53 protein-coding genes and 4 pseudogenes (2 of these 57 cut by a window edge) are annotated in these 56569 nt (G+C 58.2%); 28 read left to right on the top strand and 29 right to left on the bottom strand.

The features are described from left to right. The 6 genes from CTR2_RS15005 to CTR2_RS14980 all read left to right on the top strand — a co-directional run. Positions 1-178: the final stretch of a cupin domain-containing protein gene (locus tag CTR2_RS15005; protein ID WP_087083051.1), read on the top strand. Its footprint begins 356 nt before the window's first position; the window shows 178 of its 534 coding nt (coding positions 357-534); its start codon lies beyond the left edge, outside the window; its stop codon occupies positions 176-178. 55 nt (positions 179-233) lie between these two features. Further along, positions 234-1265, top strand: a complete 1032-nt coding sequence (locus CTR2_RS15000) for a Bug family tripartite tricarboxylate transporter substrate binding protein (protein ID WP_176391635.1) — start codon at positions 234-236, stop codon at positions 1263-1265. 36 nt (positions 1266-1301) lie between these two features. Beyond that, on the top strand, positions 1302-2228 hold the full coding sequence (locus tag CTR2_RS14995) for a dioxygenase family protein (RefSeq protein ID WP_087083053.1): 927 nt from the start codon (positions 1302-1304) through the stop codon (positions 2226-2228). Between the two features lie 117 nt (positions 2229-2345). After that, positions 2346-3332 (top strand): Bug family tripartite tricarboxylate transporter substrate binding protein, encoded by a 987-nt coding sequence (locus CTR2_RS14990; RefSeq protein WP_254913319.1) that lies wholly within the window; start codon positions 2346-2348, stop codon positions 3330-3332. A gap of 90 nt (positions 3333-3422) precedes the next feature. Further along, positions 3423-4430, top strand: coding sequence for a porin (locus CTR2_RS14985; protein WP_087083055.1), 1008 nt, complete (start codon positions 3423-3425; stop codon positions 4428-4430). Positions 4431-4536: 106 nt separating this feature from the next. Next, positions 4537-5505: a quinone oxidoreductase family protein gene (locus CTR2_RS14980; RefSeq protein WP_087083057.1), complete on the top strand. Its 969-nt coding sequence runs from the start codon at positions 4537-4539 to the stop codon at positions 5503-5505. Between the two features lie 638 nt (positions 5506-6143). Here CTR2_RS14980 and corA read toward each other — a convergent pair. Further along, positions 6144-7118, bottom strand: a complete 975-nt coding sequence (corA, locus tag CTR2_RS14975) for a magnesium/cobalt transporter CorA (protein ID WP_087083059.1) — start codon at positions 7116-7118, stop codon at positions 6144-6146. Between the two features lie 382 nt (positions 7119-7500). On the opposite strand from corA, the pseudogene CTR2_RS14970 reads away from it, so the two are divergent. Next, a pseudogene (locus tag CTR2_RS14970) lies at positions 7501-7701 on the top strand (helix-turn-helix domain-containing protein); the annotation flags it as partial. On the opposite strand, the gene CTR2_RS14965 reads toward CTR2_RS14970, so the two are convergent. Both CTR2_RS14965 and CTR2_RS14960 read right to left on the bottom strand, forming a co-directional pair. Further along, the gene (locus tag CTR2_RS14965) at positions 7691-8944 is read right to left on the bottom strand and encodes an amidase (RefSeq protein WP_254913320.1); all 1254 of its coding nucleotides are present in this window, start codon (positions 8942-8944) and stop codon (positions 7691-7693) included. The pseudogene CTR2_RS14970 and the gene CTR2_RS14965 sit on opposite strands and share 11 nt — an antisense overlap. Positions 8945-8971: 27 nt before the next feature. After that, a complete protein-coding gene (locus tag CTR2_RS14960) occupies positions 8972-9970 on the bottom strand; it encodes a Bug family tripartite tricarboxylate transporter substrate binding protein (protein WP_087083063.1) in 999 nt (332 codons plus the stop codon). 154 nt (positions 9971-10124) lie between these two features. Here CTR2_RS14960 and CTR2_RS14955 point away from each other — a divergent pair, with 154 nt between their 5' ends. Then, positions 10125-11033 (top strand): LysR family transcriptional regulator, encoded by a 909-nt coding sequence (locus CTR2_RS14955; RefSeq protein ID WP_087083065.1) that lies wholly within the window; start codon positions 10125-10127, stop codon positions 11031-11033. 61 nt (positions 11034-11094) lie between these two features. Here CTR2_RS14955 and acs read toward each other — a convergent pair whose 3' ends face one another. The 3 genes from acs to CTR2_RS14940 form a co-directional block, all read right to left on the bottom strand. After that, a complete protein-coding gene (acs, locus tag CTR2_RS14950) occupies positions 11095-13041 on the bottom strand; it encodes an acetate--CoA ligase (protein ID WP_087083067.1) in 1947 nt (648 codons plus the stop codon). A 126-nt stretch (positions 13042-13167) separates the two neighbouring features. Next, the gene (locus CTR2_RS14945) at positions 13168-14787 is read right to left on the bottom strand and encodes an MFS transporter (RefSeq protein WP_087083069.1); all 1620 of its coding nucleotides are present in this window, start codon (positions 14785-14787) and stop codon (positions 13168-13170) included. 15 nt (positions 14788-14802) lie between these two features. Continuing rightward, a complete protein-coding gene (locus CTR2_RS14940) occupies positions 14803-15570 on the bottom strand; it encodes an alpha/beta fold hydrolase (RefSeq protein WP_310220620.1) in 768 nt (255 codons plus the stop codon). A 335-nt stretch (positions 15571-15905) separates the two neighbouring features. Here CTR2_RS14940 and CTR2_RS14935 point away from each other — a divergent pair, with 335 nt between their 5' ends. Further along, entirely contained in the window at positions 15906-17264 is a 1359-nt protein-coding gene (locus CTR2_RS14935) for a sigma-54 interaction domain-containing protein (protein ID WP_087083073.1), read from the top strand. A gap of 64 nt (positions 17265-17328) precedes the next feature. Here the strand turns inward: CTR2_RS14935 and CTR2_RS14930 are convergent, their stop codons facing one another. After that, positions 17329-17733 carry a VOC family protein gene (locus CTR2_RS14930; protein WP_254913321.1) on the bottom strand — a complete coding sequence of 135 codons (405 nt, stop codon included), beginning with the start codon at positions 17731-17733 and terminating at the stop codon, positions 17329-17331. Between the two features lie 3 nt (positions 17734-17736). Here CTR2_RS14930 and CTR2_RS14925 point away from each other — a divergent pair. Next, a pseudogene (locus CTR2_RS14925) lies at positions 17737-18003 on the top strand (transposase); the annotation flags it as partial. Positions 18004-18260: 257 nt separating this feature from the next. Here CTR2_RS14925 and CTR2_RS14920 read toward each other — a convergent pair. Next, positions 18261-18767: a GNAT family N-acetyltransferase gene (locus tag CTR2_RS14920; RefSeq protein WP_238707717.1), complete on the bottom strand. Its 507-nt coding sequence runs from the start codon at positions 18765-18767 to the stop codon at positions 18261-18263. A gap of 87 nt (positions 18768-18854) precedes the next feature. On the opposite strand from CTR2_RS14920, the gene CTR2_RS14915 reads away from it, so the two are divergent. Then, positions 18855-19778 carry a LysR family transcriptional regulator gene (locus CTR2_RS14915; protein WP_087084571.1) on the top strand — a complete coding sequence of 308 codons (924 nt, stop codon included), beginning with the start codon at positions 18855-18857 and terminating at the stop codon, positions 19776-19778. A gap of 83 nt (positions 19779-19861) precedes the next feature. After that, positions 19862-20527: a pyridoxine/pyridoxamine 5'-phosphate oxidase gene (locus tag CTR2_RS14910; RefSeq protein WP_087083075.1), complete on the top strand. Its 666-nt coding sequence runs from the start codon at positions 19862-19864 to the stop codon at positions 20525-20527. A 237-nt stretch (positions 20528-20764) separates the two neighbouring features. On the opposite strand, the gene CTR2_RS14905 is transcribed toward CTR2_RS14910, so the two are convergent. Next, entirely contained in the window at positions 20765-21649 is an 885-nt protein-coding gene (locus tag CTR2_RS14905; protein WP_087083077.1) for a LysR family transcriptional regulator, read from the bottom strand. Between the two features lie 198 nt (positions 21650-21847). Here CTR2_RS14905 and CTR2_RS14900 point away from each other — a divergent pair, with 198 nt between their 5' ends. From CTR2_RS14900 to CTR2_RS27565, 3 genes and pseudogenes are all read left to right on the top strand, one after another. Next, positions 21848-23047 carry an MFS transporter gene (locus tag CTR2_RS14900; RefSeq protein WP_087083079.1) on the top strand — a complete coding sequence of 400 codons (1200 nt, stop codon included), beginning with the start codon at positions 21848-21850 and terminating at the stop codon, positions 23045-23047. A 58-nt stretch (positions 23048-23105) separates the two neighbouring features. Continuing rightward, positions 23106-23525, top strand: a complete 420-nt coding sequence (locus CTR2_RS27570) for a gamma-glutamylcyclotransferase (protein ID WP_087083081.1) — start codon at positions 23106-23108, stop codon at positions 23523-23525. Next, positions 23465-23632: pseudogene (locus CTR2_RS27565) on the top strand (integrase core domain-containing protein); the annotation flags it as partial. The gene CTR2_RS27570 and the pseudogene CTR2_RS27565, both read left to right, overlap by 61 nt. 32 nt (positions 23633-23664) lie before the next feature. Here CTR2_RS27565 and CTR2_RS14895 read toward each other — a convergent pair. Both CTR2_RS14895 and CTR2_RS14890 read right to left on the bottom strand, forming a co-directional pair. Then, on the bottom strand, positions 23665-24531 hold the full coding sequence (locus CTR2_RS14895; RefSeq protein WP_087083085.1) for a hypothetical protein: 867 nt from the start codon (positions 24529-24531) through the stop codon (positions 23665-23667). 677 nt (positions 24532-25208) lie between these two features. Then, complete coding sequence (locus CTR2_RS14890) at positions 25209-25883, bottom strand: phosphoribosyltransferase (RefSeq protein ID WP_087083086.1); 675 nt, start codon at positions 25881-25883, stop codon at positions 25209-25211. A 351-nt stretch (positions 25884-26234) separates the two neighbouring features. Here CTR2_RS14890 and CTR2_RS14885 point away from each other — a divergent pair, with 351 nt between their 5' ends. Further along, positions 26235-27122: an IS5 family transposase gene (locus tag CTR2_RS14885; RefSeq protein WP_087083088.1), complete on the top strand. Its 888-nt coding sequence runs from the start codon at positions 26235-26237 to the stop codon at positions 27120-27122. Positions 27123-27506: 384 nt separating this feature from the next. Here the strand turns inward: CTR2_RS14885 and CTR2_RS14880 are convergent, their stop codons facing one another. From CTR2_RS14880 to CTR2_RS14870, 3 genes are all read right to left on the bottom strand, one after another. Next, positions 27507-28427 (bottom strand): sensor histidine kinase, encoded by a 921-nt coding sequence (locus tag CTR2_RS14880; RefSeq protein WP_254913323.1) that lies wholly within the window; start codon positions 28425-28427, stop codon positions 27507-27509. A gap of 2 nt (positions 28428-28429) precedes the next feature. Then, on the bottom strand, positions 28430-29101 hold the full coding sequence (locus CTR2_RS14875; protein WP_012838566.1) for a response regulator: 672 nt from the start codon (positions 29099-29101) through the stop codon (positions 28430-28432). Between the two features lie 913 nt (positions 29102-30014). Further along, complete coding sequence (locus CTR2_RS14870; protein ID WP_087083094.1) at positions 30015-30899, bottom strand: LysR substrate-binding domain-containing protein; 885 nt, start codon at positions 30897-30899, stop codon at positions 30015-30017. 118 nt (positions 30900-31017) lie between these two features. On the opposite strand from CTR2_RS14870, the gene CTR2_RS14865 reads away from it, so the two are divergent. Genes CTR2_RS14865 through CTR2_RS14855 form a run of 3 tightly spaced genes read left to right on the top strand, consistent with a single transcriptional unit; the run spans position 31018 to position 33220 of the window. Then, a complete protein-coding gene (locus CTR2_RS14865; RefSeq protein WP_087083096.1) occupies positions 31018-31641 on the top strand; it encodes a glutathione S-transferase family protein in 624 nt (207 codons plus the stop codon). A gap of 23 nt (positions 31642-31664) precedes the next feature. Further along, entirely contained in the window at positions 31665-32702 is a 1038-nt protein-coding gene (locus tag CTR2_RS14860; protein ID WP_087083098.1) for an LLM class oxidoreductase, read from the top strand. A 59-nt stretch (positions 32703-32761) separates the two neighbouring features. After that, positions 32762-33220 (top strand): GNAT family N-acetyltransferase, encoded by a 459-nt coding sequence (locus CTR2_RS14855; protein ID WP_087083100.1) that lies wholly within the window; start codon positions 32762-32764, stop codon positions 33218-33220. 131 nt (positions 33221-33351) lie between these two features. Here the strand turns inward: CTR2_RS14855 and CTR2_RS14850 are convergent, their stop codons facing one another. Further along, positions 33352-33888, bottom strand: a complete 537-nt coding sequence (locus CTR2_RS14850) for a P-loop NTPase family protein (RefSeq protein ID WP_087083102.1) — start codon at positions 33886-33888, stop codon at positions 33352-33354. A gap of 402 nt (positions 33889-34290) precedes the next feature. On the opposite strand from CTR2_RS14850, the gene CTR2_RS14845 reads away from it, so the two are divergent. After that, positions 34291-34467: a hypothetical protein gene (locus tag CTR2_RS14845; protein WP_176391557.1), complete on the top strand. Its 177-nt coding sequence runs from the start codon at positions 34291-34293 to the stop codon at positions 34465-34467. Between the two features lie 38 nt (positions 34468-34505). Here CTR2_RS14845 and CTR2_RS14840 read toward each other — a convergent pair whose 3' ends face one another. From CTR2_RS14840 to CTR2_RS14800, 9 genes are all read right to left on the bottom strand, one after another. Next, positions 34506-34781 carry a PQQ-dependent sugar dehydrogenase gene (locus tag CTR2_RS14840; RefSeq protein ID WP_087083104.1) on the bottom strand — a complete coding sequence of 92 codons (276 nt, stop codon included), beginning with the start codon at positions 34779-34781 and terminating at the stop codon, positions 34506-34508. Between the two features lie 282 nt (positions 34782-35063). Next, positions 35064-35951 carry a SphA family protein gene (locus tag CTR2_RS14835; RefSeq protein WP_087083106.1) on the bottom strand — a complete coding sequence of 296 codons (888 nt, stop codon included), beginning with the start codon at positions 35949-35951 and terminating at the stop codon, positions 35064-35066. 82 nt (positions 35952-36033) lie between these two features. Further along, complete coding sequence (gene dmpG, locus CTR2_RS14830; RefSeq protein WP_087083108.1) at positions 36034-37065, bottom strand: 4-hydroxy-2-oxovalerate aldolase; 1032 nt, start codon at positions 37063-37065, stop codon at positions 36034-36036. A 14-nt stretch (positions 37066-37079) separates the two neighbouring features. Further along, a complete protein-coding gene (locus tag CTR2_RS14825; protein WP_087083109.1) occupies positions 37080-38030 on the bottom strand; it encodes an acetaldehyde dehydrogenase (acetylating) in 951 nt (316 codons plus the stop codon). Positions 38031-38056: 26 nt separating this feature from the next. Next, complete coding sequence (locus tag CTR2_RS14820) at positions 38057-38848, bottom strand: 2-keto-4-pentenoate hydratase (protein ID WP_087083111.1); 792 nt, start codon at positions 38846-38848, stop codon at positions 38057-38059. A 117-nt stretch (positions 38849-38965) separates the two neighbouring features. Beyond that, positions 38966-39916 (bottom strand): MBL fold metallo-hydrolase, encoded by a 951-nt coding sequence (locus CTR2_RS14815; RefSeq protein ID WP_087083114.1) that lies wholly within the window; start codon positions 39914-39916, stop codon positions 38966-38968. Between the two features lie 82 nt (positions 39917-39998). Beyond that, complete coding sequence (locus tag CTR2_RS14810; protein ID WP_087083117.1) at positions 39999-40844, bottom strand: alpha/beta hydrolase; 846 nt, start codon at positions 40842-40844, stop codon at positions 39999-40001. 45 nt (positions 40845-40889) lie between these two features. Beyond that, positions 40890-41765, bottom strand: coding sequence for a VOC family protein (locus tag CTR2_RS14805; protein WP_254913325.1), 876 nt, complete (start codon positions 41763-41765; stop codon positions 40890-40892). A 57-nt stretch (positions 41766-41822) separates the two neighbouring features. After that, positions 41823-43370, bottom strand: a complete 1548-nt coding sequence (locus CTR2_RS14800) for a bifunctional 3-(3-hydroxy-phenyl)propionate/3-hydroxycinnamic acid hydroxylase (RefSeq protein WP_087083122.1) — start codon at positions 43368-43370, stop codon at positions 41823-41825. A gap of 275 nt (positions 43371-43645) precedes the next feature. Between CTR2_RS14800 and CTR2_RS14795 the strand changes: the two genes are divergently transcribed. Beyond that, the gene (locus tag CTR2_RS14795; RefSeq protein ID WP_087083124.1) at positions 43646-44290 is read left to right on the top strand and encodes a TetR/AcrR family transcriptional regulator; all 645 of its coding nucleotides are present in this window, start codon (positions 43646-43648) and stop codon (positions 44288-44290) included. A gap of 502 nt (positions 44291-44792) precedes the next feature. Next, positions 44793-45065: a hypothetical protein gene (locus tag CTR2_RS14790; protein WP_217896235.1), complete on the top strand. Its 273-nt coding sequence runs from the start codon at positions 44793-44795 to the stop codon at positions 45063-45065. A gap of 236 nt (positions 45066-45301) precedes the next feature. Here CTR2_RS14790 and CTR2_RS14785 read toward each other — a convergent pair whose 3' ends face one another. Continuing rightward, positions 45302-46174 carry a LysR family transcriptional regulator gene (locus CTR2_RS14785; protein ID WP_087083127.1) on the bottom strand — a complete coding sequence of 291 codons (873 nt, stop codon included), beginning with the start codon at positions 46172-46174 and terminating at the stop codon, positions 45302-45304. Positions 46175-46282: 108 nt separating this feature from the next. On the opposite strand from CTR2_RS14785, the gene speG reads away from it, so the two are divergent. Beyond that, on the top strand, positions 46283-46798 hold the full coding sequence (speG, locus tag CTR2_RS14780) for a spermidine N1-acetyltransferase (protein ID WP_034374547.1): 516 nt from the start codon (positions 46283-46285) through the stop codon (positions 46796-46798). A 628-nt stretch (positions 46799-47426) separates the two neighbouring features. On the opposite strand, the gene CTR2_RS14775 is transcribed toward speG, so the two are convergent. Next, positions 47427-47822, bottom strand: coding sequence for a YkvA family protein (locus tag CTR2_RS14775; protein ID WP_087084572.1), 396 nt, complete (start codon positions 47820-47822; stop codon positions 47427-47429). A 947-nt stretch (positions 47823-48769) separates the two neighbouring features. Then, a complete protein-coding gene (locus CTR2_RS14770; protein ID WP_087083131.1) occupies positions 48770-49753 on the bottom strand; it encodes an NAD(P)H-binding protein in 984 nt (327 codons plus the stop codon). 97 nt (positions 49754-49850) lie between these two features. Here CTR2_RS14770 and CTR2_RS14765 point away from each other — a divergent pair, with 97 nt between their 5' ends. After that, positions 49851-50753 carry a LysR family transcriptional regulator gene (locus tag CTR2_RS14765; protein WP_087083133.1) on the top strand — a complete coding sequence of 301 codons (903 nt, stop codon included), beginning with the start codon at positions 49851-49853 and terminating at the stop codon, positions 50751-50753. A gap of 99 nt (positions 50754-50852) precedes the next feature. Here CTR2_RS14765 and CTR2_RS14760 read toward each other — a convergent pair whose 3' ends face one another. After that, on the bottom strand, positions 50853-51743 hold the full coding sequence (locus tag CTR2_RS14760) for a LysR family transcriptional regulator (protein WP_087083135.1): 891 nt from the start codon (positions 51741-51743) through the stop codon (positions 50853-50855). A gap of 116 nt (positions 51744-51859) precedes the next feature. Between CTR2_RS14760 and CTR2_RS14755 the strand changes: the two genes are divergently transcribed. Both CTR2_RS14755 and CTR2_RS14750 read left to right on the top strand, forming a co-directional pair. Further along, positions 51860-53053, top strand: coding sequence for a serine hydrolase domain-containing protein (locus CTR2_RS14755; RefSeq protein WP_087083137.1), 1194 nt, complete (start codon positions 51860-51862; stop codon positions 53051-53053). Further along, entirely contained in the window at positions 53050-54222 is a 1173-nt protein-coding gene (locus tag CTR2_RS14750; protein WP_087083139.1) for an MFS transporter, read from the top strand. The genes CTR2_RS14755 and CTR2_RS14750 overlap by 4 nt, the downstream gene beginning before the upstream one ends. A gap of 116 nt (positions 54223-54338) precedes the next feature. Here the strand turns inward: CTR2_RS14750 and CTR2_RS14745 are convergent, their stop codons facing one another. Continuing rightward, entirely contained in the window at positions 54339-55685 is a 1347-nt protein-coding gene (locus tag CTR2_RS14745) for an aminotransferase-like domain-containing protein (RefSeq protein ID WP_087083141.1), read from the bottom strand. 137 nt (positions 55686-55822) lie between these two features. Between CTR2_RS14745 and CTR2_RS14740 the strand changes: the two genes are divergently transcribed. Continuing rightward, positions 55823-56227 (top strand): VOC family protein, encoded by a 405-nt coding sequence (locus tag CTR2_RS14740; protein ID WP_087084573.1) that lies wholly within the window; start codon positions 55823-55825, stop codon positions 56225-56227. A 62-nt stretch (positions 56228-56289) separates the two neighbouring features. Continuing rightward, positions 56290-56569, top strand: a pseudogene (locus CTR2_RS14735) (PhzF family phenazine biosynthesis protein) (its annotated part continues 12 nt past the right edge of the window); the annotation flags it as partial.

Here is a 56569-nt window from a genome sequence, read left to right as displayed (position 1 = left end):
TATGCGCGGCTTTCGCAACCCCAACGACCACGCCCTGGTTGTGTATTCGGTGGTGGGCGGTACCGACGAGGAGTGCGGCCGTATTGCCTGGCACCCCGATGTCGTCAAGGCTGCCGAAGCCACGGGCCTGGTCTATGGCCAGGATGGCTACATCGCCGAGACGTCTACGGAAAAGTGATGCCGTGCGGCAGGCTGGTCCTGCCGCCGCCCACCGCATTGAACAAGGAGCAGCAATGACTCATCCATACGCACGCCAGTGGAGCCGACGTCGGGTGCTGAACCTGGCGCTGGCATGGGCAGGCGTGGCCGGCGTGCTTCCCGCCCTGGCGCAGCAGCCCGCACCTCAATCCTCTACAGCGAAAGCCTGGACTCCCAAGGGAACCATGCGAATAATCGTTCCGTTTGCTGCAGGCGGCACCTCGGACATGGTGGCGCGTCTGTTGGCAGCCCATTTAGGGCAAGCTCTTGGACAATCCGTCATCGTGGAGAACCGGGCCGGCGCGGGCGGCAATATCGGTATTGCGGCTGTCGCCCGAGCCGTACCAGACGGCCATACTTTGCTGCTCGCTTCGTCCTCCTTCGTGACGAATCCCGCCTTGTATCCCGACAAGCGACCTTACGACCCCACCAAGCAGTTCGCACCGATATCGCTGGTCGTCACTTCGCCTGATGTCATCGTGGTGCCCGCTGACAGTCCTATTTCCACGCTATCAGACCTGCTCGCTTCGGCGAAGACCAAGGAAGGCGGCTTGAACTATTCGACGCCAGGGAAGGGCAACAGCGTTCATCTGGGGGGGGAGCTGCTGTGGCAGCGAGCCAAGGTGAGCCTGATGCATATCCCGTACTCGGGGTCCGCTCCCGCAGTACAGGCAGTGCTGGGGAAGCAGGTGGATTGCTCGCTCGTGGCGCTACCGGTTGCCAGTCCTCAGATCGAGGCGGGCAAGTTGCGCGCGTTGACTGTGGGCAGCCTGCAGCGCTGGCCTGACCTGCCGAATGTACCAACGGTTGCAGAGAGCGGCTTCCCGGGATATCGGTCCGAAACCATGCAAGCGTTGTTTGCTCCAGCAGGTACACCGAGCGCTGCCATTGCACGCATTCATGCTGAGGTGCGTCGGTTCGTTCAGACCCCTTCAGTCGCCAAGAGTCTGCACGACATGGGCTTCACTGCCGTTGCTGGCACTCCAACGGAGTTGGCTAGCAGAGTCGCCGAAGAAGTCCCCCGTTGGGCCAAGGTGGCTGCCGCGGCCAATATCCACGCCGACTGACCTCGAGACAAGTACCTCAAGAATCCAAGGAGACATATGTCGATCACCGCAGTAGAACGCCAGAAGGCGGACAGACCTCAACAGCAACAGCAGCAATCCATTCCGGCCAACCCCGAGGCCCTTTTGCAGGCCGTGCTGCAAGCCAACCAAGGCACGAAGGATACCCGTACGCGCGAAGTCCTCGACTCCTTGATACGGCACATCCATGCCTTCGCATCCGAGGTCAAGCTGACCTATGACGAGTTGCACAAGGGGTTGGATTTCATGGTCCGGGTAGGCCAGGCCACCGGCCCAGAAAAGCACGAGGGCATTTTGTTGGCCGACATTCTTGGCTTGGCAACCCATGTGCTCCTGCTGGACGCCAAGGCCATCCTGGCTGCCGGAGGTACCGAGCCTGCGTTGATTGGCCCATTCTGGCGTGCCAACCAGCCCCTGCTTCCCAATGGCGCGAACATCGCATCCGAGGAGACCGGCGGCTCGCCCTTGTTCGTGCGCGGCAAGGTCGTCTCCACCGACGGCAAGCCGATTGCCGGAGCTCGTGTGGAGACCTGGCAGGCGGCGCCAGGCGGACTGTACGAGAACCAGGACCCGGAGCAAGACGACATGAATTTGCGCGCCGTGTTTGAGACTGACGCCAACGGGCGGTTCTGGTTTGAGAGCGTGCGCCCGTCTGGTTACGGCGTTCCGATCGACGGGCCCTGCGGCGAATTGCTGGCACTGCAAGGCCGTAACCACATGCGTCCGGCGCATCTGCACTTCATTGCCATCGCGTCCGGACACAAGGTGCTCACGACGCAGATCTTCGACTCCCGAGACCCCTTCGCTTACAGCGATGCGGCCTTCGGTGCAGTGGGGTCGCTGCTGCGCGACTTCCAGCCAGATGCCCAAGGCCATTTTCATCTGGACGTGGAACTGTGCCTGGAACCCGGCGAGACACGCCTTCCTACACCGCCATTGCCTTAAATAAGGAATAGCTGGTTTCTCAAAACAACTGGCCCCTTTGTTGTTGAGTAACTCAGAGTCAGAAGGCGCCATAGAAGCGCCTCACATACACCCTAGGAAAAAACAAGGAGACAAACGATGAAGATCGATCGCAGACAGCTACTTCAATGGACAGCGGTAACTTGTGGCTCAGCCGCAGTACCGTTTAAAACCTTTGCGCAGTCCAACTATCCAAGCGGGCCGGTGAGGGTGGTGGTGCCTTTCACGGCAGGATCCACCACGGATGTCATCAGCCGCATCGTCGGCGAGCGACTGAATAATTATCTTGCTCAACCTTTCGTCGTGGATAACAAGCCGGGTGCTGGCGGCACCCTTGGTGCTGCGCAGGTCGCGACTTCACCTGCGGATGGCCAGACACTGCTGATCCATTCGGCCGGACATGTTGCTAATGCATCCCTCTATCCTGCGCTGAAGTACGACACCCTGAGGGACTTTGCATCGGTCGCGATGTTGGCCTCGATGCCCAATGTGCTTGTCGTCTCGCCACAGAAGGGTTACACCTCCCTGCAAGACCTCATCGCCAAGGTGAAGAAATCTCCTGGCACATTCAGCTATGGATCGTCCGGTAGTGGCAGCGGTGCGCACATCGCTGGTGAGAAATTCCGCATGGCGGCGGGCCTCGACGTGCTGCATGTGCCTTATCGCGGAACTCCCGAAGGCGTGAATGACGTCATTGGCGGGCGCATTGACTGGTTCCTCCTACCTCTCGCCCTGGCTGTTCAATTGGTTCAGGCGGGCAAGCTCAAGGCCCTGTCCATTGGGGCTTCCAAGCGCTCCCCCTTGCTGCCCAACGTACCCACCACTACGGAAAGTGGCCTGCGCAATGCGGATCAGCTTTTCTGGGTTGGCATGTTCGCACCCGCGAAGACCCCCCGCGAGGTAGTCACCCGCCTAAACGCCGAGGTCGTCAAGGCGTTGAAGGCCCCCGAGACCATCACTCGCTTCGAAAAGCTCGGTGTGGAGGCTACGCCCATGTCCCAACCGCAGTTTGCGAAATTTGTGAGCGATGAGTTCGTCGAGACGGCAGCACTCATCAAGCAAGCTGGCATACGCCTTGAGTCCTGATGGGCTGTCTCGCGCAATTTTCGAGGTAGTAATCCGCTCTCTGTGTGACAGCGCAGTCGCCAGAGAGCTCGAATTCAAGAAAGTACATCGATGAAATCCCAAATATTTGCTTTGTTTGGCGTGACGGCAGCTCTGGCATCTCACGCCCAATCCAATGTCAGCGTCTTCGGTAGCATTGATCTCAACGTGACCTATGCCAAAGCAGGTAACCAACATGTCACGGGCATGGACCAAGGCGGCTACTTGCTGCCTAGCCGCATCGGATTTCGTGGCACGGAAGATCTTGGCGGAGGCCTTACTGCAGGCTTCTGGCTGGAGGCCGCGGTCCTTCCTGATACGGGAGCAACACAAAGTGCGTTCTTTGGACGGCGCTCGACCGTCAGTCTGACCAGCAGGCAACTCGGCGAGATCCGCTTGGGCCGCGACTACACCCCGGCCTTCTGGAACGTCTCCCAGTTCTCGCCTTTCGGTACGGTGGGCGTCGGTGGCAGCAGCAACCTGATAGATGGGTGGCCGCTGGGCTCGCACGGAGCCAAGACCCTGTCCCGTGCCAGCAACTCGATTGGTTACTTCCTGCCCAAGAATGAGTTGGGAATTTATGGCCAGCTCTCTTATGCGGCTGGCGAGAACGTGGATGGTGCCAAGTATCTCGGCGGCCGCATTGGCTACGCCAAAGGACCCTTCAATATTGCAGCCGCCTACGGTCAGACAAAGATGGCCGCAGGCGACTACAACACGGCCACTCTGGGCGGCTCTTATGATTTTGGCGTGGTCAAAGCCTATGCGAACTACCTCCAGCAAAAGCTCGAAGGATACAAACAGAACTACTACCTGATCGGGGCTGCCATACCTGTTAGCGGCGCAGGCACCATCAAGACTTCGGTCGCGCAGGCGAAGGTGTCCGGTACGTCTGACAAGGCAAGGCAGATCGCTGTGGGCTACGACTACAAGCTCAGCAAACGCACGACGCTGTACACCGCTTACTCGCACATCAGTAATAAGGGCAACTCGGCCTACGTCACTGCCGATGTGTCTCCCGAAGGATCTCCTGGTCAGAACTCACAAGGGGTTCAGTTCGGTATCAATCATTCGTTCTGAGGTGGCTTCACGCACGAAGCCAATGTAGACGTGTAGCGCACCCGTTTCACATGGATGCGAACGAACACGCTTGTATATCCATTTCCATCTATCGGAGTTATCAACGATGAAAGCCGCGATTGTTCATGCCTTTGATCGCCCGCCGCGCTACGGCAATATTGATGCGCCCCAGGCTGCGACTGGCGAAGTCCTGGTGAAGGTGCGTGCGGCAGCACTCAGTCAGCTTGTGCGCGCACAGGCTAATGGAACGCACTACAGCAGCAGTAAAGTCTTTCCGTGGGCGCCTGGTGCCGATGGTGTCGGTGTGCTGGAGAACGGCCAGCGGGTGTATTTCGCATTCCCGCGAACTCCGGTGGGAGCAATGGGCGAAGTGGTCGCTGTAAAGGCTGATTGCTGTGTGCCTGTGCCTGACTCCGTTGACGATGTCACTGCTGCCGCCATTGCGCTGCCTGGAATGTCGTCGTGGGCTGCATTGCAGGAGCGTGCGCATTTCCAGCCTGGTGAGCGAGTTCTGATCAATGGCGCTGCGGGTGTCTCCGGGCGTCTGGCGATCCAGATAGCAAAGTACCTGGGCGCATCACGAGTGATCGCAACGGCTCGCAATCCTGCGGTGGAAGCTGAGCTGCGAGCCCTCGGGGCAGACCGATTTATTTGTCTAGATCAGCCAGCGGACCGGCTCACTGCCGAACTGAGAGATGAAATCCTGGGGCGTGGTACTGACATCGTCCTCGACTATCTGTGGGGTCCACCAGCTGCAAGCATTCTTGCTGCAACCATGAGCCATGATCACAGCGAAGACGCTCCGCGCCTGCGTTTCGTGAACATCGGCATGCTTGCGGGGGCAAGCATTGCCCTGAATCCCGGTACTCTGCGAAGCACCGGCCTGGAGCTGCTTGGCAGCGGGCTGGGCAGTGTCTCGCCCAGAGGGATCGCCAAGGTGGTCGGAAAGCTGCTACAGGCGGTCGGGCCTGCAGGGCTGAAGATCGATGCTGAAGCCGTGCCGCTGAGCGAAGTGGAAGAGGCGTGGCAAAGACCAGCCACGGAGCGCATCGTTTTCACGATAAGGCCATCATGAACTGCTGCCTATAGTCCCCCTGATGTAGCCCAGTCCCTAGTTAGCGCTGGCGGGCGTGGAGATTTCTGGAGTCGCCTCCCTCTACGCTCATTGACATGGCTGATGGAGCACTCAACGAGGCCAGAGCAAAAGGTCGCAATCAAGTGGCCGTTGCCAACAAATAAGCCTGAATGTTTTCCTGCTCATCCCCGTTTTTCAGCACGGCAGAAGCTTCATGTCGAACATCTGCCGTGGGTCGACATGAGCCTGTCGCAACATCCAGAAGCGATTCTTGGTGCCGAACCACGCAATCGAGCGACTAGTCCCGTGAGGGACGCGGCTGTTCAGGACAGGCAGCATTCAACGTCTGGTGTCGGGGGGACCGTTCAGATGCTAGATCGTGAATGACTCAGATCAGCGGCCTAAAGCAGTCAGCGCCGGAGATACCCGGAGCGGCTGCTCCAAGCCATTCCCGCCCATGACCAACTTCATCAAGCGGCGACGGCAGAGCGGGGGCACCGGGCTTTAGCTGCGCAGCTTGTGCGACGAGAATTGTTGGAAATGTCTGGACAGAGCGCTTGGCGCCGCTGCGGCTCGATCATTGTTGTTGCGGATGACTGCATTCAAAAGGATGTACCCAGTACGGATTCAAGCTGATGTCATAGCCAGCCGGCCCGGCGAAAACGGTAGTAAACATAACTGCACACGCAGACAATCAGCAGCAGTGCAACAGGGTAGCCATACTGCCACTTCAACTCTGGCATATGCTCGAAATTCATTCCCCAGACGCCCACAAAGGCAGTACAGATCGCAAAGATGCTTGCCCAAGCTGCCAGTCGTTTGGTGACTTCGCTTTCATCGATTGTGACCAGCGCGAGGTTGACCTGCATCGCAGTCGCTATGGTGTCGCGCATTCCTTCGATGAGTCCATTGATGCGGACCAGGTGGTCAGCTACATCGCGGAAGTAGTCCTGCGATCCTGCGCAGACCTGAGGTACACGTCCGCCGTGGAGCTTGCTCACGGCCTCCAGCAATGGAGCAACCGCGTGCTTGAGGATCATGACACGTTGCTTCAGCCCATACAGCTGCTTGATGCTCTCGCGTGCAGCTCGCTGCGTGAAGATCTGTAGCTCGACTGCTTCCAGCTCGGCTTCCAGGGCTTCAATGATGGGGAAGTAGCGGTCAACCACCGCGTCCATCAGCGCATACAAGACAAAGCCTGAGCCGTGCTTGAGTAGCTCGGGCTCTTTCTCGCAACGATCCCGGACCCCTAGGAAACCTTGTTTGCTGCGATTTCGGACCGACAGAACGTAGTTGGAGCCAATGAACACGTCCACCTCACCCAGGTTGAAATGACCGGGTTGAGCGGGATCAGGCTCCAGAAGATGCATGACTGTGAAGAGGGACTGGCCGTATTCCTCGATCTTGGGTCTTTGGTGTCCGTGGCTGGCATCCTCCACGGCGAGTTCGTGCAGGTTGAACTCTTCACGCATTTCATCCAGCTCAGCCGACGTTGCATCGGACAAGGCCACCCAGACAAAGCAGTCAGGCCTTGCGATGTACTCGCTGATATCTGCGACAGCAATATCTGCCAGCTTGGATCCCTTTTCGTAGGCTACGCAATTGATCAGCATCGAGATCCTCTTTCCACAATCGATAAGCTCAATGGTGCCATGCCTCTATCATGGCAGAGGGTAGCGATAGACAGACAATGCTTGGGCTTGGGAGAGATGGACAGGTGTTGTTCAACGTCCTTTCTTCCTTTGGCGCTGTTGTGACGGCAAAACTGGCAGCGGGGTCGAATTGCTGAGCCAAGTGAACTGACGCTTAGAGCAGGCGTTCTGCAGGCCACTGTCAGCGTGGATTCAACTGGGCAGCAACGGCTTGAAGGACTGCTGTTGGAGGAAAGGACGAAATGCTGTTCTCGGCCAGAAGCTGTCGTCCGGTAGGTAGGCGTGAGCGGCAGACTTGATGGGGCAGCGCCACAAACCTTAGGTACCTGTTAGGAAAGAGCTTCAAATAACGCCTTCGGAGTTTGTGGAGCGGGCACGGGTGGATGCGGCCCGATCCATGCTGGAGTGCAGCGCCACGCCCCTGAAAGCCATTGCCTTTGAATGCGGCTTTGTGGATTCAGAACGCATGCGCAGAGCTTTTGTGCGCTGCGTGGGCATCACTCCTCAGCAGTACCGAAGCACATTCAACCCCGTCAACGAATAGCGTCTTTAGCCGCTGCAGGAACATCGGTCGTCATGCGCTTGTGGCAATCAATGGCTGCAGCCAACACCTGGGCATCTGCATCGCGAGGGCCAATGATGGACATGCCTACCGGTGCTCCATCCACATTGCGCCACGGAAAGCTCACCTGCGGAAGCCCTGCCAGTCCTGCGATGCAAAGCAACTGCTGCGCCATTTCTCGCATGCGTTGCAATCCATGAGCTGCGGTGTCGCACATGGGCGCTGGCCCCGGAACAGTAGGTAGCAGCACGAATGCCCCTGTATCAGCAAACAGCTTGTCGAGCATACGGGTAGCGGCATCTCGGACGAGTTGCCACACCGCCAGGTCTTCTTGAGCGGCTTGCGAAGCGAACCCGAACCGGGCGCGGACATCAGCCCCCAATGCTGCGCCGTGTGCTGTCACCCAATCGCCATGGATGCTCCAAGTTTCCGCTCCTGCCAGGATACGGTGGGTTTGCGCCCAGTGAGCAAGAGGAAGTTCGCCGGCAGGTAACCACTGCTCATTCAGGCCGAGTCGCTGCAAATCGTCCATGAACATGGTGCGAACGTCAGGGTCACACACATGCAGGGTGTCTTCAAACAGGAGTATCTGAAGGTCAGGCTGGGCCTCGTGTACAGCCTCATTGTCGATCACGGCATGAATGCGTGCCATGTCTTCGCCGGACTTGGCAAACCAGCCGACGGTATCGAAGCTGGGTGCCAGTTTGAATCCCCCACCCGGCAAGCGCCCTTGCGTCGTCCGGATTCCCCAAATACCGCAATAGCTGGCTGGCAACCGGCAGGAACCACCAGCGTCGGTGCCGAGCGCGAAGTCTACGTCACCAGCGGACACGGCAGCAGCCGAGCCAGATGATGAACCTCCAGGTAGTCGCCCCGGCGCACCGGCGTTGTGGGGCATGCCATAGTGATGATTGATACCTGCAAGGCTGTAGGCCAGCTCGTCCGTGACCGTCTTTCCGATCCAGTGCGCGCCTGCTTCCAGGCACAGTTGCACTGCTGGTGCACTTTCTTGGGCGATAGGTTGCTGCGCTCCCCAGGCCGGCGTTCCACCTCCCATGCGTTGACCCTGCACAAGGAATATATCCTTGACCCCCATGCGCATGCCGGCCAGGGCATTGCCGGTCGGCGTAAAAGGCGGAGCAGTACCAAAACCCTCGCGTACAAAGGCTCCGCCAAGCCCCGGTTGCAGCAAATCATTGCGAGCCGCTTTTTCAAGCATAGGCATATCTGAAAATTTTCCTGTCTAGTTAGATCAATTGAGTTGCAGGTCGATCCGGGTCAGCAGTTGGGACCAGCGGTTGGACTCGTCCGCTATGGCCTTTGCGAACTCGGTACTTTGCGAACCGATGGGGTCCATTCCGTTGCCGGCTAGCACGCGCTTGACTTCTGGATCATTGCGAAGCAGGGATTGCATCTTTTCGCGCAGTAGATCCACGATCGGCTGTGGCGTACCTTTAGGGGCAAAGGCTCCTACCCATACAAGGGCGTCTACGCCACTGACCCCAGCCTCGCGCAACGTTGGAACCTGGGGCATCAGCGTAGACCGTGTAGGCCCGGAGACAGCCAATACCTTGGCACGGCCGGCCTCCACCAGCGGCTTAGTGGACCCCACGCTGTCAAACCGCATCTCGATCTCTCCAGACAGGAGTGCCGTGGTCAACGCGGGAGTGCCCTTGTACGGAATGTGTGTGAGCTTGACCTGCCCCTGCTGCGCGAACTGTTCGCTCACGAGGTGAATGACACTGCCTTGTCCCACACTGCCGAAGTTGAGCGTGCCAGGCTGTGTTTTGGCTTGCGCAAGCAGATCGGCGACAGACTTGAAGGGCGACCCCGCCGCCACTGTCAATGCCAAGGGATAGCTGCTGAGCATGCTGATCGGCTCAAAGTCATTCACCGGATGGAATGGCCGCTTGCCCTGTAGCAGTGGCGCAATCACGTGGCTGCTGTTGCTGGCGATGAGGATGGTGTAGCCGTCGGGTTTGGCACGCATGACGGAGGTTTCCCCGATGAGGCCGGTAGCGCCGACTCGGTTTTCCACTACGAACGGCTGCCCCAAAGCTGCTCCGAGCTTTTGAGCCAGCACACGCGCCATCAAATCAGTGGCGCCACCCGCTTGGAAGGGGGAAATGAAGGTCACGGGGCGTTGGGGGTAGCCGGATGCCGATGCTAGAGCGGCCAGCACCGATGGGCTGAGCGTCGCGCCCAATAGGCCCCACAGAACCCGACGTCGCAGCGTAGCGTGCAAAACCATTGTTTGTCTCCTTGAGTAAATCAAAGCTGAAGTATTCAAAGAGTGCTCAGTCCCAACAAGCGAGATTTCTCAAATCATGGTTTTGTCTTTTACAAACGCTTTGTCATTTTCCTTAATGGAGCCACACTTGGGATTTCACAACAGCAAAAAGACAATGCGCTACGAACTGACTGATTTGAGAGTGTTCCATGCGATTTGCCAGGAAGGGAATGTGTCGCGTGGCGCTGCCCGATGCCATCTCTCCCCCTCGTCGGCCAGCCTCCGGATCAAGGCGCTTGAAGAGGCGTTGGGCACGGCGCTTTTTGTCCGCCACGCACGTGGCGTCGTACCGACCGCCGCCGGAGAAATCATGCTTGAGCATGTGCAGCGATGCGTGGCTGGTCTCGTGCAGATGGAGGGTGACCTGGCTCCCTTTGCCCAAGGCTTGAGCGGCCGGCTCACGGTGCTGGCGAACAACAATGTCCTGCACTCATTCTTGCCTCAGGATCTTGCGGCCTTTCTGGCTAGCTATCCCGATGTTCGCATTCATCTGCAGGAGCGCATGGGCACAGACATCATTCCGGCTGTGGCCGAGGGGCGTGCCGATGTGGGGATCGTGGCTGTGGATACCGACCATCCGCAACTTTTTTTCTACCCCTACCGGGAAGATTATTTCGTCGTGCTGTTGCCGCGTCGCCATGCGTTTTCCCAGCACCGCTCGCTACGTTTTTCCGATTGCCTGAATCACCCCTTCATCAGTCTTCAGACCGGGACCGCACTGCATACCTATCTGACCAATCAGGCGGTGCTGCTTGGCGGCCGTCTTGATGTGCGCGTACAGGTAACAGGGTTTGGGGCAATTGCAGCACTCGTAGCCTCTGGAGCAGGACTGGCTATCTTGCCGCGCTCGGCAGTCACGCCCCAGGACGAAGCGCATACGGTAATTGCAGCACTGGATGAGCCCTGGGCTTTGCGCCAACACCGCGTCTGCGTCAAGCGCGACGCGCCGCGCCACTGGCTTCGCGAACAGTTCGTGGCGCAGCTATGTCCGGACGCCTCGGCAGTGAGCTTGGCTCGGATTTGATGCGGTAGGGACAGGGGAGCAGGCCCCGCCCTTGCTCCGCTCAGTAGCTCTGCACGGAGTCCTATGTATTGAGGCGATCCTTCATCAGCCGCTCGACCACCGCCGGATCGGCCAACGTGCTGGTGTCGCCGAGTTGGTCAGGGGCATTCTCCGCAATCTTCCGCAGGATGCGCCGCATGATCTTGCCCGAACGCGTCTTGGGTAGCGCTGGCGCCCATTGCAGGAAGTCTGGCGTGGCGATGGGGCCGATTACCTTGCGCACATACGCCGTCAACTCCTTGCGCAGTTCGTCGCCAGGCTCCTCGCCGGCCACCAGCGTGACGTATACGTAGATACCCTGGCCTTTGAGGTCATGGTTGAAGCCGACCGCGGCAGCTTCGGCCACCTTGGGGTGTGACACCAGCGCACTCTCCAGTTCTGCGGTGCCGATACGGTGGCCGCTGACATTGATGACGTCATCGACGCGGCCCGTGATCCAGTAATAGCCGTCTGCATCGCGGCGGCAGCCATCTCCGGTGAAGTACACGCCGGGATAGGCACTGAAGTATGTGTCGATGTAGCGCTGATGGTCGCCAAAAACGGTGCGCGCCTGGCCTGGCCAGGAGTCGGAGATGATCAGATTGCCTTCGCCCGCGCCTTCGATGGGATGCCCCTCCGCATCGACCAGCGCAGGTTGCACGCCAAAGAATGGCCTGCTGGCCGAGCCGGGCTTGAGCGGCATGGCCCCTGGAATCGGCGCGATCATGAAGCCGCCCGTTTCGGTCTGCCACCAGGTGTCGACGATAGGCAGTTTGCCGTTACCGACCACTTTGTGGTACCAGCGCCAGGCTTCGGGATTGATGGGCTCTCCTACGGAGCCCAGCACTCTCAGCGACTGGCGTGAGGTCTTCCTCACCGGCTCATCCCCGTCTCGCATCAGTGCGCGGATGGCTGTCGGGGCCGTGTAGAAGATGGTGACCTGGTGCTTGTCAACCGCCTGCCAGAAGCGCGAATTGTCCGGATAGCTCGGGACACCCTCGAAGATCAACGTCGTGGCACCGTTAGCCAGCGGGCCATAGATGATGTAGCTGTGCCCCGTGACCCAGCCGACATCGGCGGTACACCAGAAAACATCGTCCTCGCGCAGATCGAATGCGGCCTCGTGGCTGTAGCTGACATGGACCAGATAGCCGCCCGTGGTGTGCACCACGCCCTTGGGCTTGCCAGTGGACCCAGAGGTGTAGAGTATGAACAGCGGATCCTCCGCATTCATGCGTTCGGGTTCGCACTGCGCTGGCTCATCGGCAGTGATTTCGTGCAGCCAGACATCGCGATCTTGCTGCCATGCCACCTCACCCCCGGTATGCTGCAGAACGACGACTTTGCCCACGCTGTCGGTGCCCTCTTGCTGCAGGGCCGCATCCACGTTGGCCTTCAGGGGAACCCTTCGGCCAGCTCTCAATCCTTCATCGGCCGTGATGATGAGCTTGGCGCCGCTGTCGCGGATGCGGTCCGCCACCGAACTGGGCGAGAAGCCGCCGAACACCACGTTGTGGATGGCGCCGATGCGCGCGCAGGCCAGCAACGCCACGGTGGCATCCGGCACCATCGGCAGATAGACAGTCACGCGATCGCCCTTGTGCACACCGAGCCTGCGCAGTGCGTTGCCCAGCTGGCATACCCGCTCATGTAGCTCGCGATAGCTGATCTTCTGTGCTGGCGTGTTCGGATCGTCCGGCTCCCACAGAATGGCCGTCTTGTCGCCGCGTGTGTCGAGGTGCCGATCCAGGCAATTGACGCTGGCGTTGAGTTCGCCATCGGCAAACCAGCGGATACGGAAGTCGTCGGGCTTGAAACTGGTGTCCTTGATTTGCGTGGGTTCCTTGAACCATTGCAAACGCTTGGCGATGCGGCGCCAGAAAGCCTCGGGATCATTCACCGATTCCTGATACAGCCTGTCGTAGCCGTCCTGGTCGATGGTGTTGGGGCCGGCGAACCCGGCAGGTACGGGATACACGTCCTGTGTCATGGCTTGTCTCTTTTGTTGTTCTGAACGCTTCCGAAAGAGTCCAGAGGAAACACGGAAGGGATGGAGTGGCAGGCACTGCATGGCGCAGCGATACAGTCCCTGCTTCTGTGTCGGCGATACTTGGCGCTATTCACGCAGGTCGCGATTGCGCGTTTCCGGCAAGAGGAACGCACCAATGACAGCCGTCAGGCCCGCAAAGCCCACGGTGTACCAGAGGCCCCCGAAGATGTTGCCCGTGGCAATGACGACGGCCGTGGCGACAAAGGGAGCGAATCCACCGATCCATCCATTGCCCAACTGCAAGGCCAGCGAAACGCCGCTGTACCGTATGTGCACCGGAAACAACTCGACCAGCAATGCGCCCAACGGCCCGTAGACCATGGTTGCCAGGAAGACCAACGCGAACAGGACGGCAACCACCATCGGCCCGTTGGGCTGCACCGGCGCTTTAGCTGCTGGCAGCCCCTTCTCCGTCAGCGCTGCCAGCAATCTCGCTTCGGTGGGGTCTTGCAGGTTTTCACCGTTGATCTGGATGCGCGGAGGCTCCGCGTCAGCCTTGACGGTATAGGGCACGGACTGTGCCGTCAGCAGCGCCTTGGTCCGCGTGCATGGCGTCGTTGCCTGTGGCTTGAACAACTGGCCGATCACCGACTGGTCTTCACGGCAATCGTTGCCGCTGATTGTCACCACAGTCTTGGCGCGGAACTCGGCAAGTGCCGGATTGCCATAGGTGGCCAATGCCTGGAACAGCGGCATGAAGCACAGGGCGGAAAGCGCGCACCCCGTCAGCACGATCCACTTGCGCCCGATCTTGTCGGAGAGCCAGCCGAAGAACAGGAAGAACGGCGTGCCCAACGTCAGCGCGCTGAGCAGGTAGAGGTCCGCCTGTTCGTGCGTCATCTTGAGCGTCGTGGTCATGAAGTACAGGCTGTAAAAATGGCCTGTGTACCAAATGACCGCCTGGCCCGCGACGATGCCGAAGATGGCCACCAGCACGATGCGCAGGTTCTTGCCGTTGCCCAGTGTCTCGGCGATGGGGTTCTTAGACGTGCGCCCCTGCTTCTTCATCTCCTCGAAGACCGGCGACTCGTGCAGCTTCAGACGGATGTAGAGCGAGAGCAGCAACAGCGCGATTGAGCCGATGAACGGCAGGCGCCAGCCCCAGCTTGCGAATGCGTCTTCCGACATCGACGATTTGCACAGCACGATCACGATCAGGGAGATGAAGAGCCCGAGTGTGCCGGTGATCTGGATCCAACTGGTCGTGAAGCCCCGCTTGTTCGCGGCGGAGTGCTCGGCCACGTAGGTAACTGCACCGCCGAACTCGCCGCCCACGGCCAGACCTTGCAGCAGGCGCAAGATCACCAGCAACGCCGGCGCAGTCCAGCCCACCGATGCATAGGTCGGCAGCAGGCCGATGCCCGCCGTAGCGAAGCCCATCACCAGCATGGTGATGAGAAAGGTCTTCTTGCGCCCGACCACGTCGCCGAGGCGGCCGAAGACGATGGCGCCGAAAGGACGCAGCACGAAGCCGGCACCGAACGTCGCCAGCGCCGCGAGCAAAGCCGCGGTTTCATTGCCCTTGGGGAAGAACAAGGTGCTGAAGAAGGCGGCGAGCGATCCGTAGATGAAAAAGTCATACCACTCGAACACGGTTCCCAGCGCTGCAGCGAAGACGACGCGCTTAGTGTCTTGTTGGTGGGCAGGGACCGAGGGGGCATGGGGTGTCTGGGATTGGGCTTGCATGGTGGCCTCCCATCATCAGTTGGTTTGCTGGGCCAGGAATTCGGTCAGCACACGGTTGAAGGCTTGGGGCTGCTCTAGCATCGGGAAATGCCCCGCGTCGGCGATGACCTCCAGCCGGCTGTTGGGGATGCCCTTTACCAGCACCTCGGATTCGCACGGCGGCGTAATGATGTCTTCGTTGCCCACTAGGATCAGCGTGGGCACATGGATTTCGCCCAGCCGTGCGCGGCTGTCGGTGGCATTGAGCGAGGCGATGGCCTGCCGCGCCACGAAGGCCGGGGTTTGGGCCACTTCCGCCTTGGCAAAGGCCAGCAACTCCGCGCTTGTGGTGCTGCCGAAAGAGCGGTCGATGACGTTCTGGCTGGCGGTCACGACGCCCAGTTCCTCGATTGCGTTCAGTACGTTGTCCACGTTGACGTCTTCGCCCAGGCCATGCGGCGTGGTATCGACCAGCACCAGCGCCCGCACGCGCTGCGGATGACCCAGTGTGAAATGCTGGGCGATAGCTCCACCCATCGAAAGGCCGATAAGAACGGCGTCCTTGATTTCCAGCGTCTCATACACCTTCAGAACGTCATCGGCGAACGCCTCGATGGTGTAGGCACGCCCCTCGGGACGGGGCGACACTCCGTGTCCGGGCAGGTTGATGCGGATGACCCTGTGATTGGACGAGAACGGCTCGACCTGCTCACGCCAAAACTCGGAAGTCGTCGTGAAGCCATGAACGAACACCAGCGGTGTTCCTGTACCCGAAACCCGGACCACGGTGTCTCCAATATTCATCGTATCGATGCGCGTCATTTGTCTCATCCTTTGGTTTGGTCTTTGTAAAGACTGGACGCCTCTTTGAAGGACAGGCCCAGCCCCGGTGAGCCCGGAGGTGTCCAGGCCCATGCTCTTTACGCAAACCTTGTGCCAAGCTCTCTGATCGAGAGAAGAATTAACTTAACATATTGTTTTTATTTGATAAATCTCTCATCGGCTAGATTTCAAAAAGGCGAGGTGAGTGCGTGCCATCATGAATCTGTCTCTTTTCAGAGTCTTTGAAATCTCCAATATGAGACACTTGCAGTGGATGCCAGAGGTTTCTACTGCGGCATCTCACAAAGGAGACTTCCATGGCCCTTTCGGAGCGGCTTCTCGATCCATTCGAGGAGGCCGAGTTTTTAAGACTGGTGCTTGACCACGTCTCGGACAGCCTGGTTGTTGTCGATACGGCGGGCACCATCGTTCTCATCAACGAGCCGTACTGCCAGGTGCTGGGCGGCAGCCCTGAGGATTTCGTCGGGCGTCACATCGCCGATGTGATCGGCCCGGCCACCAAACTGCATCTGGTGGCCCAGGGGAAGGAAACCCAGGTCGGCTACCCGCTGGAAGTGCGAGGGCACAAGCTGGTAACCAAGCAGGTTCCGGTAAGGCGCAACGGTGAAATCGTCGGCGCCGTAGGGTTTGCATTGTTCTCCGACGTGAGCCTGCTCAAGTCCACCTACGGGCGCGTTTTCAAGACCGAACTCTCATTGCCCCAAGGCGGTAAACAGTGGCAATCCCGGTTCACGCTGGCGGATGTCATGGGCCACGGCGAACGCATGGATGCCTATCGCGCCTCCCTCGAACTGGTCGCGCAGTACGAATTGCCGGTACTTGTTTCCGGCGAGACGGGTACCGGCAAGGAACTGGCGGCGCACGTGGTTCACGCCCTGTCAGACCGATCCACCGGCCCCTTTGTATGGGTCAACTGCGCCTCCATCCCCAGCGAACTGATCGAGGCCGAGCTGTTTGGCTACGACAGCGGCGCATTCACGGGCGCCCGCCAGCGCGGCAAACCGGGAAAGTTCGAGCTGGCGACGGATGGCGTGCTGTTTCTGGACGAGATCGGCGACATGCCGCTGTCGCTCCAGGCCAGCCTGCTGCGGGTGCTCCAGACCAACGAGATTGTTCGCGTGGGTGGAACGACCCCAATGACCATCAACGCGCGAATCATCTGCGCGACCAACCGATCGCTTACACAGCAGATCAAGGCGGGCCGCTTCCGTGAAGACCTCTATCACAGGCTGAACGTTCTGACGGTCGAAGTGCCCGCGCTGCGCGAGCGCAGCGACATCGCAGCCCTTGCCGATCGGTTGCTGGAGCGCATCGCCTCCCGGCTCGGCAAGCCCTGCCCAAGGCTGGCGGCAGAAGACCGCCAACGCCTGCTCCATCATCCGTGGCCGGGAAACGTCCGGGAACTGGAGAATGCACTGACGCGGCTGCTCGTGACCGGCAAACTGCTTCTTACCGAGGTGGAACCGGTGCCGGAGCAAGCAAGCGCCGAGGTCGGCGCTTCATTGAAGCGACGCATGCAGCATCTGGCTAAGACTGAAATCCAGTCCGCATTGGCGCAAGCTAAGGGGAACAAGCGCCGGGCGGCAGAACTGCTGGGAATCAGCCGGGCGCATCTGTACCGCATCATGGATGCCCACGGCATCACGAATGGCTAGGCTTTGGTCGGATGTGATTGCAGTTCGAGCACGTTTACTTCCGGGTCTGTCACATAGACCCACGTCAGCCGTATTCCGGCCGCATTGGTGAGCGTGACGATTTCTCCGACAGGCAGTCCCCGGCCGCCAGAACGGTCTTTCTGGCGGCGGCGACGTCATCCACAATAAACGCGATATGGCCGAACCCCGGGCGATTCACTGCCACGTCGGGGCGTTCTTCAAGCACATTGAAGTTGAAAATCTCCAAGGTCGGGCCTTCCGCACCGTGGCCTGGCAGGCGAAGGTGGGCGCCGCGCAAATGGGCCCCTGGGATGCCTGTCCCACGCTCCAGTGTGCCGATTTTGAAGTTCTCGATCAGCACGTTGGCGTCCTGCAGCATGCGCATCACCACGCCACGCCCTTCGGGCTCGGACACGTCTACACACACGGTGCGCTTATTGCGGTTGGCAGCAGCAAAGTACGAGGCCATGGCGTGCGCTGGAACATCGCCATGCGCCCAGGCAAGCGCAAGCTGCTGGACAAGGCTCGCCCGGTCGACAGGCTGACCGACCAATTCGAACGCCTTGAGGCCAGCATCCGGGCCAAGGTCGAACACCCGTTCCGTGTGATCAAGCGCCAGTTCGGCCACGTGAAGGTGCGCTATCGCAGCCTAGCCAAGAACACCGCGCAGTTGCACACCCTGTTCGCATTATCGAACTTGTGGAGGGGGCGAGGGCGTTTGATGGGAGCGCAGGCATGAGTGCGCCAGCACGCGGCGAAAGAGCAGGAAAACCAGCTTCAGACAGCGCTGCGATGGCTTGCGGACGAAACGTCGCAGCGAATCTGTTTGGCTGCCCAGCATCAGCACATCTCAAAGCGCATTGTGCAGACCTTCCTTAGTCAGGAATCGCAATGTGGCTGCAAAGGGTTGAACGCTAGGCCCTCAGCCCTCTACCCTCTGCGATCGACCAGAAGCAGTCATTGGCCAGAACCTTGGGCCTTCGATGTTCGTGCAGTTCACAGGGTCATGACCATTTCGTGCCAGGCCATGCCACCGTGGTCTGAGTCCGAAGGACGCTGGTACTGGAATCCCAAGCGAGAGTACAGCCCCACATGCCGCTCCTTGCACATCAGGTGGATGGTTTTCTTGTCTTCGGCACGCATCTGCTCGACAAAGGTATGCATCAAGGTGGTGGCGTAGCCGCGGCCTTGGAAAGCCGGATCGATCACAACGGACATGATGACCACGTTAGGTGCGGCAGCGTCATGCCCGACCAGCTCCTTGAACTCCTCGTCAGACATGCGCACCAGGTAGGCGCAGCCGCTGTTGATGAAGCCAATGATCTGTCCATCGTTTTCCATGATCAGGAAGCCATGCGGATATTCACGAATACGTTTGGTGATCTTGGCAAGCGTGGCGGCTTCATCACCCTCATAGGCACCGGCTTCGATGGCATAGCAGCGATCGGCGTCTTCTGGTTGGGCATGGCGGAACGTGAGATCTGGTGTCATGGCGGAGGTCATTTCAAGGCTCATAAGTCATCAATTTCATGATGCTAGTTGGAATGAGTGCTGCATATGGTGCATTGTTTTCATTGCATACTGCATATCATGCACTCTACCTTGCGCCGTCTCGATCTCAATCTGCTGCTGGTCTTTGATGCCCTGTTTCGCCATCGCAGTGTCGTTGCGGCAGCCGATGAGCTGACTATCAGCCCTTCTGCATGCAGCCATGCCCTGGCCCGACTGCGGGAGGGATTGGGTGATGAGCTGTTTTTTCGCACAGGCAGCAGCATGCAACCCACACCGCGAGCTACCGAGATGGCGGAGGGAGTTACGCTGGCACTGCATACGCTTTCGGCCCAGCTGGGCGACCCGACAGCCTTTGCGCCTAGCAGCAGCACTCAGTCTTTCACTTTTGCTGCGACCGACTTCACCACCTTTGCTTTGATGCCTGCGTTGATCTCCAGGATCGAGCATGAGGCTCCTCATGTGCGCCTGCGCGTGCTCCATTCGCGTCATCGGGATGCCTACAGCGACCTGGTGCAAGAAGGAGCCCATTTCGTCATGGGTTTTTCGGACGAATTCAGACCCGCGCAAGAAGGCGTGGAGGTCTTGCAGGGACATACCGATGCCTATGTCGTCGTTGCACGCAGAGGTCATCCTCGCATCGGCAAGAGGCTCTCCATGGCGCAATATCTGGCAGAACGCCATGTGGTCGTTAAACCCTGGCAGGAGGAGAAAGGCGTCATAGACTCAGCCTTGAGCAAGGGCGGGTGGACTCGCGAGATTGCGATAGAGCTGCCCAGTGTCATGGCCGCGCCTTTTATCGTGGCAAATTCAGATTTGCTCATCACGCTGCCACGCCTGGCGGCACTGCAGTTGGAGGCATCGGCAGCGATTGCGATCTTCAAAGCACCTTTTGAGGTGCCGTCATACACCCTGAACGTGTATTTTCAGCACCGGCATCTGAGCAGCCCATGGCATCGCTGGATGCGCGCTCGTCTGGAGAGCATATTGCGCTCAAAAGGGTGACTAAAGCGTGTGAGCGATTGACCATTTTGGCTCGATCTGTAACAGTCTCAGATCGACCAGAGGCAGACATTGATTGAGAGTAAATGAGCATAAACCCCTTGAAAACCAGGCTCCGCAGTCTTCCTTCTCTAAAGGGACCATTTGTTGACTGGGACATCGATACGCTGCCAGATACGCCGCAGGAAGCATTCACGTACTGGCTCAACAATGCAATAGAAGAGGGAGTCAAAGAACCTCACGCGATGACGCTTTCTACGGTTGATTCTGATGGTTTTCCTGATGCCCGCGTTCTTATCCTGAAAAATGTGGATGAACGTGGGTGGCACTTTGCGATCAAAGCGAATAGTCCTAAGGGGAGGCAATTAGCTGAGAATCCCAACGTCGCATTGACCTTCTATTGGCCTGCTTTGGGCCGTCAGATTCGGTTGAGGGGACAAGCCGTGGTGCTGCCAGACGCAGAGTGCGCGGACGATTTTCTCACGCGTCCTGAGGGTTCAAAAATCAGTGCTATGGCCTCACGGCAAAGCGAAATATTGGAATCCCAACAAGAGCTTGCTAGAAGCTTGAACGACGCGCACACCTTTCTTAGTCAAAACCCCGAATACATTGAACTTGGGTGGAAAGTATTTGCGGTGCAACCAAGAAGCATTGAGTTTTGGCAGGGTGCCACAGATCGATTGCATAAACGAGTCATCTTCTCGAAAACGGCTGACGAGTCTGCGTGGCAAAAGCAAGTGCTTTGGCCATAACGCACCACTAGTCTCAGATCTTAAGCTTGCGGAGGCAACCAATTCCCTTCGATAAGTGACAGCTCAGGGGCGGTCAGCGACAGTCGCGGATCGGCCCATTGCAGTCATACATGCTTTGCCAGTGAAGTGCGGCTGTACATCGCTTGCTGAAGTTGATAGTCCAATCCTACGGTCGATTTTTCTGGAACAAAGAGATGTTGGACTTGGCACGGATAAATGCGAGTAAAAAGGCCGCCTCTAGTAGTTGTTAAACATTCCCAGAATGAAATCTCGGACATGAACAATGCGCGGGCTGCGCATGGAGGCCTTGTTCCAGACCAAATACAAATTGTTAGTGGGTGCTGTCTGGTGCGAGGTAATTGATACCAGCCGACCAGACTCCAGTGCTTCGGCGCATTGGTAATCGGGAAGCACACTCCAGCCGATCCCTTTCACGACGAGATCCTGGATGATGCGCAGATCCGGGATGGTCAATGCGGCCTGCATTGTTGGCGCAAACTGAAACAGCGTTGTCCAGACTGGGCGAATCAATGGCAAGTCTTCATCGAACGAGATAAGCGGAAGGTTCGTCAAACTCTCAGCAGTGGGTTTTTTGCCCAATTTCTTCGCTATTTCTGGAGCAACGACAAGCAATAGGCGCTCGGTCAGCAATTGAGCGAAACCATGAGAATGCTCGTCCGGCATAGAAGCTGTGATTGTCAGATCTACGGTCGAAGCATTCAGGAGACTGTAGATGCGTTCCCGGTTGCCTGTGTGAATACGAATCTGAAATCCTTGAGTCATCAAGGGTGCGAGCCCGGTCGCAATCATTGAATTGATGAAATCGGAGGGCCCTGCTAGATGCACGGTGCCACCTGGCTCCCCGCTGGACCGATATGAGGCCAACCTCATCTCTAGTCCATCCATCATGGGGCCGATTGCACGGGCAAGCTCATCGGCAGCTTCCGTCGCCACGACACCACGGGCACGCCTTACGAACAATGGCTTACCCACGAAGGCTTCTAGCGCCTGAATGTGCAAGGACACCGCAGGTTGTGTCATGCCCAAGGATTCCGCCGCACGGGAAAACGACCGAAGTCGATACGCTTCGATGAAGGTCCGCAGATGGTCGAGATGGCTCATACGTAGGGTTGCACCGATACAGGCAAATTTTTAACGACAAAGTATTGATGTGGCCAACAGGTCAGTGGCCACACCTGACTCATAAAATTATTTATACGAAGACCATTAAATAATAATTTCTCATATCTAACGACGATCTCTAGCATTCATCAAAACCCTGATTTCAGGCTTTTTCTGAAAGATTGAGAGAGATCCTCTATGCCACTTATCGTCTATATCTTCACGCTCAGTGCTTTCGCACTGGGCCTCGCCGAGTTTGTTCCTATTGGCCTGACTGACGTCATGGCTCAGAGCCTTGGAGTCAGTGTTGAACAGGTCGGTAGCTCGGTGACCCTCTACGCTTTGGGCGCTACGTTCGCTGCACCTGTGCTCACGGCTCTCACCGCAGGTTGGACGCGCAAGCGGGCCATGCTGGTGACGGTGCTGGTTTTCTCGTTGGGCAGCTTGGTTGCGGCAGTCGCGTCGAATTTGTCCATGCATTTGATTGCGCGCTTTGTTGCAGGTATGGGACATGGTCTGTTCCTTGCTGTTGCCTCCAGCACGGCGGCGCGCTTGGTCGGTCCCAAAAAAGCGGGTAGTGCCGTTGCGGTCGTTTTCGGTGGTTTCACCATCGCGATGGCCATCGGCGTTCCGCTTAGCACTTATTTGGGCGGTGTGATTTCTTGGCGCCCGGTGCTCGGTGCGATCGCTGCATTCGGTGGCATCGGCTTCATCGGCCTGCTGCTGGGCATGAAAGAGCCGCCTAAGCCCGCAGGACATGAAAGTCATGAATCCGTTGGTCAGGCGCTGAAGGCTATTTTTAATCCAGCACTGCTGCTTGCCGCGCTGGTCACAGTGCTGGGCTACGCCGGATCGTTCACTGCCTATACCTATATCGCACCGTTACTCACTGATGTGACCCATGTCAGTGCTACGACGATCGGTATCTTCATGTTGGTCTACGGCGTGTTTGCTGCGATCGGCAACGTTATTGGAGGCAAGTTAACTGATCGGGTGGGGGTCAATAGGTCGAGCGTGATCGTTATCAGCGGTATTGCCTTGGTGGCGCTGGCCATGTGGATATTCGCAGCCTCGGCTTTGGCCATGGGCATTTTGGTCGCTTTGCTGGGCATGTTCACTTTCGCCTCTGTCCCTGCGCTTCAGGCTCGATTGATAGGTGTTGCCGAAGAACATGCACCGCACGCTCATGGCGTGGCTGCTGGGCTGAATATCGCGGGTTTCAATTCCGGCATCGCCCTGGGATCAGTGCTGGGTGGTGTGACCATCAGCTCAATCGGCATTTCCTACATGGGAGTGGTCGGTGCCGCAGTCTCGGCCTTGGGTTTGGTACTGCTGCTTGTGTTGATGGCGCGCAATCGTGGTGCTGACTACCGCGCTGTTGCAGGTGCTGGTCACTGATCAATTTATCTCTAAACACGCGGTTTAGCGTCCATGAAGGCGTAGCCGCAATATTTGCATGCCTACGAGAGAAATGATCCAAACGGGCGCTTATCTGAACTCGTTCAAGGATCTGCCGCAACAGCCGCGTTGGTCTCGCCAGCGCATTGAAGCCTCAATGCTCAAGACGCTTGCGCAACGCTCACTCGCTCAGCCCGTGTGGCTGTTCGCCTATGGCTCCCTGATCTGGAACCCGTTGTTCAAATATGCAGAGATGCAGTCATCCGTCCTGCGCGGCTGGCACCGCAGCTTCTGCATTCGCTTGCAGGATGGGAGAGTCTCGGTAGACACACCTGGTCGCATGTGCTGTCGGCGCACTGATAGCGAGCATTTGGTACACATGATCAATGTTGCCGGTACACCCATTTCAACCGAACCTCCAGAACCGAGGTGCTCGACTGTCATGTCTTTGAATCGTTGCAGGAAGTGCGCTCAATGACCGACGGCTGGCTGCATCGCTACAACCACCATCGCTCACATGAATCGCCAGGCCGGATTCCTCCGGCCGCGTGTTGTGTCAAACGTTTCCCCAACCTCTGCTTTTAGGTGACGCAGGAAAACGAGGAGGCTTCACTGACCTACCGGGGCGCCGCCTTGATCGCCGCATTGAGGGTAGTCCACAGCTCCTTGGTGACGGGCACCATGTCCTGCCTGAAGTACCACCAGAAGTGGCCGCCCACGTAATTCGGGGTAGTGATCTTCATCGTGTAATAGCGGGTCAGGTACTCGGCCTTCTTGGTTTTGCGTGAGGTACCCACTTCCCCGAATCCGATCTTGGAATTGGGGAACATCACGCGCAGCTTGTCGAACACCTGCTGCCAGTTGGGCTTGAGTCCATTGCAGTCATCCTCATAGTAGGAAATCCAGACGTAATCCAGACCCTGCTTCATGTAGGCAGGAACATTGGTCTCGGCCCACTTGAACATTTCATTGGAGGCTTGAGACCAGCAGCCCTGGTTGTAGTAGAGAGTGAGCGCGGCCGTCTTGTTCTGTGCCTTCACGATGTTGTAGGCATTGGTCATCTTCGCCACCACATCGGCATTGGTCCCCAGCCACTCGCCGTTGACCTCGTTGGCTACTTCCCAAATATCCACTACATCCGACAACGCATTGAGGTATTGATTAGTCCGTTGTATGTACGCATCCACGCTGTACTGCTTGACGTAGTACGAGTCCAATATCTCACCCATCACATAGGAAACTTTGGAGATTTCCACTGCTGGCTTGCGGTAATAGTCCGGGTTCACGAACTCATCGAAGACGATGCGCGTGGTAGGCCGGTAGGCCAGCGACGATAGGCTGCGCGTGATGTCGCTAAGCCTACTCACATCGTCTACGGTGACGCCGTAGATGGGAGTCGGGACTATGCGGCCCGAGGGCACGCTGGTTTGAGCAGATACTACGGAGCACAGCGAGGCAATGCAGAATGGGATAAACGCTTTCACGCGGTATCCCCCAATGAAGGGTTCAATGAATTTTTTCACTTGGATCAATGTGAATCGAGGCATGGCAAGGGTAGGATGTGACTGCTTCTAGCTGGTAGAATCAGCTCAGAATGCCCCTCGGTTGACTCTCGATAATTGGCTAAACGGTCGACTTTAGTTCATGAATTTTGGCTAACAGTAGCCAAATGAAACGAACGCGTTTCATGAGTCAGTGCACATATCGAGCTCGCAGCTCTTGGCCCTTGTTGACGCGCTCCATGCTTTGCGGCAGCGACCAGTCAAGGAGTTGATCGCCAGCAAAATCCTCAATGTCTTCAATGGAGGGAGAGCAAATTGCACTTGATGTTTGGTAACGTGGGCGTGTCTTAAGCACGAAGCGTTACGTGTGTTGCCTGCGGTATGAGTCATTTTCAAAATGAGCGTATCGAGGAAAATGTCATCGTGCGGTTGCCAGTTGGATGAGATGAAAGGTGCTTTATGTAGCCGCTTGTCCTTCACTTCGCAGTCCGCTTTTGGCCGGGAGTGCAAGTTCGCGCCAGCGCCACATTGCAGCCTTCAACAGCTTCAAATCTCCGTCTGCACAGAGATCTCGCGGGAATCGTCGACCTTGATGCCCAGGTACCTCGGTGCCAACTCCTGCTTGGAATTGCCGGGCAGCAGCTGTACAGCGCACCGGGCTATTGCGCAGCGTCACGCAATTCCCTGCGCCAGGCCTTGCTCAACAAGGTCTTTACCTCCTCATCCGTGGTCTGGGAGAAATCGCGGTACCACTGACCAACGGAAAAGAAGGGCGCTGGCGTGAGCAGACAGATCGGTTGATCGACCAGAGGGCGCAGCATCGCCAGCGTCTCCACAGGTGCGACTGGTGCGGCGACTACGATGTGCGCTGGCGACTGCTGGCGTACCGCAGCAATCGCCGCACGCATGGTGGCACCGGTCGCCAGTCCGTCATCGACCAGTATCACCCGTTGCCCAGCCACGGCTGGCGCAGGACGTTTGCCCCGATAGGCCAGGTCACGGCGCTGCAGCTCCAGAGCTTCCTTTTGTGCGACTGCGTCGATGGCCGTTGGGGGGATGTACAGGTCACGGATGAGATCATCGTTCAACACCCGCACGCCGCCACTGGCAATGGCGCCCATCGCCATCTCCTTATGACCGGGCGTGCCTAGTTTGCGCACCAGCATCAAATCCAGCCGCAGGGCCAGTGCGCTGGCAAGTTCATAGGCGACTGGTACGCCGCCCCGTGGCAAGGCCAGCACGAGCACATCGGCTTGCTCGCGCCACTCCGCCAATGCCGCGGCCAGGGCCCGGCCCGCATCTGCCCGGTCACGAAACGAAATATCCGATCTCATGTCTTCGGCTCCTCAGCACCCACAGCTTTACTATGCGCCTGATTTGCGCGCCTCGGGCGGTCCCCGCCTATGAGCAACTTCATCAAGCCGCGACTGCAGAGCCGATGCGCCTGGCTGTAGCGGTGCAACTTGCGCCCCGAGCCTTGTTGGAAACGCTTGAGTTGAGTGAGCAGCTCTGCAATTGGAGCGGTTGACACGACCCTTGATACAGCGTTGCTTCACCTTGTCGTACTTCTCTGCATAGCCAGCGGCTTCGCGCCTTGTCTCAACCGCAAACCGTCTATTTGCGAGGTTGTGGTGGCTGTGGCGTTGTTGCATAAATCGCTCTCTAGAGTCGGGTAGCCTCGAGCGATGAGTCTGTCTCTGCATTCCAAGTCCCGCTATCGCACAAACAACTGGAAGCAGTACAACGCTGCGCTCAAAGCGCGAGGCTCCCTGACTTTCTGGTTGGACAAGTGCATGTCATGGTTTGCCGCCATCAGCGGCAAGCGCGGGCGTAGCCCGCAGTTCTCGGATACAGCTATCCAGTTCTGCCTGACCATCAAGAACCTGTTTGGCTTGGGCTTGCGACAGACCGTCGGCGTTGTGCAATCGCTGTTGGCTTTGTCTGGACTGCCATGGCCTGTTCCGGACTTCAGTACGCTATGTCGTAGACAACGCAGTCTGGATGTGCAAGTAGCGTATCGCCTCAGTTCGGATAGGCTGAATTTGCTGCTCGACTCCACGGGTATCAAGTTCCTGGGCGGTCAATGGTGCAAGCTGCACATCGGCATTGATGCCCAGATGCTGCTGGTGCGAGTCATATGCGTGACCTCCAACAACGTCAGCGATGCGGTGGTGCCGCATTTGTTGGCACAACTGCCAGCGGATGAGTCATTGCTGAGCGTTACCGGTGATGCTGCCTATGACGCACAGCCTGTGTATGCCGCAGGGATGATGCGCAATGCCATGCCCATCATCCCTGCGCGAAAGAATGCCTGGATGCGCAAAGGCGCTGCCTTTGTGCACCGCAATGCGGCGATTGCCGCATGCAGGCGCTTTGGACGCAAGTTATGGAAGAGTTGGAGTGGCTATCACCAGCACAGCCTGGCGGAGACCAAGATGCACTGCATTAAACGCCTGGGCGAGCGGGTCATGTCTAGAACCTTCGAGCGCCAGGTCAACGAACTGCACATCCGAGCCGCCATTCTCAATCGGTTCACTGAACTGGGCTGTCCGCAAGCGGTAGCGGTGGCATAGCGACGTCTGGGGTCAGGGGAAGTTTGGCCCGGCACTGATTTATGCAATAGCGCCCTTCAGCATCAGATGCTGCGGGAGCGCTTCAAGTCATTGACTCCGCGCGAGTTCGAGGCCCTGCGCTACTACGTGCGGGGAGGCCGCCTTGCCGATATTGCCGAGCGTCTTAACCGCAGCATCAAGACAGTCGTTCGCAGAAGATGACCGCGATGCGCAAGCTTGAGGCGAAGTCCAATCAGGAGCTGATGGCGTTCTGTCTGAATAGCGGCGTGTTCCATCAATGAGATGAGATCGCTTGCCTGGGTGCCCCCAACCTGGCATGAGGTGGGTATGGAATGGATATGACGTGCGGTGTCCACAATAAGAACGCCGTGAATTCAGGCCTCTCTAGCAAAGGCTGGTCGGTTCAGACCGCCATCGCATCAATACCTGTGTGCCTCCGCCATGGCGGGGGTGGATGTGAAGGTCGCCGCCGATGCTTCGCATGCGATGAAACATGTTGATGACGCCGTGCCCGGACTTGCTGGGGTTGTCGAGCACGGCTTGAAGATCGAAGCCCTTGCCGTTGTCCTCAATGCTCAGATACCAGTCCCAGCCGAAGCTTTGCGGGTCGCCCTGTTGATAGGGCTCCAGTGTCAGCCACATCTCGGTCGCATCGGCATGCTCGATGGCGTTGCTGAGGCTGGCCTGAACGACGGCCAGGATTTCATGCGCCACGCGGTCTCTGGGAAGCAGCAGCGTGGTTTGCTGGCCGACCCCGAGCTCAGGGTCGGTCAACTGCCAGTGCAGTACAAGGCCTTTTCGTTGAAGCGCGGGCTCCAGCCGATAGCGCAATCGCGCCAGACGCATGGCCAGATTGTCGGATTGGGCATCCATGGAGTCGACGATCAGGCGCAGGTCCAGCAGCGACTGCTCCAGTACTTTTCTGGCAGGGCCATCTTCAACCGAGGACTGTAAGTTCATCAGGCTCAAGGCTTCTACCAACTGGCTGCCCAAAGTGTCATGCAGGTCTGAGGCGATGCGCTTGCGCTCTTCCTGGACTTCCTTGGAGGGCTGGGAGCTGGAGCGCACTCTGGCCTTGAGGCCACGATAGATTCCAGGAATGTAGCGAAGCGAGATAAGCAATCCGCTCAAGGCCACCAAAATACTGAAGACAAAAAACCAATTCCGACCTCGCAGCGGCGTGAGAAAACACCAGCTGAGTATGGTGATGGCCTGAAGGAAACTGGTTGTTGCCCTCCAACCAAGATTTCTCAGCGATTCCATACGCTTGCCGCCTCTGGCGATAAATAAAGAAAATGTCTTCAAATCTATATCAGTCCACGCAAAGAGGCAGCTTTTACAGCATGCGCTCTTGTCTTGGCCTGCAGTTTTCGGTACATGTTCTTGACATGCGTGGATACTGTCATTGTGCTTATCTTGAGCTGCGTGGATATTTCAGGAGAGCTGTAACCGCAGGCAATGAGCTTCAGTATTTCTATTTCTCGTTCAGAAAGTTTCTCTTCTTTGGAGAGGTTTGACGCCGGAACGACATAAGTTTGCGATCTGCTAACCAGCGACAGAATTTTCTTGGCTAGAGACGGAGTGATGGATGCCCCACCATTGGCAACCTGCAATACTGCTTGTGCGTAGTCGCCAAACCAGGAGTTTTTCAGCAAATAGCCTACAGCACCTTTCTCAAAAGCCTGAAAGACCTTTTCATCTCTTTCAGTTACTGAAACGATAATGCTTTGCACATGCGGGTGTGTGCCTTGGACGAGTTCAAGCAGATCCAGACCTTCGCCGTCGCCCAGGTTGAGATCTATCATCAGAACGTCGAAGTCGTGCTGTTGAATGCTCTTGCGTGCCTCACGCAAGCTGCAGGCATGACCAACCAGCAGGGTTCTTGAGTCGCCCATCAGATCCTGGGCAATCACTCTACGGATATGGCTGTCGTCGTCCACCAGGAAGACGCGAACGGGCTGCTCTCGCTGGCCCACCATGTGCCCAGGCCACATCGAGTGGTTAAGCGATGGAGGCGCGTCATTGTGATTGCTAAACAAGGGCGGGCAAGACGAAGTCTGGACGGCTGGCATAGATGGCTCCCGATGAAAAAACCAGGGGGCTTGAATACTCTAGGAAATTAATTAGTGCTCATTGGGAAATCCACAGAAAATGTCAAATAATGTCAAATTTTACTGAACTTACAAAATGAATCCTGAGAAATGGGTAGACGTTTTATCTTGTTTTTTAAAGATTAAGTACTTAAATATAATTAATTGAATTAACTCTGTAAATTTAATTTTTCAATTCATATAAAACTGAAATAATTTGTCGTTGATTTTGTGCTATTTGAATTTCTTCTTTGGATATTGAAGGCACACTTAAATAAACCATTTGGTCTACTTTTGATAGATTTTTTTAGAAATTCAGTTGATTTTTTGGAGATTTAAATAATTCAACTGGTTTTCTATAAGAATCATTTATTATTCAGAGATGGAAGTGAAAGATTGAATATTGTTTTCGGATATTTCATTTTTTGAAAATCTAGTTATGAGCGAGGTGGATGATATTCAATGCTTGAAGGTGGCCTTCTCGGATCATTGCCGTGGCATGCCGGGGCTATTGATGAAATACCTTCAGGATCTTGGAAATTGCGATTCAAAAATGGCATGAATAATTGCTGATTGCCCTGGCGGTTATTGCGTCGTCCCGCATTGCCTTTGATGCGGAGAGACACTGCGGCATGGCTGTCACAAGCACGATGCCGAGTGCGGTATCTGCTCCGCTTGTGGGTATCGCCGGCTTGGGCAACACGGGTGCGCTGAGCAGGGGCCAGAGGCTTCGCGCTAGCTGGGAATGCCGGTTGATTCAATTCGAGCAGCTCGCAGAGCAGCAGGGTATCTAATTGCGGCCTTACTGGGCCGCTTCTGCGCGAATCCAGTCCAGGAAGGCGCGCACTTCGGAGCGGTCAGCCGCTCCAGGCCGGGTCACTGCATAGTAGGCGAATCTTGCAGGCCAGGGTTTGTCCAGCACCTGAACGAGTCGGCCTGTCGCGATTTCTTCCTGGGCATACGCTTGCGGCACCAGCGCCAGGCCTTGCCCAGCCTCCGCCGCGCGGATGAGAAGGAAGTCGTCTTCAAATGCGCTGCCGCGCTGCGCACGCGCGTCGTCGGCCACTCCGTGCGCTTTGAGCCAGAGCGGCCAATCTGCGCGGTCACCGTCGTGCAGCAGGGGATAGTCAAGGCAATCACCTGCCTCATTGATCACCGCACCCTGCCAGGTTTTCAAAAACTCGGGTGAAGCGACCGGCGTCAACACCGGCGCCATGAGACAGGTGACCTCAAGCCCGGGATAGTCGCCAAGCCCATGGCGCAAGGCGACATCCACGCGGTCGCGTCGCAGGTCCACCAGTTCGGACGTTGCTTCCACGCGGATTTCGATGTCGGGGTGCAATTGCTTGAAGCGCCCAAGCCGAGGTACCAGCCACGACGCCGCAAATGTTGCGACGGTGCTGACCGTCAGGCTGCGTCTTCCCTTGCTGAGCTCCAGGGCATGCATCGCTTGGTCAATTTGAAGAAACGCTTCGCACAGCCTGGGGTGCACGCTTGCACCTGCCTCGGTCAGCCGCATGCCAAGGCGTTCACGTTCCAGCAAGACAACTCCCAGGCGGTCTTCCAGCACGCGGATTTGCTGGCTTATGGCGCCGGGGGTGACGTGCAGGGCCTGCGCTGCGGCCTTGACGCTTTTGCGCTGCCCAACCTCTACGAATGTGCGCAGCGCCTGTAAGGGATAACTCATATCTACTTTAGATTTTCTAAATTCATTAAGAAGAAATGATCGCTTTATTTGAGGCATATTTCATCTGAGAATTTGTGAGGCCAGCGATTCAAGTATTTTTAGATTATCTACAAATTCAATGTTGCATCTCTACTCCGACAGTTCCCCCAATGGCTTCAAAGCGACGATCGCGCTTGAAGAGCTTTCACTGCCTTACCAGCTGCACCATGTGCGCATCGATGAAGGCGAGCACCGCCGATCAGACTTTCTTGCGCTGAATCCCTCTGGCCGCATTCCGGTGCTCAAGGACAGCGAGACAGGTGTCGTGCTGTTCGAGTCGGCGGCGATTCTTCTGTATCTGGCCGACAGGACTGGAAAGCTGTTGCCTGCAGATCCGCGAGCTCGCTGGGAAGCGATCAAGTGGTTGCAGTTCCATGCATCCAGCGTCGGGCCGCTGCTGGGCCAGCGCGTGCACTTCGAGATGTTTGCGGATGAGTCCATCCCGCCGGCAATCGAGCGTTACCAGCGCCTGACGCAGGAGGCATTCACGGTGTTGGATCAAACCCTGGCGGGCCGCCCTTACCTGGCCGGCGACGACTACTCGATTGCAGATATCGCTCATTTCGGCTGGATGCATATCGCGCGAATCATCCACTTCGACTTCAGCCAACACCGCCACCTCAGTGCATGGCACGAGCGGGTTGCGGCTCGGGCAGCTGTACGCAAAGGCGTCACGCTGCCCGCACCGGCAACCGGTGCATGAATGAACATCACGCGAGTCCAACAATGAAAGCTTCCAGACTCTCTGAGCGCACGGGCGGCTCCTCCTACGCCGCGTTTTTCGGACACCCTGGCTACCGACGCATGTTTTCGCCAGACAGGCTGACCCTAGGCATCTTTCTGCCGCTGCGCAGCTACAGCGGCGATATGTCGGTGCTGCGCGGCCAGGCGGACCTGGTCGCCGAGATCGACAGCTACGGATTTGCAGCGGTGTGGGTGCGTGATGTGCCTTTGCTCGATCCATCGTTTGGAGATGCAGGGCAGGTGTTCGATCCCTTCACCTATCTGTCCTACCTGGCGGCCCGAACCCAAAGAGTGGCCTTGGCAACGGGCAGCGCCGTCATCTCCTTGCGTCACCCGATTGATCTGGCCAAGGCTGCCACGACCATCGACCAGCTTTCCGGTGGCCGTCTGGTAATGGGGGTGGCCTCTGGCGACAGGCCGATGGAGTTTCCGGCCTACGGGCTGGAGCACAGTACCCGGGCGGAGCGCTTCTCCCAGGCGCTGTCCTATATACGCCAGCTCATGCATGCCGGTCATCTGGACATCGACTCCCCGCTGGGGCGCTTTGAAGGTGCCGAGTTTCTGCCCAAGCCTGTATCCGCAAGCATTCCGATGATGGTGACAGGTTCGTCCGGGCAATCACTGGAGTGGATTGCCGAGCATGCGGATGGATGGCTGACCTATCCCAATGCAACCCATACCCCTAGGGGGCCTCAGCACCTGGCGGAGAAGATTCGGGCCTGGCGCGAACTTGTCCCCGGAGGGGCGTTCAGGCCGCACATGACAAACGAGTGGATCGATCTGGTGGATGATCCCGGCTATCCTCGGACCCCCTTGCACGGTGGCTATGTTCTGCGCACCGGGCGAAGAGGGCTGATGGCCTTGCTTGAAGAGTGGCAGGCGGCAGGGGTGAACCATGCCGCGCTTGGCATTCAGTTTTCACAGCGCCCGCCAGCCGAGGTGCTGGAGGAGCTGGCCAGGGAAGTGCTGCCGCACTTTCCCTCGCGCGAAGGACCATCGGCGGCGTCCGCCGTCTGGTGAGAAACACAGAACCGACTCGGGAATGACCAAGCCGAAGCAATCATGAACAAGAGAATCCAATGCCGAGTGCAGTGAAAATTCGTCCCCTGGAAATAAGTGATCGAACGCGATGGTGCGATCTATACCGCCAGTACGCACATTTCTACCAGTCGCCCATGACCGATGTGATCCTGGATCGAAGCTGGTCATGGCTGATGGACCTGCACCACCCGATGGAAGGGCTGGTCGCAGAGTCGGAGGAGCGCCATTTGTTGGGACTGGCGCATTTTCGCGCGTGCCCTGACCCACTGATCGCTCAGGACGTCGGCTTTCTCGACGACCTGTTTGTAGCTCAAGACCAGCGTGGCTCAGGCATAGGCCGCAGTTTGATCATGGGTGTGGCTGCCAAAGCCCAGGAACGTGGCTGGCCCCTGGTGCGGTGGATTACCGCTGACAGCAATGTCCGGGCGCGCCGGCTCTACGACAAGCTTGCGTCGGCGACCGACTGGGTCACTTACGACCTCGATGTGCAGCGGTAGCGAGCATATTCGGCGGCCTTGTTCGGGTCTGGCTGCGGCAGTCGCAGTCAGGGCCTGAGCCTGCATCCGAGCGACTGCAAGATGGTCATTGAAATGCCGGGCTGTAGCAGGGCTGTGGAGGTGAACACGTGTCAGCGCTCTTGAGAGGCAGCGATCGTCTTGAGGAACTTCGAGGCCTCTGAAGGCTCAGAAAATTCAATCCATTGCAGATGCGCGAACTCGCCACGCTCGCGCAGAGTGGCGAACTTCGACTGGTTTTTTGCATAGGTGGATAGCGACCAGAGCAGGACTGAGTCTTTCGAGAAAAAGGCCATCCGCAGTGACTCCCGGTTTCCGTGCGACAGATGCTTGCGGGTGATGCCATCGCCAAGAGTGCGCCGGAGCAGGCGAGAAAATACGGTGAAGCGACTGTAGTTGAGCCAGACGACGTGCGTAGCTCGTGACCAAAGCAGGTCTCGAACAGCACTGTAGTTCCCATCGGCTACCCAGCATTCTCCTTGAGTAGCCTCAACAACCGAATGCTTGAACTGTTCGGGCGGCACTGCTTGCCAGTCTGGTCCCCAGTAGTGCGAATCCAGTTCGATATATGAGGCCTGGACTTTGCACGCCAGCTTTTTTGCAAAGGTGGATTTGCCCGCGCCACTGGTGCCGATCACTAAATAACGCATCCGAGTCCTGTGTTGCTGATAGTGGCTGGCACGACCCGGCAAACCAAAGGTTTGCGCTTGAGATGAGGCGCGAAGCTGCGGGTAGTGCAGAAGTACGACAAGGCGATGCAACGACCTATCAAGGCTTGTTGACGGCTCTCAAGGACTGTCGGTCATGCTGACCATGGGTGAGGGAAACGACGAATTTCAATGTACGCGAATCACGCAGCAAACCACGCAGTACTGCCGCTACTGGCCAGGCTGTGACCGCTGAAAATCGTTCACTGTTTCCGGCTGGATTCTAGTCCAGTGACTGCGTCTGGCTGGTGGGCGAGAGTCTCGGAACGCCCCTGAGGGGACAGTGCTTAACCAACCTAAAATTGATCAAAGGTACACGATACGGCATATCGGTAGGAGCCAAACATGCCCAATGAAAAAATTGGTTTTTTCGGGAGACTTCACCGTATGAAGGCTGTGCAACTCATCGTTATAGTGCTTGTCGTTGGCGCGCTTTTTCTTGTGGTGAAGGGATTATTTTCTGCGTGGGCTTTGCTTGAGCTGGCCTGGTCGGTGATTCTCAGTTTTGTCAATCTCTTTTGATGGTGGCCTGCAATAGTGCTTTCCGTGCCATATGGTTGTCACATCCTTGGATCCTGCAACCCAATTTTCATTTCATCGGATGCATTGCTGATGCCGATCTTGAGGGGCGCGCGGGCCAGCGCCAGACTTGAAATACCCGAGATCTGCCCGGGCTTCGAATAGGTCAGATAGATCGCACTGTCGCTCGAATAGGACGAAGCCAGGCAGACGCCGAGCAGACCATTCTGCTGCTCGTAGCGGTACGCCGGTGACTTCAAGCTTCTGCCCGGATTGGGTGGCAAGGAAAGCTTTCCGGTCTTCTCCGCAATCAGCATGCGTCCGTCCGGCAGAAAGGCTATGCGCCAGGCCAGACTGAACTGCGCGACCTTCGCGAGCTGGAATGGAGGCGATGCGGCGGGGAAAATGCGGTGGGGGCAATGCGCCCGCGTTGATCTGAGCAATCGAAGGCAATGTACCGAGAAGCAAGCAGGGGATGAGTCCGAACTTTGGGAATTGCATGCTTCGCTCTTCAATGGGATAGCAGTCGACCTGAAGGCTGGGTCTCATCAATTCACAATGAGGCTAGCCTTCCAGGAGCATACTGCTGGGCCTATCGATCAGAGAGGCATTGCAGCCCTGATCCATAGCGCATTGCCTTGAGCGCTATTCTTCATGTTCTTTTCGAACTGCCATTTGGCCGTTAGAAACCAACCGTGCCCACTGTCATATTTGATGCTCGGGCCTATTGCCATCCCACTGGTCTTGCTGTCGGGCAACTCAACTCCCATTTGCTTGTCCAGTTGGGTCTGCTTTCGGTAGTAGCCGCCCAGGCCAAGTACCCAGCCATTTCCCAGCCCCCATCCTGCTGCATAGTCCAAGTGAAATTCTTGCCCTGACCGGTAATCAGTCGCCTTGTTCACGCGGTTGATGAGGTATCCCATGCGGAGGTCACCGTTGAAACCTTGGTTGTTGAGATATGAAACAGCCAGGACCGGCTCCACGGCAGAGTAGTTTCTACCCAGGCTTGCAAGATCTCCATTCCTATAGCTTCCGGTGGGAAGTGTTACATCCAGCCCAAGGATTGTGTGCAGGTTGGGCCCATGGTGATGACCCACGCCAAGGCCCATCGTGATGTCACCCAGCCCGCTTTTCTTTTGAGACTGGCCGCCCATCTTGGCTTCAACCTCCACCAGCGGCGCAAGCATGTGTGTGACGAGATCGCCGCCGAGTACGGGAACTCCCGGAACCCAGACGACACGGGGCGTGATGGCAGTGGCTCTGACTTTGAAGCCGGGAATGCCGATCTGCTTGCCGGCGGCGTCATTCAGCCGGTTTGCTTCGTAGTGGTTCACGAACGCTATGCCGTAGATGCCTGGCGGAGGAAGTGCTCCTGCCACAAAATTCTCCGCCCCGTTGGGGTAGACAGATCCTCCCCCTTCGGCAGCGTGCGCACTCGCTGCTGCAAAGATAGCAGCGAAGATCAGAAAGTGAATTGCTTTATCCATGGTGTCTCCTTTTAGAACGTGATTCGTTCTTTCTTGTGTGGGTAGGTGGTTAATGCGGCGGCCAGCAGGGAGGGCGCAGAAATCAGCTTGCTGTTGCTTGGCGCGTTCTGAGCAGGTCCAGCGCTACGTCAACAATCATGTCTTCCTGACCGCCAACCATGCGACGCTTGCCCAGCTCCACCAGAATGTCCACGGCCTTGAGTCCGTATTTGGTGGCAGCCACTTCAGCGTGACGCAGGAACGAGCTGTAAACGCCTGCGTAGCCCAGTGCCAGCGTCTCGCGGTCCACGCGCACCGGACGGTCCTGCAGCGGGCGCACGATGTCGTCGGCCGCATCCATGAGCTTGTAGAGATCCGTGCCGTGGTTCCAGCCCAGGCGCTCTGCGGCTGCGATGAACACCTCCAGCGGAGCATTGCCGGCGCCCGCGCCCATGCCGGCCAGGCTGGCATCCACGCGGTCGCAGCCTTCTTCCACGGCCACGATGGAGTTGGCCACGCCCAGGCTCAGGTTGTGGTGGGCGTGCATGCCGGTCTGGGTTTCCGGCTTGAGGATGTCCTTGAAGGCCCTGAAGCGATCGCGCACATCGTTCATGCCCAGTGCGCCGCCGGAGTCAACGACATAGCAGCAGGTGGCGCCATAGCTCTCCATCAGCTTGGCCTGTTCGGCCAGGGCCTTGGGCGAGGTCATATGACTCATCATCAGAAAGCCCACGGCTTCCATGCCCAGCTGGCGCGCGTATTCGATATGCTGGCGGGACACGTCGGCTTCGGTGCAGTGGGTCGCCACCCGCACCACGCGGACACCGGCTTCGTAGGCGGCCTTGAGGTCGTGGACGGTGCCAATTCCCGGCAGCAGCAAGGTGGTGATCTTGGCGTGCTTGACCACGCTGGCCACGGCCTCTATCCACTCCAGGTCAGTGTGGGCACCAAAGCCGTAGTTGAAGCTGGAGCCTTGCAGGCCGTCGCCGTGAGCGACCTCGATCGAGTCGACCCGGGCCTCATCCAGGGCCTGGGCGATCTGTCTGGCCTGCTCCACGCTGTACTGGTGACGAATGGCGTGGCTGCCGTCGCGCAGGGTCACGTCGGAGATGTAGATTTTCTTGGTTTGCGTCATGGTGTGTCGTCTCCTCAGGCGGCCACGGCGAGCGTCGCCAGCATGCGCTCGGCCATATGCTCGGCGGTGCGCAAGCCGGCGCTGGTCATGATGTCGAGGTTGCCGGCGTAGGCGGGCAGGTAGTGGGCCGCACCCTCGACTTCCAGAAAGATCGAGGTCTTCAGGCCCGTGAGGGCGTTGCCCACGCCAGGGATGCGGATCGGGCTGTCGATACGGTCGAACTGCACCTGCTGCTTCAGGCGGTAGCCCGGCACGTAGGACTGCACGGCAGCGGCCATCTGCTCTACCGATGCGGCAATGGCGGCCTCGTCGGCCAAAGCGCTCAGGGTGTAGACCGTGTCGCGCATGATCAGGGGCGGCTCGGCCGGGTTCATGATGATGATGGCCTTGCCCTTGGTGGCGCCGCCCACGACCTCGATCGCCTTGGACGTGGTCTCGGTGAACTCGTCGATATTGGCGCGGGTGCCGGGACCGGCGCTCTTGCTGGCAATCGAGGCAATGATTTCGCCGTAGTGCACCTTGGCCACACGAGAGACGGCAGCGACCATGGGGATGGTGGCCTGGCCGCCGCAGGTGACCATGTTCACATTCGGCGCATCCAGATGCATGTCGCCGTTGACCACGGGAATGCAGTACGGGCCGATGGCCGCCGGCGTCAGGTCGATCATGCGGATGCCGGGCTTGAGGCTGCGCAAGAAGGCATCGTTCTTCACATGTGCGCCGGCGCTGGTGGCATCGAATACAAAGTCGATCTCTGCAAACCCGGGCATGCGCGTGAGGCTTTCCACGCCTTCGTGGGTGGTGGCCACGCCCATGCGGGAGGCGCGGGCGAGACCGTCGGAGTGGGGATCGATGCCGACCATGGCGCCCATCTCGATGTTTTTGCCATGGCGCAGGATCTTGATCATCAGATCCGTGCCGATATTGCCGCTGCCGATGATGGCGGCCTTGAGTTTTTTGCTCATGGAGTGTTCTTGAAGGAAAGGGATAGTCAGGCCAGGCGGCAGCCGACGCTGCCCAGGTTGCCCAGGTTTGCCTGGACCAGGTCGCCGTTGCTGAGAGCTACCATGGGTCCTAGGGCGCCGGACAGAATGAGCTGGCCAGCGCGCAGGGGATGGCCGCGCTCGGCCATGGTGCAGGCCAGCCAGTAGGCGGCGCGCAGAGGGTGGCCCAGGCAGGCGGCGCCCGTGCCGACCGATACGGTCCTGCCGTTGATGCTCATCTGCATGCCCAGGGCCGAGGTGTCCAGTGCGCCGATGCTGACAGGCTGCTCGCCCAATACATAAAGTGCCGACGAAGCGTTGTCTGCGACGGTGTCTACCAGGGTGATCTTCCAATCGCGGATCACGCTATCGACGATTTCCAGAGCCGGAAGCGCGTAGGACAAGGCGTTGATGAACTCGGACCAAGAAGGTGCTTGGCTGCTGAGATCTTTGCCGATGATGAAGGCGACCTCGGCCTCAATCTTGGGCTGGATGAGTCGACCCATAGGAATGGTGTCGCCATTCAGATACTCCATATCGTTGAACAGCACTCCGAAGTCGGGTTGATCCACTCCCAGCTGCTGTTGCACTGCTTTATTGGTGAGCCCGACCTTGAGGCCAACGACTCGGCGGGCTGGATCTTCCAGGCAAGCCTGTGTATTGAGTTGAGCCACCTGGTAGGCAGCGTCGAGCCCGGTAATGCCAAAGGTTTCCGATACCCTCGCAATCGGGCTGCGTGAGCTGCGAGCCTCTCGTATGGCCAGGGCAGCAGCGTGAAGGTTTGTTGATGGGGCAGTCATATGGGGGGCTGTGATTGGGTAAGGAGCAAGGCTCTTTGCCTTCGGCCGCAGTCGGCCGACCACACCACAGACTTGGTGCAGTCGGTGGTGAGCTGCTGTTTACTCAGGGGGGGACCTCTATTCGAAGACCATGAGATCGCGTGCCACTTCGACAGGTCCACTGAAGTGCTTGCGAACGCCATCGGTGTAGCGGGTATCAGGTTCATCGCCGCCGGGGACCAGATGCGTCAGGATGACTTTCTTGGCGCCTACGGCCTTGGCGAGCAAGCCGACGTCTTCCGGTACGGTGTGCTCCTCAGTCATGTGGCGCATCATGCCGTCCGCTACTGCATCGGGTACATGCTGGCGTCGCATCATCTCGCGAGTCAGAGGCAGGTCTATGACCTCATGCACCAGCATGTCGGCGTCCCTGGCGAAGGCAGTCAGCGTAGGACACTGGCCTGTGTCGCCGCTGAAAACGATGGTCTTGTCGGGCGTCTGGATGCGCAACGCATAGGAGCGATCCTTGTCGGCGCGTTTGGCGTCGGCCGCAGGGTCCGTCTTGTAGTGGCAGTTCTCATGGGCCGTAACGCTGATCAAGTCATCCTTGAAGACCAGGCCATTGCCCTGGATGTCATGTGCATGGAATGCTTTCTCCGGGGAGAGTTTTCCGCTCTTCGAGTCCGCCTGGCGGATGCGTGCATTGACCGCGAAATACTGGAGAAATCCCTTCATCATGGATTGCGCACTGGGCGCGTAGACATCCACCGGCCAGATGCCCAGATCCCATTGCACGCCCAAGAGCGAGCCCCAGCCGGCGTTGTGATCGTCATGGTCATGGGTGATGAACACCTGCCTGACCTTGCGCAGATCTATGCCTGCTGCATACAGTTGTCGCAGCACGCCGTCACCCGCATCAATGACATAGACCTTGTCGCCGACGATCAGCGCATTGGCCGGTTGCGAGCGCGTGGTGGAGGGCAGCGGTCCGCCCTGGGTTCCAAGGGTCACAAGTCGCGTCTGCGCGAATGCACTGCCAGCCCATGCTGCCACCAGCAAGCTGGCGCCCAGGAGAGTCTTCAGTTTCATGCTGTTCTCCGTTCATGAAATTTCAGTAAGCAAGTCCAGGGCCTGTTGCGACCACGTCGGCGCAGCAGGCCTGTGCAAGTGCTTAGTTGCTGGCGATGAAGTCGGCAACCAGGCGGTTGAACTCCTCGGCGTGCTCGATCATGGCCCAGTGGCCGCAGCGGTTGAGCAGCACCAACCGGCTGTTGGGGATGCAGGCGAGCAGGAACAAAGAGCTTTCGAAGGAGACGACGCGGTCGTCGCGGCCGTGGATCAGCAATGTGGGAACCTGAATGTGCGGCAGCTTGGAGCGGTCTACCCATTTGGGAAGAGGAGCACCTTGAGGCAGTCCTGCGACGTAGTTCTTCAAATGTTCCGGGCGGGCCAGTGCTGCATCGGAGCGCGCTTTCGTCAATTCGGGAGTGGCAAAGCGCGCTTTGTCGAAGGTCATGATTTCAACCAGACGGCGCATGTTCTCCGGTGACGCATCCTGGTAGGCCTGGATGAGAACCTTCAGACCTTCTGAGGGGCCGTCGCCGGCTCCAAACAACGAAGGCATCTTGCCCACGGGAGGGCCCATGGTGACGAGGTGACTGATGCGCTCCGGATACTCGGTGGCCAGACGCAGAGACGTCTGCCCCCCCATGGAGTTGCCGACAAAGGCCGCCTTCTCGATACCGAGCGCATCCATGAACTGGATGACTGCATCCACATGGTCGAGGCGGTCCACCGTGCACGCATCGGACAGGCCCCAGCCGGGCATATCAACCGCGAGCACGCGGAACTGGCGCGCCAGCGCTTCAATGTTGCCGGAGAAGTTGCTCCAACCGGTGGCGCCCGGACCGCTGCCATGCAGCAGGATGACGGGATGACCTTCACCGGCTTCGTAATATTGCAGGTTCCAGTCGCGAGTTTCGACGGTACGGCTGGTGCTGGCTTGCGTGATAGACATTGGTATCTCCTTGGGACTTTGGAATAGATGAAATGAAGTCGAGGCTCAGGCTTGCAGCAACTCGGCAACAACCTTGGGATGCCGATGTCCCCAGCTACTGAGGTGATCAAGGTGCTGGACCTGCCAGGTCTGCTCATCAATGACCAAGCCACCCCAGCCGAACTCCACGTTGAACCCCGAAGGGGTACGGACATAGAAACTGAACATTTGATCGTTGGGGTGCATGCCTAGCGTCATCTCGAACTGCCTTCGGTCGTCCATGCAGCGGTCATAGGCATGGCCCACGTCATCCATGGAAGACACTTCGACCATGAAGTGGTGAATGCGCTTGGGAAACGGCATATTTGCCAGGGCCAAGGTGTGATGGCGACCATTGCAGTGCATGAAAGCCACGCTTGCAATGAAGTCGGGAGCCAACTTCTCATCGATCACGTCGGTCAGTTTGAAGCCGAGCAGCCCATACCAGTCCATCAACTGCAGGCGATCCATGCCGCGCTCCATGAGCACCTGATGGCCCGCGCCGCCGAAGCTTGTCACAAAGCTGGATTTCAGCGCTTTGGAGACGAACGGTGTACTTGCGGTTGCGAATCCCGTGACCAGCTCCACACGATTCCCGAGTGGGTCCGCCGTTACAAAGATGCGCTGAACCTGCCGCTGCTTCGCCAGGAGTTCGTCGCCTTGCTGTACTTGGTGGCCGGCGGCTTGTAGCCGCGAAACGATGGCATCGAGGTCTGCATCGCTGCCGCATTCAAAACCGGTGAGCGATAGATCGTCCGCGGGGCCCTTCTGTATCAACCATCGATAGACTTTGTCATCCATGCGCAATTGCAGGGAGTCAGAGCTCCTGGAGCCCAGCTGCATCCCCAGCAGGTCGACGCCGAAGCGCTCCCAGCCGGCGAGGTCACTGGCCTCAATGCCCACATAGGCAAGTTGATTCACGCTACTCATTTGAGTCTCCTTACAGAACTACGGGAGGTGTCAGGCGGGCACAGCGAGGCCACTGGTATCGGCCGCCGCTACGAATTTGTCGGGGCGTATTGCGATGGCTTTGACTCCGTAGCGCTGTAGCCAAGGCAGTAGCACGTTGTCGAGATCCACCAGCTCATCAGAACCGTGCGTGTAAGCGGTTTTGGGGCGCACCGTGAGGTAGCGAGCATTGAGCGCGTCCCAGCCTGCCTTTTCTTCTGGGGTCAGCAGGTCAGCTGGATTCGTATCGACGCCCAGCAAGACAAAGCCGTCACCCAGCAGGGCGTCGAGACGAGCCATTTTTCCGAAGGTGTCTCCCGCGATGGGCTGAGGAATCATTCGGCCGACGATGCTGGCATCACCCGTGACGCCACGTATCCATCCGGCCTCCAGTGCAGGCGGTGCGATCAGTGGTGGCTCGTAGGGCGTGACTGTCTCGGTAGGCACCGCATGGAGGGCTTCGATTTCCTCGGCACTAGCCTCCTGCTTGATTACCCGTCCCAGAGCTACGGCCAGATTTGTGTAGAAGACCGCATTGGGGCGGCGTTCCGTTTCATAAGTGTCGAGCCAACTCTCGGACAACTCGCCCTTGATGACGCGAGCCATCTTCCAACCAAGATTAAAAGCATCACGCATGCCTGTCTGCATGCCAGCGCCTGCCCACGGGGGCATCAAGTGAGCAGCATCACCAGCCAGGAAGACACGATCCTTGCGCCATGTGTCGGCCATGCGTACGTGGTGTTTGTAGAACGCGTGCTGGTGAATCTCGACATCGTCTTCCGTAACGCCCAAGGCATTGAGCAGTGGCCAGACCTCTGTGCTGGATGGGTAGTCGGCCGGTGTCTCGCCTGGCGTGAGAGGAATTTCCCAGCGGTGATTGCCCGCCGAGAGCGCGATATCTACCACAGGACGGTTCTTGTCGGACCAGAAGGTGAGGAAGTCACGGTCAGGCCACCAGCGCTTGACGCGGCAGTCGATGACCACCCATGTCACGTCATTGGTGTCCCCCAGCAGATCTATCCCGAGCATCCCACGGCTAGGGCTGGAGCCCCCGTCGGCGGCAATCGCGTAGCGTGTTCGCACGGAGCTCAGCTTGCCAGTTGCCTTGTCGCGGCTGGTCAGCGTTACGCCTTCAGCATCTTGCTCCATAGCGATGACTTCCGAACCGTAGCGGACCTGTAGGCGCTCCCCGTAGGCATCACCGCAGCGGCGCAGTTCTGCTTCCATCGTAGGTTGGTAGATGTTGTAGAAGCGCGGCTTGCGACCCAGGGTGCTTGGTGGGTGCTCCACCCGCATGATTTCCGTGCCGTCATAGGTGATCCAGCGAAGCGCGCGCTGTGGATCTATGACTTTCTCGATGCGCTCATCAATTCCCAGGTCCTGGAAGATGCGCATCGTCCAATCGTTGACTGTCACAGCACGGGCTCGTTGATAGATATCTTGCTCACGCTCCAGCGCAATCACGGATACGCCTTTGTTGGCGAGGGTCAGCGCGCCGATCAGCCCTGTCGGGCCATAGCCGACGATGGCGACGTCAGCGTCGTAGGTCTTGGTGGTCATGTGGCTTGTCTCCTGAGTTCGCAACCGTTGGTGCCAGTCATGACGCTTAGATCAAGCATGCTTTGACATGAATTAGATTGGACCAATCGGTACAAAACAAGAATGTACCGATTGGTCCATAATTTGTGATCGGTAAGAACCAGTAAGGGTTTGTGCGTATGTTTTTGATGTGCACACTCATTAGTTGTCCGCATGTTCTGAGAGGGGGCAGGAGTACACATGGCAAATGCTCCCGAGTGCTGCATGTGAGGTACCCAGGCACATACACTGCACATATGGAAGAGAGCAAAAGCAATGGAAATCGGCGCGGGCAACGTTCGCGCCAAGAGATACTTGATGTCGCAGCCAAGGTGATGGCTACGCGTGGCTATGCCGGCACATCGATGTCCGCACTGGTGCAGGAAAGCGGTATTCCCAAGAGTGCGATCTATCACCATTTCGAGTCAAAGGCGGGTCTGCTGTCCGAAGTGATGGCGCGTGGCGCGAGGGAGTTCTTCGCTGCGATGCGCAATGCTCACCAGCCGCCCCCAGAAGGTGGAACGCCACGTGAGCGACTTGGCTGGTACCTGCACAAGACGGGTGAAGTCTTCGTGCATCGAGAGGACTTTCTTCGTTTGCTGTTGCTGCTGGTTATGAGCAGCGAGGCCACAGATGCTCCCGAAGCAATGCGAACGATTGCCGAAATCCGCAAAGAGGGTCTCGACTACATGCGACACATGATTCAGATGTCCTTTAACGACAAGGGCCAGAAGGTCGGTGACGAGTTGGTTAATGCGTTGGCATTCTTCGGTGTCGCAGGATTCGACGGTGCATTCGTGGGCATGCAGTCGGGTGATGGCCGAGCGATGTCGGAATACATGGCCCAACTCACTGATGCGATGGTGGCTCTTGGTACCTCTCAGGCTTGCCTTCCATCTTGAGTCGTTGTCTTTCCGAGGTGGTGTGCAGTCGCTTCGGCGACTCAAGGCGCATCAACTATTCGGAAAAGACTGAGTCTGTGGCTTACCCAGCTGATCAGCGAGCAACTCGTACAACACCAATCCGGCAACGGACAAGCCCAGCCGCTGAAATCTGAGCTACGGGACGCATAGGTCGACATTGCCTGGGGGCAATAAATTGTTTGGGTCTATCCATTCTGTTGGAGGGCACCACGAGGGGCGTGGATCGACCCATTGCGGTCACTGGCAAGATCACTAGCCAGCGTCTGCTCTCGGCGGGAGCGGTCACTCGACACTGGGCAATCTGGACGAAGTTTGGCCGCAAGTTTGCATGTCGGTTAGCGGTCGTTGGCGAGGGCCTGCGATCGACCCTGAGCTGACAGCCCGACAAATCCCGCAAAGCTGTCGTTCCGCGAAAAGCCATAAGAATTGATTGCACTCAGTCTAAGGCCGCGACAATGCTCAAACTCTGAAAGGCTCCCGTATGGACTTGTCTCAAAAAACAGATTCCGAAATCATGTTGATCGCCAATCCGATCATGGATAACTTAATGGATGCTTCAACGGCAATTGATTATGAAAGACACATCAAGGACTTTACGGATCGCTTGAAGAGCGTCTTATCCAAAGAACGACTGGAGTGGATCTGTAGAGACTATCAGGGTACCAAGGGGTTCTTTGACAAGAGAGAGTTCATTGCTATCTTTCGGCGACCCGAGTCTGTTGCTATCGTCTGGAAACAAACCTTCACCAAATAACCAGGGGATTTCGTGGCAGAGATGGTTATGGTGCAGCAGGGCGACAGGTACTTGGTTGACCATGTAATGGTTTTCTGACCGTCCGCAACAGATAGCTTCACACGTTGAGTGGCCGCTTCTTCATGCATCGGTCGTCTGCAATTGGCCGATCCGAGACTGTCGCTGATCGACCCGATGCGGTTTTTCACGATGAACTGGAAACCATAGCTTCGAAATTCCCCAAGGCTTAATCTTGGTTAATTCGAACGCAGCAGCGTTGCCAGCCGTTGCTCGATCCATAAGGCCGTATCGCCCAGCTCTGCACCTTGCAAATTGAGCATACGCACGGCTATCGGTGGAAGCTGCAGTTCCGGGCAGTCCAGTGCCACGATGCGGGGCTCTATATCGGGTGCTTGCGCGATATTGCGCGGCAAAATTCCCCAGCCTATGCCGTCGGCCAGCATGTCGGCAAGCACGTAGAAGCTCTCCGAGCGCCAGATGCTCGGGCTGATCACGAGGTCTTCAACACCCTCGATGTGCATTACCAACTGCCGGTGAGAAGCAAGATCCTCGCGCTTGATTCCATTGCACTTGGCCAGCTCGTGGTCGCGCGATACAAACACCATCTGAGGAACGCCAGCCACATAAGTTTGAGCAAACTGAGCGCCTGCTGGACCTCGGTCAAACTGAAAGGCAAGCTCAGCTCGACCTGATTGCACTTGGCGTGCGACCTCTGCCGCCGTGCCATTGAGCAGGGTCAACTCCAAAGCCGGGAACTGGTGCGCCAGCTCCTGCAGCAGCCTAGCAATCGGCGGATAGGGCAAAGCTTCGTCGATAGCCACGCAAAGCTTGGCTGTCTGGCCATGTGACAGCTTGCGCGCGCGTAGGTCTAGCGCCTGCGCCTGATTGAGCAAGGCACGTGCCTCCAGCAGGATGACTTCGCCAGCCTGCGTGAGTCGCACCGACCGGCCTACACGATGAAACAACTCTAGCCCGAGGTCCGCCTCTAGCAGTCCCATGGCCATGCTCACTGAAGATTGAGTTCGGCCCTGGCGCCGAGCGGCTTGAGTCATCGAGCCACAGTCCGCCACGGCGACGAATTGACTCAAACGTTCTAGTGTCCATTCCATAGATCAATTTTACTGATTGATCTGAACTTTTCTCAAATAAGAAATTGATTGATCATTGGCAACATGGTCGCTTCAAACGGCCTCTCAAACAATTGAACGAAAGAATCCATGACGACATCCCTTCAGCTAAGACCATTGGAGCGCGACGATTTGCGCTTTGTGCACCACCTGGATAACAACGCCAGCATCATGCGGTACTGGTTTGAAGAGCCTTATGCGACCTTTGATGAACTGACCAGCCTCTACGACTCACACGTTCACGACCAAACCGAACGTCGCTTTGTGGTCGAGCATGAAGGGGCCCGCGGGGGGTTGGTTGAGTTGGTGGAAATCGACCTGGTACATCGCCGAGCGGAGTTTCAGATCATTGTTGCTCCTGATCAGCAGGGTAAGGGGATTGCCACTCGTGCTACTCGTCTGGCGCTTGACTATGGCTTCAAGGTTCTTAATCTGCACAAGATTTTTTTGCATGTGGACAAGGAGAATGCCAAGGCTATCCATGTCTACACGAAGCTTGGCTTTCAGCCGGAAGGTGAACTGGTCGATGAATTTTTTGCCAACGGCCAATATAGAAGCGTGTTGCGTATGTACATGCTGCAGAAGAGCTACCTGAATAAGGCCTAGATTCAGGGGAGTAACGGACTCCTGCTGGCACTCATCGAGGGCTCTTCTTTGGTAGCTTCAGGGTGTCGTGCTGTTTTCGACGTACAGTGACTCGAGTGTTTTTGGTAGTAGCTGTCGCCATTGAACGCGACCGGCGAGACCTCGCCGTGAGGTGTCTGGAGGTCGGCCTGATCGGCCAGGTACAAGGTACGGATATAGAGTGCCTGACCTACCTGCATATAAGGCATGGATTTAGGTTGACGATCAAAATGATCACCAGAATCACAAGGCCTGTAGCACCCAAGAAAATCCCCAGTATGGTCAAGCCGATACCATTCGCGATTTTTCTCCGGTGGAGTCAACGGTGGGCGCTTTTGGAGCCACTTTGGAAGGATGCTTCCGAAATGGTCGGAACTCTCCGATAGGAGATGTTATTGGCTTCCATACACTACCGTCCGCAAAGCTCGCCTCGCAATTCCAGCATTCAGAATGTTCTTGAAATCTGAGTTCAGCGGAGCAGTTTGGGCAAAACACAAGGGTAGTTGCGTGAGCAGCGTATTCAGCTGGGAAATGGAATTCCGAAGAGGACCGGCGTTGCAGTATTCTGCGCTATGTCCGTGTGTCCGCAAATGGCTGGTAGGCGACCGTCTCAGGGCGACCGAGGATTCAACCATAGCCATGCAGCGACCCCTGTGGCGATCCACAAAACGATGATCATGATCGCGCCTGTGCGACTACTCGGCTTAGACCCTTTTTCGGCCATCCACGCATCGGCCTGAACACGGCACTCAGCAAGAACTGATTGGGGTAGCAGCTTGACAGTCAGCCAGATCAGCGCCGGAAGCAAGAGGATATCGTCCACATATCCAAGAACCGGGATGAAATCAGGAATCAAATCAATCGGGCTGAGCGCATAAGCGACGACAAGAAGTCCCAGAGCTCTTGCATACCACGGTGTGTCGGGGTGCTTTCCGGCGAACCAGAGTGTCACACCATCGCGCTTGATCCGCTTTGCCCAAACCTTTAGGTTGCCATTGAGATTCATAAAAATTCCGAGGACGAGTCGGAATTTTCGCTCCTTATCGATGACGGCCACGCATGCTCCGATAGCTGCCGATGAAATTTTCGGCAATCGGAAAAATACGAAGCATCTATGCGCATCAAGTTACAAATGCTTGGTCAACGCTCCTAAATTCCTCTCGTTAAAGAGACCAAGCATGGCGAGCGCCATTGCCTTGAAAGTCGCTTGATGAACTACACGTCACTCTCGCTGTTTGCCGCCCTCACCATGGCTGCAGCACCTGGTCATGCAGAGGTCTACCTGGGTATAGGCTACGGAGCTCCGGCTCCTTACGTTGTTGCGCCTTCCCCTTCGTACTATTACGCGGCACCGCCCGTTCAATACGGACCACCGGCTGTTCAGTACGTTCCGCGGCCAGTCTATGCCCCTAGACCCGTGATAGTCGCGCCGCCGCCGGAAGCTGTTCCGGGATGGCGCTGGCAGGAAGATGGCCGACGTTGGAACAGGTGGCAAAGACACCATCATCGAGGCTGGCGTGAGGACGACGACGAAGATTGATGGCGACGCCAGACGTCGGTATTTGATCTCTGTGTGGCAGCGAACGGCAGGTCCAGGCTGATCAGAGTCATTCGAACACTGTGACCTTGGCGGCAGTCGCGTTCTTCACCGGCCATTCGTTGGGTTGCAATTCGTATGACCGCTGCACCTCCGAGACCGGGCACTTGATTTGCGGTGCAGGCGATACTGCGATGAACGGCCGAGCAAGTTCTGAACGTACTGATGCTATCGACCCAATGCGTGAATGCGGTGACATGCGCAACAGCCGTCGTTCGCCATCGCTGCCAGGTCAGATCACCGACCGATACTTGGCAAATTCGCAAACAGGTGGTCCGCACGCACATTGATCGTGTAGAGACAGACGCCAACGGCAAGTGCAACCACTGCTGTGGTGAACGCTTGTTTGACGATGCTTACCTGCGTACAGGTGTCGCCGGCAAGCACCCCATACCTTCCAAGGCAGCCTCCACAGCCTCATCCAGCGGCGTATGCGGCTCATGCCCGAGCGTCGAGACCAGCTTGGCGTTGCTCATCTCTATCCGCGTGCTCCACAAATAGCGCATCTCACGTAGCTCACGCAAGGTCGGTACAAAGGGCGCTGCAAACGCGGTAAGCCACCAGGGAAAGGCTCTCACTTTGGGATGGACTCCGCCGTGCTTGACGACCACGCGGCAGATCGCAGCGGCCAACTGGGTGCCGTCGGCGTCACAATGGCCTGCCATGTGGAAGGCGGCAAAGGGGGGCAGCGTGTCGCGCCGCTGCACCAGCTCCACCATGGCGCGGGCAACGTCGGGCAGGTAAGACCATTGGTGGCCCACGCCGGGTGCATTGGGCATGCTGATGGACTTGACTGGCTGGTCGGGCTTTAGTATGCCCTGTGAGAACCAGCTATTGCCCGGCTTGGGTCCGAAGAAGTCCCCCGCACGCACCACGATCACTCGGCAGCTCCGGCTGCTGGCCTGCTGCAGGCGCTGCTCCATCTCCACACGGATGGCCCCCTTGGGGGTGACGGGCTGCTGCAGCGAATCTTCATGTAACGTGGGAAAGGCGCCGGGGCCGTAGTTGTAGACTGAGCCAGGCAGCACGATGGTGGCGCCGTTGGCCTGCGCGGCGACGATGGTGTTTTCCAGCATGGGCAGCACCAGCTCACCCCAGCGACGGTAGCCGGGCGGGTTGACGGCGTGCACGATGACGGAGCAGCCTTCGGCCGCAGCCAGCACATCGTCGCGGTTCATCGCGTCGCCGCGCACCCAGGCCATGCCGTCGCGCTGCTCAATTTGCTGCTCACTGTTGCGGCGCAATGCGCGCACTGTCCAGCCTGCGTCGCGTAGTTGCCGTGCCACTTCGCCACCAATACCGCCGGTGGCGCCTAGAACCAAGGCAGTGTTGCTTTCCATCTCATTACCCTTGAATTTGTTGCGATGAGAGGAAGTTTCGGGTGGGTACTGTTATTAAGCAATTGACCAACATGTGGTGGCCGCCATACATTTTTGTATGACCAAGGACAACACTACCGAGATAGGCTGGGAGCTGTACCGCTCCTATTTGGGCGTGCTGGAAGAGGGCTCATTGTCCGGTGCGGCGCGCGCCATGGGAATTGCCCAGCCCACCGTGGGGCGGCATGTGGACGCGCTGGAAAAAGCGCTGGGTGTGACGCTGTTTACACGTTCGCAAATGGGGCTTCTACCCACCGAGGCAGCGCTTGCGCTGAAGCCGTTTGCCCAGACCATGCACAGCGCTGCCGCTGCGCTAAAACGTGTGGCCGAAAGTCAAGGCTCGGGTATCCAGGGCACAGTGCGCGTGACGGCCAGCGAGGTGATAGGGCAAGAGGTATTGCCACCCATCCTGGCGCAACTGCAGGACACACACCCGGACCTGACGGTGGAACTGGCACTGACCAGCCGCGTACAGGACCTGCTGCAGCGCGAGGCCGACATCGCCGTGCGCATGACACAACCCAGGCAGGAGCAACTGATTGCCCGGCGTGTTGGGGCGATGCCACTTGGCCTGCATGCGCACAAGCGCTATCTGGACAAGCACGGGACGCCAGCCTCGCTGGCTGATCTGGCGCAGCATGCTCTGATTGGTTTTGATGAAGAGGCGCCGTTCGTGCGTGCCGCACGCAAGGCATTCCCGATCTGGAGCCGCGAAAACTTTGCGGTGCGCACCGACAACGACATGGCACAGATGGCGCTGATCCGGGCTGGCTGCGGTATTGGTGTGTGCCAAGTGAATCTGGCGGCGCGCGATCCGAATCTGGTGAACATATTGCCTGGAAGCATTCCGCTGAGCCTGGAGACCTGGCTCACCATGCACGAAGATCTGCGCAACAATCCGAGCTGCAAGGTGACATTTGATGCGCTGTTGAAGGGGCTGCAGGACTACATGCTTGCCTAGCAGGTCGACACGTCTCTGGGCCAGATGCGGCTGCTTGCCAATGACCGAAGAACCTCACTCTGCTATCAGCCCCCGAAAACGACGTGAATCATGGGTAGATCAGGCAACCGGGAACACCCGCGCGCATAGGAAATCAACCAGTGCCCGTACCTTTGGCGACGGGTACTTGCTTGCCGGCCATAAAACATGAAAAACGCCACTGCGTTCCGCATAGTCGAGAAGGACCGGCTGCAGCCGGCCATCGGCCAATGGTTCGCGGATGGAAAAGTCTGGCAGGTAGGCGATTCCCAGCCCTTGCAGTGCGAAGCACACGCGCGTCTCGATGTTGTTGCAGATCATTGAGATTGGCAGCTGCAACTCGGGTTCATCGGGCATGGTTCGCAGTGTCCATGGCTCCAGCTTGCCACTATGGGGAAAGCGGTAGTGCAGGCAATGATGTTGCATCAGATCGGCAGGCGCCTGAGGTGTTCCTCGCCGTGCAAGATAGTCTGGCGAAGCCACCAGCAGCGAACGGAAAGCACCCAGCCTGCGCGCCGTGAGGCGAGAGTCGCTGGGCTCACCCGTGCGAACCACCGCGTCGAAGCCTTCCTCGATCACATCGACCATCTGGTCGGTGAAGTCCAGGTCCAGCTCGATCTCGGGGTACTCGCGCATGAACTCGCCGAGCACCGGCAGCACCAGCGAGCTAACCAGCGGCAAACTCACTCTCAAGCGCCCGCGTGGCGCACTGCTGGCCTGCGCCAGTTCCAGCTCTGCCGCTTCGATCTCGGCCAGGATACGTCGGCTGCGCTCCAGGAACAGCATGCCCTCGGCTGTCAACGTGACACTGCGCGTGCTGCGGTGAAACAGGCGCACGCCCAATCGATCTTCCAGCCGCGCCACGCTTTTGCCTATGGCGGAGGCGGACACGCCCAACAGCCGGCCGGCGGCAACAAAACTTCGCGTCTCGGCAACCTGCACAAACACGGCGAAACCATTCAGGCTGTCCATAACGCACCTTGATTGAAGACAAATTTGTCCGCATAAAGAGGAACTGTAGCCTACTTTTTCTTTCATCTCAGACTTTCTATCGTCACGGTATGGCCCATTGAAGCAAGGACTCTTCCGTGACTTATCCCATCTTTTCTCTACGTCAAGGCGTTCCGCCCGCACATCTATCCAGCCACATCCGCGCCGTCGTTCAGCAGGCTCTGGATGAGCGGCGACTGATCGGTGCCGTCGTGCTGGTGGCACACAACGGCGAGTTGATCCACCAACAGGCCGCAGGCCATGCCGACCGCGAGAGCGCGCGCCCGATGGACCTGACAACAATCTTCCGGCTGGCATCGGTGAGCAAACCCATCGTTTCGACCGCTGCGCTTGCGCTGGTGGCGCAAGGCCGCCTCGATCTGGATGAGGACATCGGCCGCTGGCTCCCAGGGTTCCAGCCCCGGTTGATCGATGGCAGCCCGGCTCGCATCACAGCCAGGCAGTTGCTTAGCCACACGGCAGGGCTGGGCTATCGCTTTTTCGAGCCCAATGCAGATGGCCCCTACGCCCGGGCTGGTGTCTCGGACGGCATGGATAGCTCCGACATCAATCTGGCCGAGAACCTGCGTCGCATCGCCAGCGTGCCGCTGCTGTATGCGCCGGGTACTTCCTGGGGCTATTCACTGGCAACCGATGTGTTGGGGGCATTGATCGAACACATCCATGGCGCCCCGCTGGATGAAGCCGTACGCCAATGGGTCACGGGTCCCCTGGGCATGATCGATACCAGCTTTGGGGTGCGCGATCCGCAGCGCGTGGCCACTGCCTATGTAAGCGATACGCCTCAGCCACACCCGCTGGCCGAAGGTGAAATGGTTTCGCCATTCGAGGGCGCAGTCGGTATCACATACAGTCCGGCTCGTATCTTCGATGCCCGGGCTTTCCCTTCGGGCGGAGCCGGAATGGCAGGCACGGCTGGAGACTTTCTGCACCTGCTGGAAGCCTTGCGGCAGGGCAACGGAGCATTGCTCCCCGATGAGCTGATCAACGAGATGGGGCGGGACCAAACTCGTGGGCTGGACCTGCCCAATGCGCCGGGTTTTGGTTTCGGCCTTGGTTTTTCAGTCTTGCGGGATCCGCTGAGCGCCGCGTCACCAGAATCGGCAGGTACCTGGCGTTGGGGTGGCGCCTACGGTCATGCCTGGTTCGTGGATCGGGCTCGAGGCCTGAGCGTAGTCGCCTTCACCAACACGCTGTACGAAGGCATGTCCGGTCGTTTCGTCAACGAGTTGCGCGACGCGGTCTATGGTGCGCTTGAGGTCGCGCCATGACCACCGTACGTCAAGACAGCATGCCCGTTGCATCACTTTTGGCGTTGGCAATGGCTGCATTCATCACCATCCTGACCGAAGCGCTGCCGGCAGGGTTGTTGCCTCAGATGGCGCGGGGCTTGATGGTGTCCGAAGCCTGGACGGGGCAAACGGTCACGATCTATGCCGCGGGTTCGCTGGTGGCCGCCATCCCGTTGACCGTCGTTACACAGGGCGTGCGTCGACGCCCTTTGTTGCAGGCGGCGATCGCAGGCTTCGTCGTCGCCAACACTGTCACGGCCCTGTCCAGCAGCTATGTTCTGACAATGGTGGCGCGCCTCCTGGCGGGCGTGTCGGCTGGGCTGCTGTGGGCAATGCTGGCGGGCTATGCAGTACGCATGGTGCCCGAGCACCAGCAGGGCCGGGCCATCGCCATTGCGATGCTGGGCACGCCATTGGCACTGTCGCTTGGCGTGCCGGCGGGTACCTTCCTCGGCAATCTGCTGGGCTGGCGGATGTGCTTCGGCATCATGAGCGGACTGGCACTGGCGCTCATGGCATGGGTACAGGTCAAGGTGCCTGATTTCGCGGGGCAGGCCGCGGGAAAACGGCTGCCTCTGGGGCATGTGTTCACGTTCCCGGGTGTGCGTCCGGTGCTGTTCGTGGTGCTGGCCTTCGTTCTGGCGCACAACATTCTCTATACCTATATCGCGCCATTTCTCGCGGCGGCAGACATGGCGGAACGGACAGACCTGGTTCTGCTCGTGTTCGGCGCCACCTCCCTGCTGGGCATCTGGATCATCGGCGCGCTGATCGACCACCATCTGCGCGCGCTGACGCTTGGCAGTACGCTCTTGTTCAGCCTGTCGGCGCTGGCACTCGGCTTGGTAGGCGATGCGCCTGGGGTAGTGTATGCGGCAGTGGCCGCCTGGGGCCTGGCCTTTGGCGGGGCGGCGACGCTGCTTCAAACGGCCATCGCCAAGACGGCCGGCGACGCGGCCGACGTTGCGCAGTCGATGCTGGTCACGGCCTGGAACATCGCGATCGCGGGTGGTGGACTGATTGGGGGCGCCTTGCTGGATCGTCTCGGCGTCGCAGCATTTTCTCCGGTGCTGTTGGTGCTGCTGGCCGCAACGCTGGCTGTTGTGTGGGCCGCCAGGCACCACGGCTTTCCAGCCACGCAGAGGTAAGGCTCGGGAGTTCTTCGGTATCGGTTCCGCTCCTTGCTCAGGTGGAAGAGCTCCCGCTTCAGCCGTGCTTGCCGTGACTAAGCTGTCTTTCCGGCAGTCCTGCGTCGGCGCCACACTCAGGCTTGCAGCTTGAGCAACTCTGCCAGATGCTTCAGTGCGTCGCTCAGGTCTTCGAAGCTGGGACTGCCCAGGCAAATCCGAAGGCCGCTCATTTCGTCTTGCGGGTCTGCCATCATGGTTTCCGGCGGAGTCAGCTTCAAGCCGATTTCTGCCGCCGCTGCCACAAGACTATTGGCGGTCTCGCACTTCATCGGCAGCCAGACGTTGTAGGCATCGGGGTGCCGGACAAGCTCACTCGCCCCCAGCAGCGAGGCTGCGAGCTTGGAGCGCCGCCGGGATTCATGGCGCAGATCCCGCTGGATCGAGGCGACCACGCCGCTGGCCAGCCATTCGTCAACCACCGCACAGGAGAAAGCCGATGGAGCCATTGCCATATCCTGCATCAACTCTTGTGCGGCGCCGCCCAGTTCGGCGGGGACTAGCAACATGCCGATCTGCAACCCAGGTCCAAGCGACTTGGAGAGCCCGTTCACATGCAATGAGATATCGGGCGCCAATGCCGACAGCTGGGGTAAATCAGGGAAAGAGGCGGCATAGACCCCATCTTCGATGATCCATGCTCCCGCCTTCCGGCAAATTTCCACAATGGCCTGCCTTCGCTCCAGGCCCATCGTGGCGGTTGTCGGGTTGTGCAGCGTCGGAGTGAGGTAGACCGCCTTGCCATCGGTTGACGTGACACCGCCGAGTGCATCTGCGAGCGCTTGCGGCACCATCCCTTCGGCATCGATCTCGACACCTTGCATCCGATACCCTTTGCGCCGGGCCAGTGCAATGGCACCGGGATAAGTGATCCGCTCGGTCAAAAGCAATCCTTGCGAGCCGCAAGCTAGGTCAAAAGCCAATGACAGCGCCTGGCGCGCGCCGCTCGTCAAAACCAGAAGCGACGGATCGACAACAAGGCCGAGTGTCGCAAGCCAGCGGGCGAGAACACGACGATGTTCCAGATGCCCGCCAGGAGGGGCATAGAAATTGAAATGATCCGCGTCGACTTTGCGTGCAATCCGCGTCAATGCCCGCGCCAGAATGCCTGCGTTGAGCGCGGCCGGCGGCGCATTGGACGACAGGTCAATCAGTCGATCGCTATGCGCCTGCTGAATCGCGACAAAGGTTCCTCGCCCTTTGACGCTGCGTGTCAGGCCTCTGCGCTCAAGAGCGGCATAGGCCTTCGTCACCGAGCCAAGACCGATTTGCAACTTCTCTGCAAGATCTCGATGCGCGGGCAGGCGGTCACCTCCCGCCAGCCGGCCCTCGACGATGTCGTCGGCGAGCGCAAGCGCAAGTCGTTCGGCAGCATTGGCCTCAATGCTTGCAAGGCGAGGCTGCCAAGGGGATTGGAGGAGCATGTTTGCGGTCTCAATAAAAATAGTGTCGCATTACACTATTTGATTATTCAATAGTGTAACGTTCATGGAGGCGCCTATGCATGGCAGCCATTAATGAAAAGCGGCCGGCCGCGATGACGGAAGGCATGGAGAGCGAGATGTTCAGCCACGTGACTGTTGGAACGCGCGACCTGGAGCGGTCAGGCCGCTTTTACGACGCGGTGCTTGTACCGCTTGGCCTGAAGCGGCGGATCGTTGTGCCCGATGGTGGGCCGGCGGCGCTTTGCTGGGTAAGCGCGCATGCGGCTTTGCCTCGCTTTTATGTCTACAGCCCGTACAACGGAGAACCAGCAACCGTCGGCAATGGCAGCATGGCGGCCTTTCTGGCACCGTCAACAGCAGCAGTGAACACCGCCTACGCCGATGGCCTGGCGCACGGCGGCAGGGATGCCGGAGCCCCGGGGCCGCGTCCTCATTACGGGGCGGGCTACTACGGCGCCTATCTGCGCGATCCTGACGGCAACAAAATCCATATCGTTCATCGTGCCGACCTCCACCCATAGTGCAGGGGAGGTGTGTATTGCTGGAGACGCCGACATGATCGACAGCCAAATCGCACTCGTTTATCGGCGTGATTGGACCTCATGCCGAAGGCGGTGATGCTGCCTACGAAGTACGAGCCTTCTTCTCCGGCCATCTGGGCGCCACCGTCGAAGACCCCGGTCACAGGGAGCCTCAATGCCTTGCTCGCCCAGTGGCTGTTTGCAGTGGGTTTAACCGAGAGCAGCTATGTGGCCCCTCAAGGAACCTGCACTGGTCGAAAAGGCCGCATTCATCTGGCCCGTGATGATTCCGGCCAAGTCTGGGTCGGCGGCGAGACACACACCCATGTCAAAGGCAAGCTG

This window comes from Comamonas thiooxydans, from assembly GCF_002157685.2.
GTDB classification, from domain to species: Bacteria; Pseudomonadota; Gammaproteobacteria; order Burkholderiales; family Burkholderiaceae_C; genus Comamonas; species Comamonas testosteroni_H.
Note: the sequence above shows the minus strand (reverse complement) of the source record. Positions and strands in the feature narration are given on the sequence as shown.

Excerpts from the sequence above, each read along its gene's own strand:
- CTR2_RS14785 (WP_087083127.1), bottom strand. The coding sequence starts at position 46,174 with ATGGAATGGACACTAGAACGTTTGAGTCAATTCGTCGCCGTGGCGGAC.
- CTR2_RS14855 (WP_087083100.1), top strand. The coding sequence starts at position 32,762 with ATGCCGAGTGCAGTGAAAATTCGTCCCCTGGAAATAAGTGATCGAACG.
- CTR2_RS14835 (WP_087083106.1), bottom strand. The coding sequence starts at position 35,951 with ATGGATAAAGCAATTCACTTTCTGATCTTCGCTGCTATCTTTGCAGCA.
- CTR2_RS14915 (WP_087084571.1), top strand. The coding sequence starts at position 18,855 with ATGCACTCTACCTTGCGCCGTCTCGATCTCAATCTGCTGCTGGTCTTT.
- CTR2_RS14930 (WP_254913321.1), bottom strand. The coding sequence starts at position 17,733 with ATGGCCTCGTACTTTGCTGCTGCCAACCGCAATAAGCGCACCGTGTGT.
- CTR2_RS14745 (WP_087083141.1), bottom strand. The coding sequence starts at position 55,685 with ATGCTCCTCCAATCCCCTTGGCAGCCTCGCCTTGCAAGCATTGAGGCC.
- acs (WP_087083067.1), bottom strand. The coding sequence starts at position 13,041 with ATGACACAGGACGTGTATCCCGTACCTGCCGGGTTCGCCGGCCCCAAC.
- CTR2_RS14840 (WP_087083104.1), bottom strand. The coding sequence starts at position 34,781 with ATGCTGATTGCGGAGAAGACCGGAAAGCTTTCCTTGCCACCCAATCCG.
- CTR2_RS14945 (WP_087083069.1), bottom strand. The coding sequence starts at position 14,787 with ATGCAAGCCCAATCCCAGACACCCCATGCCCCCTCGGTCCCTGCCCAC.
- CTR2_RS14960 (WP_087083063.1), bottom strand. The coding sequence starts at position 9,970 with ATGGTTTTGCACGCTACGCTGCGACGTCGGGTTCTGTGGGGCCTATTG.
- CTR2_RS14885 (WP_087083088.1), top strand. The coding sequence starts at position 26,235 with ATGAGTCTGTCTCTGCATTCCAAGTCCCGCTATCGCACAAACAACTGG.
- CTR2_RS14770 (WP_087083131.1), bottom strand. The coding sequence starts at position 49,753 with ATGGAAAGCAACACTGCCTTGGTTCTAGGCGCCACCGGCGGTATTGGT.
- CTR2_RS14865 (WP_087083096.1), top strand. The coding sequence starts at position 31,018 with ATGTTGCATCTCTACTCCGACAGTTCCCCCAATGGCTTCAAAGCGACG.
- CTR2_RS14900 (WP_087083079.1), top strand. The coding sequence starts at position 21,848 with ATGCCACTTATCGTCTATATCTTCACGCTCAGTGCTTTCGCACTGGGC.
- CTR2_RS14845 (WP_176391557.1), top strand. The coding sequence starts at position 34,291 with ATGCCCAATGAAAAAATTGGTTTTTTCGGGAGACTTCACCGTATGAAG.
- CTR2_RS14940 (WP_310220620.1), bottom strand. The coding sequence starts at position 15,570 with ATGAATATTGGAGACACCGTGGTCCGGGTTTCGGGTACAGGAACACCG.
- dmpG (WP_087083108.1), bottom strand. The coding sequence starts at position 37,065 with ATGACGCAAACCAAGAAAATCTACATCTCCGACGTGACCCTGCGCGAC.
- CTR2_RS14750 (WP_087083139.1), top strand. The coding sequence starts at position 53,050 with ATGACCACCGTACGTCAAGACAGCATGCCCGTTGCATCACTTTTGGCG.
- CTR2_RS14860 (WP_087083098.1), top strand. The coding sequence starts at position 31,665 with ATGAAAGCTTCCAGACTCTCTGAGCGCACGGGCGGCTCCTCCTACGCC.
- CTR2_RS15000 (WP_176391635.1), top strand. The coding sequence starts at position 234 with ATGACTCATCCATACGCACGCCAGTGGAGCCGACGTCGGGTGCTGAAC.
- CTR2_RS14870 (WP_087083094.1), bottom strand. The coding sequence starts at position 30,899 with ATGAGTTATCCCTTACAGGCGCTGCGCACATTCGTAGAGGTTGGGCAG.
- CTR2_RS14815 (WP_087083114.1), bottom strand. The coding sequence starts at position 39,916 with ATGAAACTGAAGACTCTCCTGGGCGCCAGCTTGCTGGTGGCAGCATGG.
- CTR2_RS14850 (WP_087083102.1), bottom strand. The coding sequence starts at position 33,888 with ATGCGTTATTTAGTGATCGGCACCAGTGGCGCGGGCAAATCCACCTTT.
- CTR2_RS14980 (WP_087083057.1), top strand. The coding sequence starts at position 4,537 with ATGAAAGCCGCGATTGTTCATGCCTTTGATCGCCCGCCGCGCTACGGC.
- CTR2_RS27570 (WP_087083081.1), top strand. The coding sequence starts at position 23,106 with ATGCCTACGAGAGAAATGATCCAAACGGGCGCTTATCTGAACTCGTTC.
- CTR2_RS14955 (WP_087083065.1), top strand. The coding sequence starts at position 10,125 with ATGCGCTACGAACTGACTGATTTGAGAGTGTTCCATGCGATTTGCCAG.
- CTR2_RS14890 (WP_087083086.1), bottom strand. The coding sequence starts at position 25,883 with ATGAGATCGGATATTTCGTTTCGTGACCGGGCAGATGCGGGCCGGGCC.
- CTR2_RS14920 (WP_238707717.1), bottom strand. The coding sequence starts at position 18,767 with ATGACCTCCGCCATGACACCAGATCTCACGTTCCGCCATGCCCAACCA.
- CTR2_RS14935 (WP_087083073.1), top strand. The coding sequence starts at position 15,906 with ATGGCCCTTTCGGAGCGGCTTCTCGATCCATTCGAGGAGGCCGAGTTT.
- CTR2_RS14990 (WP_254913319.1), top strand. The coding sequence starts at position 2,346 with ATGAAGATCGATCGCAGACAGCTACTTCAATGGACAGCGGTAACTTGT.
- corA (WP_087083059.1), bottom strand. The coding sequence starts at position 7,118 with ATGCTGATCAATTGCGTAGCCTACGAAAAGGGATCCAAGCTGGCAGAT.
- CTR2_RS14760 (WP_087083135.1), bottom strand. The coding sequence starts at position 51,743 with ATGGACAGCCTGAATGGTTTCGCCGTGTTTGTGCAGGTTGCCGAGACG.
- CTR2_RS14965 (WP_254913320.1), bottom strand. The coding sequence starts at position 8,944 with ATGCCTATGCTTGAAAAAGCGGCTCGCAATGATTTGCTGCAACCGGGG.
- CTR2_RS14790 (WP_217896235.1), top strand. The coding sequence starts at position 44,793 with ATGGACTTGTCTCAAAAAACAGATTCCGAAATCATGTTGATCGCCAAT.
- CTR2_RS14905 (WP_087083077.1), bottom strand. The coding sequence starts at position 21,649 with ATGAGCCATCTCGACCATCTGCGGACCTTCATCGAAGCGTATCGACTT.
- CTR2_RS14810 (WP_087083117.1), bottom strand. The coding sequence starts at position 40,844 with ATGTCTATCACGCAAGCCAGCACCAGCCGTACCGTCGAAACTCGCGAC.
- CTR2_RS14910 (WP_087083075.1), top strand. The coding sequence starts at position 19,862 with ATGAGCATAAACCCCTTGAAAACCAGGCTCCGCAGTCTTCCTTCTCTA.
- CTR2_RS14820 (WP_087083111.1), bottom strand. The coding sequence starts at position 38,848 with ATGACTGCCCCATCAACAAACCTTCACGCTGCTGCCCTGGCCATACGA.
- CTR2_RS14765 (WP_087083133.1), top strand. The coding sequence starts at position 49,851 with ATGACCAAGGACAACACTACCGAGATAGGCTGGGAGCTGTACCGCTCC.
- CTR2_RS14985 (WP_087083055.1), top strand. The coding sequence starts at position 3,423 with ATGAAATCCCAAATATTTGCTTTGTTTGGCGTGACGGCAGCTCTGGCA.
- speG (WP_034374547.1), top strand. The coding sequence starts at position 46,283 with ATGACGACATCCCTTCAGCTAAGACCATTGGAGCGCGACGATTTGCGC.
- CTR2_RS14740 (WP_087084573.1), top strand. The coding sequence starts at position 55,823 with ATGTTCAGCCACGTGACTGTTGGAACGCGCGACCTGGAGCGGTCAGGC.
- CTR2_RS14795 (WP_087083124.1), top strand. The coding sequence starts at position 43,646 with ATGGAAGAGAGCAAAAGCAATGGAAATCGGCGCGGGCAACGTTCGCGC.
- CTR2_RS14800 (WP_087083122.1), bottom strand. The coding sequence starts at position 43,370 with ATGACCACCAAGACCTACGACGCTGACGTCGCCATCGTCGGCTATGGC.
- CTR2_RS14995 (WP_087083053.1), top strand. The coding sequence starts at position 1,302 with ATGTCGATCACCGCAGTAGAACGCCAGAAGGCGGACAGACCTCAACAG.
- CTR2_RS14825 (WP_087083109.1), bottom strand. The coding sequence starts at position 38,030 with ATGAGCAAAAAACTCAAGGCCGCCATCATCGGCAGCGGCAATATCGGC.
- CTR2_RS14775 (WP_087084572.1), bottom strand. The coding sequence starts at position 47,822 with ATGAATCTCAATGGCAACCTAAAGGTTTGGGCAAAGCGGATCAAGCGC.
- CTR2_RS14875 (WP_012838566.1), bottom strand. The coding sequence starts at position 29,101 with ATGGTGGGCCAGCGAGAGCAGCCCGTTCGCGTCTTCCTGGTGGACGAC.